The sequence below is a fragment of the Blastococcus sp. SYSU DS0539 genome (genome assembly GCF_054050855.1).
The window spans coordinates 1-57671 of sequence record NZ_JBJHAF010000003.1; the positions used below are offsets into that span (position 1 = coordinate 1).

The window sequence follows — 57671 nt, forward strand, 5'->3', positions numbered from 1 at the left end:
CAGTGCCGATCGCGCCCGCAGTGCGGCGCAGTGCCGATCGCGCCCGCAGTGCGGCGCAGTGCCGATCGCGCCCGCAGTGCGGCGCAGTGCCGATCGCGCCCGCAGTGCGGCGCAGTGCCGATCGCGCTAGGAGCCCAAGTCCATGTTGCCGTAGATCAGGCGACGCGTCTTGAGCGTCACGCGCATGACCACGCTGTTCCAGTCCTGGTCCGGTACGGGCGCGAGCAGCCGGTCGGTCTCCACGGTGACGCGGGTGATCAGCCGGTCGTCCTGCAGCAGCGTGTACAGCGGGTCGTCCGCACTCGTTGGTCGCGCGCCCGCTGGCACTTGCTGCGCGTGCGCAGGTGCACTGAGTGCGTCGAGCAACGTCTTCAGCCGGTTGTCGATGTCACCCCGCACGATTGGCCCGGCTGTCGACTCGGGGCGAAGGAGGAGCACATCGAGTTCTGCGGTCAGGTGCAGGTTGTCGTGCACCAGGGCTGCATAGAACTGCCCGCTTCGCTCGACGAGCACGGAGATCTCCGTGGCCCCTGCAGGCTTCAGGAGATCGTGCCGATCGCGCAGCGGCTCGTGCTGCCACAGCTCCACCAACTGCGGGTGCAGTGCATCGCGGATCGCCTGCAGGGACCGTGGATTGCGCTTGCTGCCGGGCAGCGGCCCGTCATAGGTGAGCGTGAATCGCACGTCTGGACCCTACGGAGCAACAGCTCCACGACCGCCGCGAACTAGGTCGCTGCCAGCGTGTTCACGGCATCGCGGAAATGGTCAGTGGCACCTGCGGAAGTGAATGCAGCCGGGTACTGCGCCCGCACCTTGCCCGCCGTCCGGGGACGTTCGAGCCCCGGTCCGGAGGCGATCTGTGGCACGCAGGATCACCGGCCTCCCGAACGGCCCGCACCTGGCTGTTCCGGATCCGGCCGGCACGCTGGACGACGAACTGGCCCGCGCGGTCGCGCACTGGCGCACCGTCGGTACACACACCGATGGCTCGCTGGCACGGCTGCTGGAGACCACCGCCGCGTTCACGCGGCGACTGCACGCGCAGGGCGTCACGTCCTACACCGAGGTGTCCCCCGCACACGCCGCGGCGTTCGTGTCGGCTCGCACCCGGCAGGGTGCGGCACCTGAGCTGGCGACGCGGCATGCGCGCCGCACTGCACTGCGCACGCTGTTCCGCACGCTGCGCGCACTGGGTCTGCACACGTCGGATCCCACACTCGACCTGGTCCTTCCGCCGCGCGGGCTGCTGATCGCTCGGCCGCTGACCGACGACGAGGTGGGGCTGTGTCGGGCCAGTGCGCAGATGGGGGCCGGGGCCCGGTCGCAGATGCGGGCGGTGGCCTGGGCGCTCGGTGAAGCGACCGCGCTGTCCAGCGAGGTCACGATGCTCCGCATCCGCGACCTCGACGACCCGAACCCGCCCAGCACCGTGCTGCTGCCTGGCACTCGCGATCTCGATGCCCGGCGCGGTGAGCTGTCGGCCTGGGGACGGCGTGTGCTGCATCGGCGGGTTGCCACCCTGCTGGAGAACGGCGCGACCACCGACACGCTGCTGTGCTACGCCGGATCGGCGCCGCCGGGTGGAGCGAAGGCGCAGGCCGCCGCCTGCAATGCACTGCGCAACGTGCTGGCCGCCGCCGGCCTCGGCGCCGAGCCGGACGTGCGCCCGGCATCGCTGCGGCACTGGGCCGGGCGGCGCCTCCACGACCGGGGTGCACGGATCGAGCAGGTCGCCCGCGTCCTGGGGCACCGCAGCCTGGACATCACCGCCGCACACATCGGCCTGGACTGGCGAGGCGCCCGATGAGCCGGCGCAGGGCCCGCAGCACCGGGCTGACGACGATCGAGCAGGTGCGGGCGGTCTTCCGCCTGCCGGCGCTGTACCAGCTCGGCGCCCTGGTCGAGCGGCGGCCGGTGGGCCGGCCCGCGGACTTCCCGCCGTACCTGCTCCTGGGCTACGGACTGCTGGCCCGTGTGTTCCGCTCCGGCGCCCGCGTGGAGATCGAGCTGGCCCAGCTGGCGACGTGGTCGGTCATCGTCGACACCGTCCAGCAGCTGCGCCGGCAGCGGCCGGACCTGGAGATCGCCGCACCGCCACGGAGGGCGCCGGGCTGGGACGCCTACCGGTACGCCCGCAACCGGCGGTTCACCGCCGAGGACGTCCTCGAGGACCTGTGCGAGGAGTTCACCGAGCTCGCCGTCGCCCAGGCCCAGGACGCCGGGCTGCTACGCGCCGACGGCCCCGGATCGCTGTGCCATCCGGACCGCAGCCGCGTCGTCTACGGCGACGGAACCGTCGTCTCACCTATGTACCGCCCGCCGGCCGCCAAGCGCGTCAAGGACGACAACGGCATCACGCACACCGTCTACCTCGACGCAGCGGGCAACCCGATCGACGCTCCGAGGAAGCGATACGACCCGGACAGCGCCGAGCACCACGGCCACACCGGCCCGGTGCACGGGCAGAACTTCGTCGGCCTGTACGTGCGCGGCGACCGCCCACACCAGCGGATCGTGCTGGCCGTCGATCGGGTCCCCCGGCCCGGCGCGGAGGCCGACACCGCCGTCGACCTGCTGAAGCGGGTGCACGCAGTGGCCGGCGGCGGGATCCAGGCCGTCGTCTACGACGGCGCTCTGCGCGGCAAGCACATCGACGACCTGATGAGCACCTGCGGCGTCGTGGTCATCAACAAGGTGCACTCCACCTCCCGCTCCCCCGGCCGGCGCCGCACCACCCCGGCTGAGGGCAACCCCCGCTGGTACGCCCTGGGCACCTGGCAGCACGACACAGACGGCGGGCCGTGCACGCACACCCTCGCCGCCGTCGACGGTGCGGTCAGCGAGGTGGGCCTCGACGCTGAGGGCGGCCCGGTGGTGCTCGCCCGCCTGGTGCGGCGACAGGTGAAGCGACCGAAGCGCAAGAACGGGCACTACCACTTCACCGCCGGCTACACCGTTCCCTGTCCGGCCGGGGAGTTCCTCGCCTGGGTCAGCCCGCATCCGCAGCACCCCGGGGACGTCGGCCGTCCCGACGCCGTTCGCTTGATCGCCGAGGGCGAGCCGGACTTCGACGTCTACACGCTGCGCAGCGACAGCGAGAGCCACAACAGCGGCTTCAAGCGCACGCTACTGGTCGACCGCGCGCAAAGCCTCGGCGGCCGCCGGCAGCTCCTCGACTTCCTCAGCTACGGGCTGCTCACCAACGCCATCACCGCCCACCACGCCGCAATCGCGGACGTGGTGCCCCTGCGCCGCGCCGCCTGAGCGACCGGCCCAACGGAAGGACGTGCCCATGTCCGCCCACACCCCCCGCACTGTCGAGCAGGTCCTCGACCTGCCCGACGCCACCGTCCTGCAGCTGCTCGCCGACCGGCTCTCCCCCACCGTCGGCGACACCGTCCACGGCCTGCACCACCGCCCTGCCGCGGTCACCGAGGCTGCGTCGGCGCGGGTGCGCTACCTGCTGCTCCTGCTGGCCTTCGACACCAGCCCGTTCGCCTGCCCGCACTGCAGCGCCGACCTCGCCGCCGATCTCGACGCCGCCCTGCGCTGCGCGACTGAACACGGCGCGCTGGCCGCGCGGGCCCAGAACCAGGCCGACCGGGCCGCCCGCCGGCTCACCGACCTCGTCACCACCGGCACCACCAACCGCTGGGACTGATCCCCCTTGCGGCGCCGCACGGCGCCGCAACCGTGCCGGATCGAGCGGACACCGCTCCGCGCACCCGGCGAACCCGCCGTCCCTGCGCCGTCCAACGGAGGCCCACATGACCCACCCGCAGCTCGACTCCATCCACCGGCTGCGTCGCCGCCAGCTGCTCGTCCACCGCGAGGAGCTCGCCACTGCCGCGGTCGAACACCTCGGCCATGACCTGCCCGGCGCCGACGTCCTGTTCCGCGCCGTCCACCTCGTCGAGGAGCTGATCCGCGTCGAGTCTCCCGCCACCTGGCAGGAGCACTACGCCGACTGGATCAGCCGCGACGCCGACCGGCTGCACGATGCCGACACACCGCGCACCGACACCTGCCGGATCTGCCGCACCGCGGCCCAGGCGGTCGTCCGCAACGAGGCCGCACCACCCACCGCGGCCTGACCGCACCAACCTCCGACTCGACGAGCCCCGGCCTGCGCCGGGGCTCGTCGCCGTTCCGCCGCGCAGCCGCACCAGGGCGACTGCCGATGCGGTTTCCCGTTCGAACGGTCCCCGGACGTCCCAACCCGACGTCCGAAGGACCGTCCGATGCACCGCTCCAAGAAGCGCCCGGCCAGCGGCTACAAGGCGCAGTTCACCGCCAACAGCCCCGCGACCCCGATCCTGATCGACGACCGGCCGGCACTGACCGACCTACCGCTGGCCGGCCCGCGTCGGAAGAAGGAGGGTCGTGGCGGTGCGACCGCCAACCTCGTGGTGTTCCGCACGATCATCCGCAGCCCGCTGCTGCCGGCGATCACCGCCGCACTGCCCCGGGCCCGCGGCGGCCGCCCCACCCCACTGCCCAACCTGTACTGGGTGTTCTACGGCTGCGCGATGCGCGAGCTGGCCAGCAACGAGCAGCTCGACCAGGAGCTGCCGCAGGTGTGGACCGACATCCGCAAGGAGTTCTGGTTCGAGCACGGCATCCTGCTGCCCGATGCCCTGCCCACCGGCGAGATCCCCGGTGGCAGCTACAGCTTCCGCAAGTGGCGCACGCGACGGATCCTCCCCGAGGACAAGCCCAGCCCGCTGCCGGACCTCGTCGGCCGGCTCACCGACATCTCCATCCCGCTGGCCCTGGCCGTGCGGGCCGCCGAGGGTGGCGACGCCCCCCGAGAGCTCATCGACCCTGCGGTGTGGGACATCGTCGCCATCGACGGCACCGTGCTCAACGCCCCGTCCGACGTGCGCGAGGCGGAGGTCGTCGACAGCAACGGTGAAGTCGTCCACGACAAGAACGCCAAGCCGGTCACGCAGGTCACCGGCAGCCGCGCCAAGAAGGGCAAGCCGCGCGTGCACCACGATGTGACCGACGCCAGCGGTAAGGAACACGGCGCGCAGAAGGGCCTGTACAACGTCGTCGCCACCACGAAGGGCCTGGACACCTACACCCGCGTCGTCCTGGGCCTGGACATCGGCCTCCCGGGCGAGGGCGAAGACCCCGTCGCCATGCGCGTCCTGCGGGGCCTGTACCGCCGCGCCGGCCACACGTTTCCGGTGCTGACGATCGACGGCATCGGCAAGCCCGGCATGTACCAGGACCTGGTCGCCGAGTCCGGCGTCTACGTCGTGAACTCTCAGAACGCCCGCGCCCGCGGCAAGTCCGAGGCGAAGGCCGACCCGGCCAACGCCCACCTCACCGGCACCACCATCCGGCGCTACGGGGTGAAGAAGGACCAGGTCAAACTCAGCTACGACACCCCGCTGGGTTCGGTCTGCCACGAGGTCGACGGCGTCGCGCACGAGCACCACCTGGTCGCCGACGACGGCGCCGTCTACGAGACCGACCGCCCAGTCACTCACGGCAGTCGGGTCCGCAAGCTCGGCATGCTTGAGCCGACCAGCGTGGAGCGACGCCGCGACGCCAACGGCAACTACTACCTGCTCCTCACCCTCACCCGCACCTGCGCGCACGGAGACGAGTTCGCCACCACCATCGAGCTGCGGTGGACCAAGCCGGTCAAGGACGGGCGGGTGCCCTGGCGGTCGATGATCGCCAACGTGCGGGTCATCCCCGAGGCGCTGGTCGAGAAGTACGCCCTGACCTTCGGCAAGCGCAACCAGGTCGAGAGCTTCTTCTTCTGGCTGGAGAAGCGCTTCTACGTCAAGGACCGGCACGCCAGCTGGGGCCGGGAGGCGCAGCTGCTGGACCTCGTCTTCTCCGCCCTGCTGCACAACACCGAGACCTGGGCGCACCTGGCCTACCGGTATCCGCAGGCGGCCGCCGAGCTCGCGCGCACGCTGGCCCAGCTGCCCGCCCACCCCGCCCCGCAGGCCGATGACACGCACGTCGACAGCGAGGTCGCCGCCTGACAACGATGTGACTGACCAACGCCCAGGGGCTCCGAACGGTGATCCGCGTCCGTCCAGACGTGCCTCACCCTCGGAGCCCCTCGTGCGTGCCCAGACCACCGATTCGTACGACTACAGCCGCATTCTTCGCCGCACCGACCCGACCATCCCGCCGCTGCTCCTCCCCGAGACCGCCCAGCGGATTGACGTCGCAGCGGAGATGACCGGCGACCTCACCGCGACACTGCCCGCGATCGCCGACATCTGGCAGCAGGTCAGCCCCGACCCCGACACCACCCGCGAAATGTTCGGCGTCCTCACCGCCTTCACAGCCAGCGCGATCGCCGCCGGCGCCACCACGTGGCACGACGTGGCTGTCGAGGACATCGCCTCGTTCATCCACGCCCCCGGTCCCAGCGCCGGAGACGTGTGCCGGCTGCGCAAGAACGTCGTCCACGGCGCCTACCTCGCGCTGTACGACGCCGGCCTGTTCGACGACCTCAGCCCCGCTGCAGGCGTCGACCCCGTGCCCGGTCAGGTTCGCACCGACGACCGCGGCCCCGTCCGCACCGCCACCCACGACGAGATGCTGGTCGTGCGGCTCGCTACCCGCCTGGCTGTCTCCTCCCGTGCCGTCCACCTGTCCGCCGCGGCCGTCGCCATCTGCTCGTCATCCGCGACCACCACCGAGGCCCCGCAGGTGCTCTGGGAGCACGCGGACCTGACCGGCGACGTCCCGCAACTCGTCCTCGCCGGCAGCCCGAGCGCCACCAACGACGACGAGGCACGCATCGACGCCCGCATCGTCTCCCTCGACCCGTGGGCGGTCGAGGTCATCACGGACTGGCACACCGAGCTCGAGGCGAAGGACAAGCCCGGCAGGACCTCGCGGGTCGCCCCTGCGACCTCGGTCCTCTACACGGGGAAGCAGGCCCTCGACAGCAGCAGCGCGCACGCGGGCGTCGACCAGCAGGTACGCAAGGCCGTCAGCATCGCCGACCTGGGCCGCGAGCTGGGGTTCAGCGCCGGCTCGTTGCGGCTGTGGGCCGCCGCCCGCCATGTCACCGGCTTCGCCACCCTCATCACCGGCGCCAACATCGCCGGCATCGACCCGTTCACCCTGCACCGCAAGGTCGCCCGGCCGTCCGCACAGCGCTGAACGCCCTGTCGAGCGCCCGCGTTCTGGCCACCAGCGAACACGGTGCCTCGCAGTCGGACGTGGACCGTATGGGCTACCGGCGACCTTCGTCCGTTTGCGACGCGGTCCTGCGGCTCCCAAGATCGAGCTGACCGTCCGGGCTGGCCAGCGATCAACAGTTGGGGGGAGCCGAGTCGGACTCAGGTTCCGTTAGGGGAGCTGGTCGGTGTCCTCGGGGCAGAACGAGTCGTGGCAGAAGCGGTACGAGGCCGGCAAGGCTCGTGACGAGCAGCAGAGCGCCGCTTGGGTGCGTCGCCGCTTCGGCGGGTCGGTCAGCCAGACCCTCGTGAAGGAACTGCCGCTCCTCGGCCTCATGTTCCTCATCGGTCTCCTGACGTTGGGCTGGGAGGCTGGACTCATCAACGTGGCTCTGTTGCTGATCGTCGTCCTGGGCTTCCGCACCTGGGCTCGGCGCCGCTACGGCCTTACCAGCCCAGGGCGGGCGCCCGGCTCACCGGCGGAGCACTGAGCACCTGTGGAGGTCTCAGACACGATCACCGCTGGACTGGCGGTCACGTGCGTGGACGAACGAGGCAACCTCATCGAGCACCCCCTGCTCGACTGCGGCTTCCGTGCCGCACTGGCAGCCGATCTCGTCCGCTCGTCACAGCTGCAGAACGGCCCCGACGCCATCCATGTGGACCGGGAGCCCACCGGCTGGGCCCTGCTGGATGAGACGGTCGAGCAGCTGACAGCGGGGCAGACGACGCTGGACGCGTGGATCCTCACGGGGTCCATCGGACTCGTCGACGTCGTCGACGATCTCGTCTCGACCGGGCTCTGGGCCCGTCGACGACGCCGCCTCCGCCGGCGATACCGCTACGACACCGGGCGCCCACGCGATCCGTGGGGCCGCACTGCTGAGCGCCGGCTCGTGCAGCCACTGCAAGCGACTCCGACGTCGGCCAGGGACGCTGCGGTCCTCATCCTCGCCCGGGCCGCGGGACTCGGTGATCAGACCAAGTCGGTGGACGCCGTGTTGGACCGGACCGGCGACCTGCGGTGGTTCTGCGTACTCGCGTGGCAGGTCATCAGCCGGGAGCGCGCGAGGAACCTGCACGCCTACACCGCCATGCGAGCCGGTCGGATCATCGGTGCGCCGGGCTGACGCACCGATACGACCACCGGGTCGCGAGCAGACCGCCCCTGCGCGCTCAGGGACCTCCGCGCCGCCAAGGCGAGCGCGGACCGGCTCATCCCGGCCCCCGTCTGCCAGCGCCACCCCACGACTCCGTAGCCACCCATGACCAGGACGAAATCTTGGCCCTGCCCCGTCGGCGTTCGAACACATGGTGCACGCGGTCGCCCGGACGAGAAGGCAGAGACCGCCGACAGGCCGGGCCCGAGCTAGGTCAACGGGCGGTGGTCCTCCTGCCGCCGATGTTCTCGTCGCGCCCAGAAGATCCGGACGAGCCAGACCCCTGACGTGAGGACCAGCATCGTGGACATGAACAACTTCCACCCGTCGCCGTTGCCGAGCGACTGCACTCCGACGACGAGCGAGATGCACAGAACGACGGTCCAGAAGAGCAGGTCGAACGTCCCGAAGGGACGCAGCCAGGACCTGGACATGTTCCGACCGTAGGGCATCGCGATCATGCTCCGCACCCCGATGGCTGCCCTCGAGGTCGCCTTGACGCAACGATCCGCAGCACCCGCTGGAGTCGGCACGGAATGCCCCGTCGGCGTTCCAGGTGGCGCTCACCCGCGTTCCACGATCGCCCGAACCACGTCCCGACGTTGAGCAGGGCGCCGCTAGCGGCAGGCGCGAAAGCGCAGGTCACCGGAGTTGTTCCCATACGCCACGCCGGCGAGGCATGGGAACAAGCCCCGGTACGAGCATAGGTACTACGCAGGGGACAACTCGACGGCGGAGTGTGGCCGGCGAGCCCGCACGCCGGCTCACTTCATGGCGGACGGTCGCCACACGGTCAGAGGTCCCGCCATTTCGTAGGCAGGGCGCCGAGCGCATCGTCCGCGTCCCAGCCGGCCGGTCGCTCCGCAGGAGCCTGCCAGACACGGCCACCTTCCACCCACGTCTCGCGGGACCTCCGAACGACATCGGGGGTCACGTCATCGAGGTCGGCCCCTCCCCCACACCCGGCACGGCCTTCACCGTCAGGGCCTTCATGGCAAGCACACCGGGGCGGGTGCGAGCAGCTTGAGGAGGAGATCGGCTGCCGACGGCCACCAGGAACCGGCACTACTCGCTGGTCAGCCAGGCCCTAGTGGTCAGAGCGTCCAGCGCTGATGGACACCGTCCGAAGTGTCCAGGCACGCCTGGCAGATCGGGTCGGCCAGCCGGGTGATCGTCGCCGCATACGCGGCCAGTCGGCGGTTGCGGGCCTGGACGAAGTCGTCGGCGGCGATCAGGTACTCGCTGTAGGCGTCGGCGGTGCGAGGCAGGCCAGATTCGCGCTGAAAGTCGTAGGGCCCCGACTCGTCGCGAGGCATCAGGAAGCGCACCTGCGGCCCGCCTGGTTCGTCGGTCACGAGGTCCTCCAGCATCCAGAACGCGACGTAGTTGTCGAAGGAGCCGAAGACGTCGAAGAACGTCCGGTAGCGGTGCAGCACGGGACCTAGCGGGTTGGTGAGCTCGTAGCCCGCCGGCAACTCGGGGGCCGAGGCCTCGGGGAGCTCGTCGTAGTAGCGCCGGATGCATTCCAAGGTCAGATCCAGCCGGTCCGCGATGGCGGGCGTCCAGCCCCTGGCTTGGTTGATCGTGTGCTGACGTCCGATCTGAAGGCCGGGGAACAGAAGGAAGCAGCCCATGTCGTACAGCCGCCAGCCGAGTTGGTGGATGCTGCCGCGACCTCGTGCTCGGACGAGCTCGTCCGTCTCAGGCTTGAGGGCTTGGACCTGGGACCAGTGCTCCCAGGCGGGCACAGCAGCGTCGCTGGTGAGGGCGATGCCGCCGTCCGTCAGGAGGACCCCCCGGCGCGGGGACGTGAGCTCGAGACCGGTGCCGTCCGCCAGCCTTCTGTTCCACAACTGCTGATGCCAGCGCTGCAGGTTCCGGCTGTCGCTGTCAGGGTCGTTGCGAAAGTAGCCGGTCGCCGCCAGCTGCGGGTCCGGGGCGGCCAGGCCGTCGGCATCGGCCCAGTGGTGATGCGGGAACAGAGCTGTTGGCATGGGCCGCACGCTAGCGACGGCATGCGACAACGGGACTGGGTCGTCCTGCCCCTCAGCGAGCTCGTACTCGTCGTACTTCAGGTACCGCCCGGTGTCCGGGTTCTGCCAGTACTCGTGGTCCCGCCGCAGCATGACCGGCCGACCGCCGACCCGGACATGCAATCGGTCCCCCGCCCACTCCCGCGTCAGCGTGCAGTTCAGGCACAGCAGTAGAGCGGTGCTGCGCCCAGTCTCCTTCGCCGTCGCACGGCTGCCACACCGCGGACAGACGACGAAGACGGGATCGCGCCACGGCAGGGCGGCCGGCTCGCGGAACCGCGCCGGCTGCCCACCCTCGGTCACCGCGGGACCGTATCGCCGACACGCGGCCCTCCACCGCACCGGCGCGGCACATCACCTCCTCTCGGGCGCCGGTGGGAGCAGCGGGCCGGTCTCACCTCGCACGGCTGCGTTCATCTCTGTTCAGTTCGTCGGAGCGGAGCCCAGCGGGCGGTGACCGTCCAGCTCGCCTTCCGTAGAGCCGCCGATCACCGTCCGACGCGCCGTGGTTGCGTCAATCGGCCTGACGTAGGCGTCTAGCGCGACAGGATGCTGTTGACGGCTGTCTCGATGTCGGCTTCGAGCTGCTGCCAAGAGGGCAGCCGACGCACCGGACCGTCGATGTCCAGCCGCTCAAGGAGAGTCAGCCGGCGTCGAGGGAACTCCCGCTTCTCACGACCGGACCGGCGACCTGCGGTGGTTCTGCGAACTGGCGTGGCAGGTGATCAGCCGAGAGCGAGCGAGGAACCTGCATGCCCTACACCGTCATGCGAGCCGGTCGGATCATCGGTTCGCGGGGCTGACGCCCCCCTTCGGCCGGCGGAGCGCAAGCGGACCGCCGGCGTGATCAGCGACCGCCGTGCCGCGAAGGCGAACGCGGGCGACTGTTGAGGCGTACGGCTCGTCCTGGTCCCGTTTGCCAGCGCCATCCCACGACCCCGTAGCCACCCAAGACGACGAGGTTGAGCCAGTTGCCCCAGAGCCAGCGCCCGTCGGCGGCCGAGAACACGAGGAAGACGACCAGGACTGCACCGAAGGTGGCGTAGAGCACGACCAGCCACAGCGGGAGCAGCCGGCGTCCCCCTCCCGGTCCTGTCTGTCGCTCAGCCAGCTCCACAACGGCCGCCCGCAGGCGGTCATCCTGCAACTCACGGCCCCAGGTGGCAGCACGCTCCACCACCGGCACTTCACTCCGCTGAAGCTGGTGACGACGCTTCATCTCCAGGGGGACGTACGCGTCCGCCGCCGACCGTGAGCGTCGCCACGACTGACGACCACCGGCCCACCACGCGACCAGCGGGATGCCCACCAGTACGAGCACCGCTGCCGCGATCGCGATCACCACGACGAGATCTTGGCCGAGCTGCAGCGGCCTCGGAACTCGTCGGCCACGCAGTCGCCCGGACGTGTGGCCTGCATCCAGCCGCACGCCGACGTCGCCCAAGCAGAGTGCGGCCGGCGTTCCACATCACATGGATCCGCGTTCCACCGCCGACCGTGGCGCGTCCCAGGACTGCTCAGGGCGTCGGGCGGCGGGCCTCAAGAAAGCGCAGGTCACCTGAGTTGTTCCCATACCCCACGCCGGCGGGACATGAGCTCCAGGCCCCGGCCCAAGGATAGGGACAGCGCGGGGCAGCACTCCGGGGCATCCGTCTCCGTCGTTCCGGTGACACAGGCCGGCGGCGGGGCCTGGGGAGAGGTCAGGCGGCTTCGGTCTCGCTGCTGGGGTCGGCACGCGGCGGCTCCCTGCGCACGAAGCCGGCCGGGTCGCCGCCGTGCAGCGGGCCGGCGGCGATCCAGCGGGCGAACCCGGCCGGGTCGCGGCGCTCCAGCTCGTCGAGCACCTGGGCCCGCCGGGTCACGATGCGCTGCCGCGCGGCGGGGGCGAGCGGACCCCGCAGTTCGGTCGCGGTGCGGAGCCACTCCTCGCCCAGCGCGGTGGTGGGCAGCCCGGTGACGGCCGCGGAGGCCGGCGGTGCCCATCCCCCGGCGACGGCGTGGATGCCGGCGGCGGTCGCCGGCCGGGCTGCGGCCGCCCGGCGATCGCGGGCCCAGCGCGCCGCGGCCCAGGCGGCCACGCCGGCACCGGCGAGCAGCAGTGCCGCCGCACCGCCGGCCAGCACGGCCGTGCCGCTGACGACCAGCAGCGCCCCGATCGTCACCGCCGCGGCCTGGCCGGCGGCCTCGACGGCGGAGCGGCGTGCGGGCGCCGGGTCCTCGCGCGCCACCCCCGCGGCCACGCACCCGGCGAGTGCGCCGGAGACGCAGACGGCGACCAGCCCGGGGCCGCGCAGGGCGATGCCCCCGACGACCGCCACCACGGCGGCGCACGCCAGGCCGAGACCGATGAGGAACCGGAGGAAGGGACCACGGATGGGCACGGCAGTCTCCACGGCGCGATGGAACGAGGGCGACGACGGGCACCGCCCCTCGACGCACCCGCCACTACCCCGCTACGGGCCGGATGCACACGCAGCACCGAATCGATCACCCACCGGTTGGTGCGGCGGGATCACCCGGCAGGATCGGCGGTCGTGGGTTCCTCCGTGGTCGACGTCGACCTCCGGCTCGGCGTCGTCCTCGTCGTCCTGACCGCGGTGGCCGCCGTCAGCGGCCGGCTGTCGGGTCTCGGCGAGGACCGCGCGGTGCTGGTCGCCGCCGGGCGCGCCACGGCGCAGCTCGCCGTCGTCTCGGCGCTGCTGCTCGTCGTCGTGGAGTCGCTGTGGCTCTCCGCCGGGTTCGTGCTGCTCATGGTCGCCGTCGCGACCGTCACGGCCAGCGGCCGGACCACCGACCTGCCGCTGCGCTCCGCCGGGGCGCTCCCCCGGCTGGCCGCCACCGCGCTCCCGGTCGCCGGCGGCGCCGCGCCCGTCGTCGCCCTGGTCCTGGCCAGCGGCACCGTGCCGCTGCGCGGGGAGGCGGTCATCCCGATCGCCGGCATCCTCGTCGGCGGCGCGATGACCGCCACCTCGCTGGCCGGCCGGCGGCTGCGGGAGGAGCTGGCCCAGCGGCACGGCGAGGTCGAGGCGGCGCTCGCCGTCGGGCTGCTGCCGCGCGACGCCGTCCTCCTGGTCGCCCGGCCGGTCGCCGGCACCGCGCTCGTGCCGCCCCTGGACCAGACGCGCACCGTGGGGCTGGTCACGCTGCCGGGCGCCTTCGTCGGCGTGCTGCTGGGTGGTGGCAGCCCGCTGGAGGCCGGCGCCGCGCAGCTGCTGGTGCTGATCGGGCTGCTGGCCGCCGAGGTGCTGGCCGTGTGGGCGGTCACCGAGCTGGTCGCGCGCGGCCGGCTGCTGCCGGTCCCCCGCTGAGGCCCGCACCCAGGAAGCTCACAGCGTCCCTCCAGCGTTGCACCAGCGGGGAGTCGGACAGTGGGTACCGATGCAGCAGCCGGACGGCTGCGAGGAGAGGACCGCACCAGTGAGCGAGCACCAGCACCAGTACCCCGGCGCGGGCCGGCCGTTCGCCTGGCAGCCACCGCAGCAGCCGGCGACGCCCCAGCCGACGACCCCGCAGCCGATGGCGCCCCCGACCTACCCGGGCTACGGCGGCCTGCCCTCGCCCGTGGCACCGCCTGCCGAGCAGCCGGGCCCCCGGCGTGGCGGCCGGCTGCGCATCGGGCTCGTGGGCCTGGTCGCCGGCGCGCTCATCGGTGGCGGCGCCGGCGCCGGCGTCACCGCGCTGCTCGACGAGCCGGCCGCCACCCCGGGCTCCTCGGCCTCCGCGCAGAGCGTGACGAACGAGAACCCGGAGCGGGCGACCACCGCCACCGCAGCCGCGGCCAAGGCCGCGCCGAGCGTGGTGACCGTCTACGTGGCCACCGGCACCGCCGCGGGCAGCGGCTCCGGCGTCATCCTCACCGCCGACGGCTACGTGCTGACCAACAACCACGTCGTCACCGGCGGGGGCTCCGGCACGGTGCAGGTACGCACCGCCGACGGCACGCTCTACGACGCCGAGATCGTGGGCACCGACGCGGCGTTCGACCTCGCCGTGCTGCGCCTGGCCGACGCCGAGGACCTCGTCCCCGCCACCTTCGCCGACTCCGACGACGTGCAGATCGGCGACGTCGCCGTCGCCATCGGCGCCCCGCTGGGCCTGTCGAACACGGTGACCGACGGCATCATCAGCGCGACCGGCCGCGCCGTGGCCACCGGCTCGACGCAGGACGACGCGACCGTGCTGGACGCCATCCAGACCGACGCGGCGATCAACCCGGGCAACTCCGGCGGCGCGCTGGTCGACGGCGCCGGTGAGGTCATCGGCATCAACACCGCGATCGCCACCGTCGCGTCGGGCCTGCCGGGCGGGCAGTCGCAGAGCGGCAACATCGGCGTCGGCTTCGCCATCCCGGGCAACACCGCGCAGCGGGTCGCCCAGGAGATCATCCGGACCGGCGCCGCCAGCCGGGCCTTCCTCGGGGTGACCGCCACCACGGCCGCCGACGACCAGAACCGCGAGGTCGGCACGGGTGCGGAGGTGGTGATCGTCGAGCCGGGCAGCGCCGCCGAGGAAGCCGGGCTGCGGGTCGGGGACGTCGTCACCGCCGTCGGCCAGCGCCCGGTCACCACGTCCACGGAGCTGACCGCGGCGATCCGCAGCCAGGCGCCCGGGGAGACGGTCGAGCTGACCGTCCGCCGCGGCTCGGACACCCGCACGGTCGACGTCACCCTGGGCCGGACCAGCTGACACCCGGCGGCCACCCGCGGCCCGGTCCCTAGGCTGGGCCGGGTGGCCGCACCCCGACTGACCGCGCCCCTGGCCCAGTCGCTCGACGACCCGGCCCGGGCCCGTGACCTGGCCCGGATGAAGCGGCTGGCGACCGGGTTGTTCCTGGTCGCCGCCGCAGTGTTCCTCGCCTGCGTGCTGATCGGCGAGGACGCCGGCGCCTGGGTCGGCTACGTGCGCGCGACCGCGGAGGCCTCCATGGTCGGCGCGCTCGCCGACTGGTTCGCCGTCACCGCCCTGTTCCGGCACCCGCTGCGGCTGCCGATCCCGCACACCGCGATCATCCCGCGCAAGAAGGACCAGATCGGCGAGAGCCTGGGCACCTTCGTCCGGGAGAACTTCCTGACCCGCGCCGTGGTCGAGGAGAAGCTCACCACCATCGACGTCCCCGGCCGCCTGGGTGGGCTCCTCGGCGCACCGGGGCGGGCCGAGCGGCTGGCCGGGGACGCCGCCGCCGCCGTCACGGCGCTGACCGAGCTCCTGCGCGACGAGGACCTCGAGCCGGCCGTCGCCGGCCTGGTGGACCGCAAGCTGCACGAGACCCCGGCGGCGCCGGCCCTGGCCCGGGTCCTGGAGCTGGTCGTCGACGGCGACCGGCACCAGGAGGTGCTCTCGGCCGCGCTGCGCCTGATGGCCCGCTTCCTGCACGAGAACCGGCTGGTGTTCCGGGCGCAGCTGGGCGACGCCTCTCCGGCCTGGGTGCCCGACTGGGTGGACGACCGGGTCTTCGACCGCGTCTTCGCCGGCCTCCAGGGCTTCTTCGACGAGGTGGGCGCCGACCCGCGGCACGAGCTGCGGCGGTCCTACGACGCCCGGCTGCGCGCCTACGTCCACGCGCTGCGCACCGATCCCGCGACCGCCGCGCGCGTCGAGGAGCTGAAGAAGGAGGTCCTCGAGCACCCGGCCGTCCGCACGTGGTCCGGCTCGCTGTGGACCCAGGCCAAGAACGCAGTGCTCCTGGCCGCCGCCGACCCCGACTCGGAGCTGCGGACCCGGCTCACGGCGCTGATCCTCGACGGCGCCACGCTGCTCCGCACCGACCCGACGGTGCGCGAGTTGGTGCAGCGGCACGCGCACGGCATCGCGGGCTACCTGGTCGAGCGGTTCTCCGGCGACCTGGCCGAGCTGGTCAGCAGCACCGTCGCCCGCTGGGACACCGACGAGACCAGCCGCCGGATCGAGCTCCAGGTGGGCCGCGACCTGCAGTGGATCCGGGTCAACGGCACCGTCGTCGGCGGCCTCGCCGGCCTGGTCATCTACAGCGTGGCGCAGCTCCTCGGCTGATCGTCACCGGCGGGCGGCCGCCGCCTGGTACAGCGCGATGCCCGCGGCGACGCTGACGTTGAGCGACTCGGTGTCGCGGTCGATCGGGATACGCACGACGACGTCGCACTTCTCCCGGACCAGCCGCGACAGCCCGGTGCCCTCTGCGCCGACGACCAGCGCCACCGGGTCGGCGAAGCCGTCGTAGTCGTGCAGGTCGACGTCGCCGTCGCCGGCCAGGCCGACCGTCTGCAGCCCGGCGTCCTGGTAACCGGCCAGCGCCCGCGGGAGGTTCACCGCGCGGGCCACCCGGAGCCGGGCCGCAGCCCCCGCGCTGGTGCGCCAGGCCGACGCCGTCATGCCGACGGCGCGGCGCTGCGGCACGACGACCCCGTGCGCGCCGAACGCCGCCGCCGAACGCACCACGGCGCCCAGGTTGCGCGGGTCGGTCACGCCGTCCAGCGCCACCACCAGCGGCGGGCGACCGGAGTTCCGCGCGATGTCCAGCAGGTCCTCGGGGTGCGCGTAGTCGTACGGCGGGACCTGCAGGCCGATGCCCTGGTGCAGCGCGCCCTGGGACATCCGGTCGAACTCGCCCTTGCCCACCTCGAGCAGCGGCAGACCACGGTCGGCCGCCAGCGCGAGCGCCTCGGCGATCCGCTCGTCGGTGCCGCCGCGTGTGGTGTCGCCGGTGACGACGTACAGCGCCGTGGCGGGGATCTGCGCGCGCAGCGCCTCGACGACCGGGTTGCGGCCGAGCAGCAGCTCCGGTGACTCCTCGGCGCGCTGGCGGGCACGGGCCCGGTCGGCCCGGGCCTTCGCGTCGGCGGCCGCCCGGCGCTGGGCCGGGTGGCCGGGGCGCGCCTCGGCCGGTGGGGTGGCGCCCCGGCCGGCGAGCGAGCGGCGGTTCTTGCCGCCGGTGCCGGCGGTGGCGCGCTTCTTGCCCGCCCCGTCGCTGCGGCCGCGGCGCTGGCTGTTGCCGGCCATCAGTGGGTCAGCTCCCATCGGGGTCCCTGGGGGGTGTCCTCGACGGAGACGCCGAGGGCGGCGAGCTGGTCGCGGATCGCGTCCGCCGCCGCGAAGTCCTTGCGTGCCCTAGCGGCCTGGCGCTGCTCGATGGCGAGGGCGACCAGTCCGTCGGTCGCCCGGGTCAGCTGCTGGTCACCGGCACTGGTGGCGGCCCAGTGCGGGTCCATCGGGTCCAGGCCCAGCACGCCGAGCATGGCGCGCACCGATCCGAGCGTGCCGGCCACGACGGCGTCGTTCCCGTCGGCGAGCGCGGTGTTGCCCTCCCGCACCGCCTCGTGGATCGCGGCCACGGCGGCCGGGGTGCCCAGGTCGTCGTCGAGCGCGGTGCTGAAGTCGGCGCAGAACACCGGCGCCCCGGCGTCCGCGCCCACCCGCTCCGCCGCGCGCTTCACGAACGACTCGATCCGCCGGTAGGCCGACGCGGCCTCCCCCAGCGCGGCGTCGGTGAACTCGATGGTCGAGCGGTAGTGCGGCGCCACCAGGTAGTACCGCAGCTCCACCGGGCGCACCCGCTGCACGACCTCGTCGACCAGGGCGGTGTTGCCCAGCGACTTGCTCATCTTCTCGCCGCCGAGGGTCACCCAGCCGTTGTGCAGCCAGTACTGCGCGAACCCGTCACCGGCGGCGCGGGACTGCGCCTGCTCGTTCTCGTGGTGGGGGAAGCGCAGGTCCAGCCCGCCGCCGTGGATGTCGAACTCCGCGCCGAGGTAGCGCTCGGCCATCGCCGAGCACTCGAGGTGCCAGCCGGGCCGGCCGCGGCCCCACGGCGTGGGCCACGAGGCGGTCTCCGGCTCACCGGGCTTGGCGGCCTTCCACAGCGCGAAGTCGCGTGGGTCGCGCTTGCGCTCGTCGGTCTCGGTGTCGGCCGCGGGCTGCAGGTCGGGGAGCTTCTGCCCGGTCAGGGCGCCGTACTCGGGGAAGGAGCGGACGTCGAAGTAGACGTCGCCGTCGACGGCGTAGGCGTGGCCGCGCTCGATCAGCCGGGCCACCAACCCGACCATGTCGGTGATGTGCCCGGTCGCCCGCGGCTCGTAGGTCGGCGGCAGGACCCCGAGGACGTCGTAGGCGCGGGTGCAGGCCCGCTCGTTCTGGTACGCCCACGCCCACCAGGGGACGCCGTTCGCGTCGGCCTTGGCCAGGATCTTGTCGTCGATGTCGGTGACGTTCCGGACGTAGGTGACGTCGAGCCCCTGCGCGCTCAGCCAGCGGCGCAGGACGTCGAAGGCGAGGGCGGCGCGCACGTGGCCCACGTGCGGGGGGCCCTGGACGGTGAGCCCGCAGACGTAGACCGATGCCGCTCCCGGACGCAGGGGCACGAAGTCCCGGACCGCACGGGCGGCGGTGTCGAAGAGGCGGAGGCTCACTGCGCCGAGTCTACGGACGCCCCGGTCAGGGCTGTCGTGCCTGCACCCTCGTCTCCCCCGCCCCGACCACGAGAGCGGTGGCCACCGCGGCCCGCCCCTCGCCCCGGCCGGTGAGACCGAGCCCGTCGGTGGTGGTGGCGGTCACGCTCACCGGGGCGCCGAGGGCCGCGGTGAGCACCGCCTCGGCCTCCCCGCGCCGCGGCCCGAGCTTGGGGGTCGTGGAGACCAGTTGCACCGAGGCGTTGCCCACCCGCCAGCCGGCCGCGGCCAGCACCTCGCGGACGTGCGCGAGGACGTCGGCGCCACGCGCGCCGGCCCAGCGGGGATCGTCGGTGCCGAGCAGCCCGCCGATGTCACCGAGCCCGGCGGCGGAGAGGACGGCGTCGGTGAGAGCGTGCGCCACGACGTCGCCGTCCGAGTGCCCGGCGCAGCCGTCGGCGCCCGGCCACTCCAGCCCGGCCAGCCAGCACGGCCGGCCCGGCTCGATGGGGTGGACGTCGGTGCCGATGCCGACGCGCGGCAGCTCGGGGACGGTCATCGGCGCACCTGCATCTCCGCGACGAGGAGGTCGTGCGGAACGGTGATCTTGGCGGACCGCTCGTCGCCGGCGACGGTGCGCACCGGAACCCCGGCGGCCCGGACGACGGCGGCGTCGTCGGTGAGCTCGACGTCGTCGTCCAGCGCCGCGTACGCGCCGACCAGGATGGCCCGGTCGAAGCCCTGCGGCGTCTGCACCCGGCGTAGCGGGGAGCGGGGCACCGCCTCGACGACCACGCCGTCGTCGTCGACCACGACCGTGGTGTCGACGACGGGGAGCACCGGCACGACCGCCGGCGCGCCTTCGGCCAGGGCACCGAGGACCCGGGCGACGGCCTCGGGTGGGGTCAGCGGGCGCGCGGCGTCGTGGACCAGGACCACGTCGGGCGCGGGACGTCCGGGACCGGTCAGGGCGGCCAGCCCGGCCCGGACCGACGCGGTGCGGGTGCTCCCCCCGTCCACCAGCCGGACCGTTCCGGGAAGCGCGGCCGCGAAGGCGGCCCGCTCGGCGGTCGGCACGGTGACGACCACCTCGGCGACGCCGCCGGCCAACAGGCCTTCCACCGCCCAGGCGACCAGCGGCCGCCCGGCGAGCGGGACCAGCGCCTTCGGTATCGCCCGCCCACCCTGCTCGGCGCCCAGACGCGAACCGCTCCCGGCCGCTGCGACGATGGCGGCAGCGTGCACGGGAGCGGTTCGGTTCGTTCTGGGGTGGCGCGGGACGCTCAGCTGGCGAGGACCTCGTCGAGCAGGATCTCGGCCTTGTCCTCGTTGGTGCCCTCGGCGAGCGCGAGCTCGCTCACCAGGATCTGGCGGGCCTTGGACAGCATCCGCTTCTCGCCCGCGGACAGGCCGCGGTCCTTGTCGCGACGCCAGAGGTCGCGGACGACCTCGGCGACCTTGTTGACATCGCCCGAGGCGAGCTTCTCCAGGTTGGCCTTGTACCGACGCGACCAGTTGGTCGGCTCCTCGGTGTGGGGCGCCCGCAGGACCTCGAAGACCCGGTTGAGGCCCTCCTGACCGACGACGTCGCGGACGCCGACGATCTCCGCGTTGTCGGCCGGCACGCGCACGGTCAGGTCGCCCTGGGCGACCTTCAGCACGAGGTACGACTTCTCGACACCCTTGATGGTGCGCTGCTCGATCGCCTCGATGAGCGCCGCGCCATGGTGCGGGTAGACAACGGTCTCGCCGACAGTGAAGCCCATGTGGATGTGACCCCTTTCGCTTCCCCAAGGTTAGCACGGCACACTGATCTACGGATCTGGCCCGGGCAGTAAATATGCAGGTCAGGGGCCTGACTCGAGGGCTCAGAGGGGTTGACAGAGCGTGCTCGATGTGCCTGCGGAGGCGTCGCGGCCGATGGCGACCGCTCGCGCACTGGCCCTCGCGACCCACCCCGGCCCGGCGGTCGCGGTCACCGTCGTGGCCACCCTCCTGGCGGTCGCGGCGGACGTCCCGGCGGGCCGGGCCGCCCTGCTCTGCGCCGCCGTTCTCGCAGGTCAGGCCTCGATCGGCTGGAGCAACGACTGGCTCGACGCCGACCGCGACCGGGCCGTGGCCCGCGCGGACAAGCCGGTCGTGCAGGGCGCCCTGACCCCCCGCGTGCTGCGCGGCGCGGCCCTGCTCGCGGCCGGGGCCGCCGTCGTCCTCTCCCTCCTCCTCGGCGTCGTGCCCGGCCTGCTGCTGCTGCTCCTGGTGGCCAGCGGCTGGGCTTACAACGCCGGCCTCAAGCGCACGGTGTGGTCCGGAGCCGGCTACGTCGTCGGCTTCGGCGCGCTGCCCGCCGGGGTGGTCGCCGCCGCGCCCGGCGACGCCGCCGCCCCGTGGTGGCTGGTCACCGCGGGCGCCGCCCTGGGCGCCGCGGCGCACCTCGCGAACGTCGCGCCCGACCTGGAGGACGACCTGGCCACCGGCGTCCGGGGGCTTCCGCACCGGCTGGGGCCACGGGTGTCGGCCGTCATCGGGGCACTGCTGCTCGCGGGCGCGTCGCTGGTGCTCGTGCTCGGCCCGCCCGGCGCCCCGACGGCGGCCGGCTGGGCCGCTCTCGCGCTGACCGTGCCGGCCGCCGCCGTCGCCGCCCTGTCGGGCGGCGCGGCGCGCTTCCGCAGGCTGGCCTTTCCGGCCGTGATGCTGCTGACCGTCCTGGACGTGGTCCTGCTCCTCAGCGGCGGGGCGACCCTGGCCTGACACCCCGGCGCGGCCGGACCCGGGATGCGGGACGCGCGCCGACCTGTCCCTGCGGGCGGGGCGCAGAGGCGACCGATAGGCTCCGGACGTCTCCGCGCCACCGATCCCCGGTGGCCGGCACGGTCCTGCTGGAGGTCGACGGCTGTGAACCGCGCTCTGCGCGCCGCCACGATGGGCGTTCTGCTCCTTTCCCCGCTCGCGCTCTCCGCGTGCAGCGCCGGCCAGGTGACGCAGACGGCCACCCAGGAGCGCGACAAGGTGGGCGCGATGGCCCAGGTCGGCGACATCACGCTGCGCGCCGTCACGCTCGCCTACCCCGAGGACGGCGCCTACGAGGCCGGCGGCGACGCCACCGTGCGGATGGCCATCGTGAACGGCAGCCAGGAGGACGACACGCTGACCGGGATCACCGGCGAGGGTTTCGGCGACGCCGTCATCACGCCCGCCGACGACACCGGCTCCGCCGGGTCCGCGGGCGGGTCCGACGAGCTGGACATCCCGGCCGGTTCGCCGGTGTTCGTCGGCACCGAGGACGGCCCCCAGATCACGCTCACCGACCTGGACGAGGCGCTGACCACCGGTCAGCGCGTCGAGCTGGTCCTCACCTTCGAGAACGCCGGGGAGGTCCCCGTGAGCGCCCCGGTGGCGACCCCGGACGAGGTCCTCGAGCGGGACGAGTCCTTCGACTTCCACCACGAGGAGGAGGGCGGCGGCGAGAGTGGCGACGCCGCCAACCGCGACGACAACGAGGTCGCCGGCGGCGGGAACCCCGAGAACTGACGGCTCCACCTGCTCCACCCGTCGACGGCGGCTCCCCCTGGGGAGCCGCCGTCGCGCGTTCTCCGGAGAACTGTCGGAACCGGCGGTTAGCGTCCACGGCGTGCCCGCCCCCGGAGTGAAGTCCGCTCGCCCAGCCCACCGCTGCACCGAGTGCGGCTACGCCTCGGCCAAGTGGGTCGGCCGCTGCCCCGAGTGCCAGGCCTGGGGCACCCTGCAGGAGACCGGCGCCCCGGCGACCGGCCTCCGCGCCGTCTCCGCCGGCCAGGTCAGCGCACCCGCCCGGCCGATCGCCCAGGTCGAGCTCGCCGGCGCCCGCGCCGTTCCCACCGGCATCGCGGAGTTCGACCGCGTGCTCGGCGGCGGCCTGGTCCCGGGCGCCGTCCTGCTCGTCGCCGGCGAGCCCGGCGTGGGCAAGTCCACCTTGCTGCTGGAGGTCGCGCATCGCGTCGCGGCCGCCAACGGCCCGGCCCTGGTCGTCTCCGGCGAGGAGTCCGCCGGGCAGGTCCGGCTGCGGGCCGAGCGGATCGGCGCCCTGCACGACCAGCTCTACCTGGCCGCGGAGACCGAGCTGTCCGCGGTGCTCGCCCACGTGGAGGCGGTCAACCCTTCGCTGCTGGTGCTCGACAGCGTCCAGACCGTCCGCTCCCCCGCCGTCGAGGGCACCGACGGCGGCTCCACCCAGGTCCGCGCCGTCGCCTCGGCGCTGACGGGTGTGGCGAAGACCCGCGGCATGACCACGATCCTCGTCGGCCACGTGACCAAGGACGGCGCGATCGCCGGCCCGCGCACCCTCGAGCACCTCGTCGACGTCGTCATCTCCTTCGACGGCGAGCGGCACTCCACGTTGCGCATGGTGCGGGCCACCAAGAACCGGTTCGGTCCCGCCGACGAGATCGGCTGCTTCGAGATCGGCGACGCCGGCGTCGTCGGCGTCCCCGACCCCTCGGCCCTCTTCGTGTCCCGGCGGGCGGACCCGGTCCCCGGCAGCTGCGTCACCGTGACCCTGGAGGGCAGCCGGCCGCTGCTCGCCGAGGTGCAGGCCCTCGTGGCGAGCACGGGCGGCGGCGGTTCCCCGCGCCGCGCGGTCAGCGGGCTGGACTCCCAGCGGGTGGCCATGGTCAACGCCGTGGTGGAGCGGCGGGGGCGGGTGAAGCTCGCCGACGCCGACGTCTTCGCGGCCTCGGTCGGGGGCGTGCGGATCGCCGAGCCGGCGGCCGACCTGGCACTGGCCCTGGCGATCGCCTCCGCGGCGAAGGACGCCCCGCTCCCGGCCGGCATGGTGGCGCTCGGGGAGGTCGGCCTCTCCGGCGAGATCCGCCGGGTGGGTGGCACCGGACGCCGGCTGGCCGAGGCCGCCCGGCAGGGATACCGGGTGGCTCTGGTCCCCCCGGACGCCGGCTCCGCCCCCGCGGGGATGCGGCTGGTCGAGGTCCCCGATCTGGGGGCCGCCTTCCACCGGCTGTTCTGAGCCCGTAGGGTCTCGTATCCGAGGTGCCCCACCGGTGGGGCCATCCCCCGAGCATGCCCGTGCCCTCCGCTGGGCACGTAGACTCAGCCGCCGCACCACTCGACCGTCAGGAGCGCTCGTGCCCGCCGCTGTGGACCCCGAGGTCGCCCTGCGCGAACTCCTCGGCCGCATCGCCCCTGGCACGGCGCTGCGCGACGGTCTCGAGCGCATCCTGGCCGGTCGCACCGGCGCGCTGATCGTGCTCGGCTACGACCGCGTGGTCGAGTCGCTCTGCACCGGCGGTTTCGCCCTGGACGTCGCGCTGTCGGCCACCCGGCTGCGCGAGCTGGCGAAGATGGACGGCGCGGTGATCGTCTCGTACGACGGCACCCGCATCGTGCGCGCGGGCGTGCACCTGATGCCCGACCCGACCGTTCCCACCGAGGAGTCGGGCACCCGGCACCGCACGGCCGAGCGGGTGGCCATCCAGACCGGCTTCCCGGTGATCTCGGTGAGCCAGTCGATGCACATCATCAGCGTCTACGTCGCCGGCCGCCGCTACACCCTCGAGCACCCGACCACGATCCTGGCCCGCGCCAACCAGGCCCTGGCGGCGCTGGAGCGCTACAAGCTGCGCCTGGACGAGGTGGCCAGCACCCTCTCGGCGCTGGAGATCGAGGACCTCGTCACGGTCCGCGACGCGATGAGCGTCAGCCAGCGGCTGGAGATGGTCCGCCGGATCGCCGACGAGATCGAGGGCTTCGTCGTCGAGCTCGGCACCGACGGGCGGCTGCTCGCCCTCCAGCTGGACGAGATGCTCGCCGGCGTGGAGGAGGACCGCGGTCTCCTGGTGCGCGACTACCTGCCGCCCACCGGCCGCCGTCCCCGCACCATCGACCAGGTGCTCACCGACCTGCGCGCGCTGACGGCGACCGAGCTGCTCGACCTCTCCGCCGTCGCCCGGTGCTACGGGCTGCCCACGTCTCCGGACGCGCTCGACTCCCCCGTCAGCCCGCGCGGCTACCGCCTGCTGGCCCGGGTGCCCCGGCTGCCCGCCGGCATCATCGACCGGCTCGTGGACCACTTCGGCGGCCTGCAGAAGCTGCTCGCTGCCACCATCGAGGACCTGCTGGCCGTGGAGGGCGTCGGGGAGGCCCGCGCCCGCGGCATCCGCGAGGGTCTGTCCCGGCTGGCCGAGACCTCGATCCTCGACCGCTACAGCTGACCGCCGTAGTCACCCGAGGGTGAGCGGGGCTTCCCCGGAGACCTTGGTGTCCAGGCGGCCGCGCAGCACGTAGGTGCCCGGCGGCGGCGTCACCCGTTCGGCGGTGCAGCTCGGGTCGCTGGTGCGCCCGCCCCACAGCACCGGGAAGACCACCGTCTCCCCCGGGGCGAGCGTGCGCAGGTCGCTGCTGCTCTCCGGGAAGCAGTCGTTGCTGCCCCAGACCCGGGCACCGGCCGCGTCGACCATCACGAGCTCCTGGAGCTGCTTGTCCAGCGGCCGGACGCAGGGCACCGGCGAGGTGTTCTGCACGACCAGCTCGAACGTCGGCTTGCTGCCCACGGCCGCCTGCCCGGGGGTGCGCACCGCCAGCCCCAGCATGTCGTCGGTGCACGGGCCCCCCGGCGTGGGTCCGGCCGCCTCCGGTGCCGGCGGGGGCGGAGGCGCGGTCACCGGTTCCGTCGAGGGCGGCTGGATCTGCTCCACCGGGGGGACGACCCGCTCGAGCGCCGGCAGCTCCGCCGGCTCGGTGGCCGCGGCCTCCGTCGGAGCCGGCTCGTCCTCGCCCGACACCACGCGGCTCGTCAGCCAGGTCAGCCCGGCGAGCAGCGCCAGCAGCACGGCCAGCACGGTCAGCCGGCGCCGCCAGTAGACGGCTGCGGGCAGCGGACCGACCGGGTGCAACACGCCGGGAACGCTAGTGCGCCCGGTCCGGACTGGTCCGCTCGGCACGCCGCACCGCCCGCACGGCACACTGGGTGCCCGTGACCGGTTCGTCTCCCACCGCCAGCACGGCGCCGGCCGGCGAGACGATCGTCGACTGGTACGCGACGGCCGCCCGCGACCTCCCGTGGCGCACCGAGGGCGTGGATCCCTGGGCCGTGCTGGTCAGCGAGGTGATGCTCCAGCAGACCCCGGTGGCGCGCGTGGAGCCGGTCTGGCGGGCCTGGATGCAGCGGTGGCCCACCCCGGCCGATCTGGCGGCCACGCCGCCGGCCGAGGTGATCCGGGCGTGGGGGAAGCTGGGCTACCCGCGCCGGGCGCTGCGGCTGCGCGAGGCGGCGATCGCCGTCACCGAGCGGCACGGCGGTGTCGTCCCGGCCGACGTCGCCGCGTTGGAGGCGCTCCCGGGCATCGGCACGTACACCGCCCGGGCGGTCGTCTGCTTCGGCTACGGCCGGCGCCAGCCGGTGGTCGACACCAACGTCCGGCGCGTGGTGGCCCGGCTGGTGCACGGCCGCGCGGAGGCGGGGAACGCCCGCGCCGCCGACCTCACCGACGTCGCGGCCCTGGCCCCCGAGGACGACGCCCGCGCCGTCCGGTTCTCCGTCGCCGTGATGGAGCTGGGGGCGCTCGTCTGCGTCGCCGGCAGCCCCCGGTGCGGCGCGTGCCCGGTGCGCGACCGGTGCGCCTGGCGGCTGGCCGGCTCGCCGGCGCACGAGGGGCCGCCCCGACGGGTGCAGAAGTTCGCCGGCACCGACCGCCAGGTGCGCGGGCGGCTGCTCGACGTCCTGCGCGCCGCGCACGAGCCCGTGGACGCCGCCGCGCTCGAGCCGGCCTGGGACGACCCGGTGCAGCGCAGCCGCTGCCTGGACTCGCTGCTCACCGACGGCCTGGTCGAGCAGACCGAGGACGGCCTCTTCCGCCTGCCCGCTTGATTCCGTCCTGTCGTGCCGAGTGGGCCCCGGAGGGGTCCGCGCAGGCACGACGATGTGGCTCAACGGCACGGGGTACGGCCATTGGCCGCGGTGTCGTCCGGAGGACGACAAACGAAGAGGCCGCCCCCACCTCGCGGTGGGGGCGGCCCCTGTCGTTCCTGCGGACTGCCTACTCGGCCGCGGCCGCCGGACCGTCCTCGTCACCCTCGGCGCCCGAGAGGGCCACCGGCGGGGTGTCGGGCAGGTCGATCGGCTTGGCCTCGCCGCGGAAGGTGAACTTCTGCGCCGGGCCCTCCGCGTCGTCGACGTCCACCACGATGATCTGCCCGCTGGACAGCTCGCCGTAGAGGATCTTCTCGCTCAGCGTGTCCTCGATCTCGCGCTGGATGGTCCGGCGCAGCGGCCGGGCACCCAGGACCGGGTCGAATCCGCGGGCCGCCAGCAGCCGCTTCGCCGCGGGCGTGATCTCCAGCGACATGTCCTTGTTCGCCAGCTGGGTCTCGAGCCGGGCGACCATCAGATCGACGATCTGGATGATCTCGTTCTCGGTGAGCTGGTGGAACACGACGATGTCGTCGATGCGGTTGAGGAACTCCGGCCGGAAGTGCTGCTTGAGCTCCTCGTTGACCTTGAGCTTCATCCGGTCGTAGTTGCTCTGGTCGTCGTTCCCTGCCTGGAAGCCGAGGCCGACGGCCTTGGAGATGTCCCGCGTACCGAGGTTGGTCGTCAGGATCAGGATCGTGTTCTTGAAGTCCACGATCCGGCCCTGACCATCGGTGAGCCGGCCGTCCTCGAGCACCTGCAGCAGCGTGTTGAACACATCTGCGTGCGCCTTCTCGATCTCGTCGAAGAGGACCACCGAGAACGGCTTGCGCCGCACCTTCTCGGTCAGCTGGCCACCCTCGTCGTAACCGACGTAACCGGGAGGGGCACCGACCAGCCGCGACACGGTGAACTTGTCGTGGAACTCACCCATGTCGATCTGGATGAGCGCGTCGTCCTCACCGAACAGGAACTGCGCGAGCGCCTTGGCCAGCTCGGTCTTTCCGACACCCGAGGGGCCGGCGAAGATGAACGAACCACCGGGACGGCGGGGGTCCTTGAGGCCCGCGCGCGTCCGCCGGATCGCCTGGCTGACGCTCTTGATGGCCTCTTCCTGGCCGATGATCCGCTTGTGGAGCTCGTCCTCCATGCGCAGGAGCCGAGTGGTCTCCTCCTCGGTGAGCTTGAAGACGGGGATACCGGTCCAGTTGGCCAGCACCTCGGCGATCTGCTCGTCGTCGACCTCGGCGACGACGTCCATGTCGCCGGCCTTCCACTGCTTCTCGCGCTCGGCCTTCTCGCCCAGCAGCTGCTTCTCGGTGTCGCGCAGCGACGCGGCCTTCTCGAAGTCCTGTGCGTCGATCGCCGACTCCTTCTCGCGGCGCACGGCCGCGATCCGGTCGTCGAACTCGCGCAGGTCCGGCGGGGCGGTCATCCGCTTGATCCGCATCCGGGCGCCGGCCTCGTCGATCAGGTCGATCGCCTTGTCCGGCAGGAAGCGGTCGGAGATGTACCGGTCGGCCAGCGTCGCCGCGGCCACGAGGGCGCTGTCGGTGATGCTGATCCGGTGGTGCGCCTCGTACCGGTCGCGCAGGCCCTTCAGGATCTCCACGGTGTGGGCCAGGGTCGGCTCGCTGACCTGGATGGGCTGGAAGCGGCGCTCGAGAGCGGCGTCCTTCTCCAGGTGCTTGCGGTACTCGTCCAGCGTGGTGGCACCGATGGTCTGCAGCTCGCCCCGGGCGAGCATCGGCTTGAGGATGCTGGCGGCGTCGATCGCGCCCTCCGCGGCACCGGCCCCGACGAGGGTGTGGATCTCGTCGATGAACAGGATGATGTCGCCGCGGGTGCGGATCTCCTTGAGGACCTTCTTGAGCCGCTCCTCGAAGTCACCGCGGTAGCGGGAACCGGCGACGAGCGCGCCCAGGTCGAGGGTGTAGAGCTGCTTGTCCTTCAGCGTCTCGGGCACCTCGCCCTTGACGATGGCCTGCGCCAGCCCCTCGACGGCGGCGGTCTTGCCGACGCCGGGCTCGCCGATGAGGACCGGGTTGTTCTTGGTGCGGCGGGACAGCACCTGCATGACCCGCTCGATCTCCTTGGCCCGCCCGATGACCGGGTCGAGCTTCTGGTCGCGCGCGGCCTGGGTCAGGTTGCGGCCGAACTGGTCGAGGACCAGCGAGGTCGACGGCGTGCCCTCGGCGGGGCCGCCGGCCGCGGCCGGCTCCTTGCCCTGGTAGCCGCTCAGCAGCTGGATGACCTGCTGGCGAACGCGGTTGAGGTCGGCGCCCAGCTTCACGAGCACCTGGGCGGCGACGCCCTCGCCCTCGCGGATCAGGCCGAGCAGGATGTGCTCGGTGCCGATGTAGTTGTGGCCGAGCTGGAGCGCCTCGCGCAGCGACAGCTCGAGGACCTTCTTCGCCCGCGGGGTGAAGGGGATGTGCCCGGACGGCGCCTGCTGGCCCTGCCCGATGATCTCCTCGACCTGCTGGCGGACGCCCTCGAGCGAGATGCCGAGGGACTCCAGGGCCTTGGCAGCGACGCCCTCACCCTCGTGGATCAAACCCAGGAGGATGTGCTCGGTGCCGATGTAGTTGTGGTTGAGCATCCGGGCCTCTTCCTGGGCCAGGACGACGACTCGGCGGGCTCGGTCGGTGAACCGTTCGAACATCTGCTGCTTCTCCTCTGACCGGCTGGTCCGGCACTGCCCTCCCCGTTCTGGGGTGGAGCACCCGACGTCCGTCGGCGCGCGGGGGCACCGGTCTTTCCACTGTAGTCGCGGACCACGTCGTCCCGTCGTCGTGCGACGGTGCGGTGGATGGCTGCCCGGTGCAACGGCCCCCGGGTAGGTGGTGTTCCGCCCCCGTTACGCCGTGAGCGGACGGCGGCGCGCCGCCCCGCAGAACGCCGACGGCCCGGCTCCCGCAGCGGGGAACCGGGCCGTCGAGGACTGCCGAGAGGCCTCGATCAGTGCGCGGCCTCGTAGGCCTCGACGACGCTGGCGGGGATGCGGCCGCGGTCGCTGACCGCGTGGCCGTTCTTGCGGGCCCAGTCGCGGATTGCGCCGGCCTGCTCGCGGTCCATGCGGCCGCCACCCCCGGTCGCCCGGGACCGGCCACCACCGGAGGCGGAGCGCGTCCCCCGGCCCACCTTGCGCGCCGCCGAGATGTACCGGGCGAAGGCGTCACGCATCTCCGAGGCGTTCTTCTCCGCCAGATCGATCTCGTACGAGGTGCCGTCGAGCGAGAAACTCACGGTCTCGTCGGCCGGGAGATTCTCGTCGAGGTCGTCACTCAGGATGACCTGGACCTTGCGCGCCATTCGTTCCTCGCTATTCGCTGCGACCCGGAGGTCGGACGGAAATAACACCCGACGGGTGCGAGGAGCATTAGAGCACAAGTAACTCCATTTACGTAATGGCCGAGTCGCTCGCGCTCTTTGTGATGACAGCCGGAAGAGGGTAGTTCAGGAACTGATTGGGCGGACCAACGGAAACAGGATCGTCTCGCGAATTCCGAGACCGGTCAGCGTCATCATCAGCCGGTCCATCCCCATACCCATACCGCCGGTCGGCGGCATTCCGTACTCGAGCGCTTCGAGGAAGTCCTCGTCCAGCGCCATCGCCTCGGGGTCACCGGCCGCGGCGAGCGCCGCCTGGGCGGTGAAGCGCTCCCGCTGCACCACCGGGTCGACCAGTTCGGAGTACGCGGTGGCCCGCTCGATCCCCCCGATGTAGAGATCCCACTTCTCGGCCACGCCGGGCGTGGACCGGTGCGCGCGCGTGAGCGGCGAGGTGTCCACCGGGTAGTCGATGACGAAGGTCGGCGCCTCCAGCGTGTGCTGGACCAGCGCCTCGAAGATCTCCTCCACCACCTTGCCGGGGATCCACGCGGGGTCGACGCCGACGTCGTGCTGCTCGGCGAGCTGCCGCAGCCGCTCGACCGGCGTCTCCGGGGACACCTCCTCCCCCACCGCCTCCGAGACCGCCGCGTACAGCGGGATCTGCGGCCAGTCCCCGGAGAGGTCCACCTCGGTGCCGTCGTGGTGACGGGCCACGTGGTCGCCGAAGAGCGCCGCGGAGCACTCCTGGATCAGCTCCCGGGTGACCGTCGCCATCACCTGGTAGTCGGCGTAGGCCTGGTATGCCTCGAGCATCGCGAACTCCGGCGAGTGCGAGCTGTCGGCGCCCTCGTTGCGGAAGTTCCGGTTGATCTCGAACACCCGGTCCAGGCCGCCGACGATGCACCGCTTCAGGAACAGCTCCGGTGCGATGCGCAGGTAGAGGTCGAGGTCGAAGGCGTTCATGTGGGTCCGGAACGGCCGGGCGGCCGCTCCCCCGTGCACGGTCTGCAGCATCGGCGTCTCGACCTCCAGGTACCCACGGGAGGCCAGCCCGGCGCGCAGGGTCGACATCACGGTCGCCCGCTGGCGCACCGTGCGCCGGGCCTCGTCGCGCACGATCAGGTCGACGTAGCGACGCCGGACGCGCAGCTCCTCGCTCATCGGCTTGTGCGCCACCGGCAGCGGGCGCAGCGCCTTGGCGGTGAGCTGCCAGGAGTCGGCGAACACCGAGAGCTCGCCGCGCCGCGACGTCCCGACCTCGCCCGCGACGAAGACGTGGTCACCGAGGTCGACGTCGGACTTCCAGGCGGCCAGCGACTCCTCGCCGACGCGGTCCCGGGAGAGCATCACCTGGAGTTCGGCGTCGCCCTCGCGGAGCGTGGCGAAGCAGAGCTTGCCGGTGTTGCGGAAGAAGATGACCCGGCCGGTGACACCGGCCCGCTCGCCGGTCATCGTGTCCGGCTCCAGGTCGGGGTGGGCGGCGCGGATGTCGGCGAGCGTCGTCGTCCGGGGCACGGTCACCGGATAGGGGTCGACGCCCGAGTCGCGCAGCCGGTCGAGCTTGGCCCGGCGGACCCGCATCTGCTCCGGCAGTTCCTCGCCGCCGTCGTCGCCGGCCGTCCCGTTCGGTCCTTCGTCGGTCACGGGAACCCAGCCTACGGGGCGGCCACCCGCCGCTCGGCGGCCTGCTGCCGCTGGAAGGCCAGCCGCAGCCCGTGCACGGTCAGGTCGGGTTCGCGCGCCTGGATCGACCGGCAGCTGTCCACCAGGAGCGGCGCCAGCCCGCCGGTGGCGACGACGACCGGCGCGGTGCCGAACTGGGTGACGATCTCCGCCGCGATCCGCGCGACCAGCCCGTCGACCAGGCCGGCGAAGCCGAGCACCAGCCCGGACTGCAGCGCGGCGACGGTGTTCTTGCCGATCGCCTGCGGCGGGCAGGTCAGCTCCACCGAGCGCAGCTGGGCGGCCCGGCTGGCGAGCGCGTCCCGGCTCACCTCGACGCCGGGGGCCAGCGCCCCGCCGAGGAACTGGCCGTCGGGGCCGACGGCGTCGACGTTGGTGGACGTGCCGAAGTCGACGACGACGACGGGGCGACGGCCGCCGTCGGGCGCCCGGCCGAACAGCTCCGCGGCCGCCAGCGCCGTGACGACGCGGTCGGCACCCACCTCGCGCGGGTTGTCCACGTGCAGCGGGACGCCGGTGCGCACGCCGGGCCCGATCAGGACCACCGGCACCTCGAGGGAGTCCAGCAGCTGCCGCAGCGCCGGCAGCAGCGCGGGCACCGTGGAGCAGGCGGCCACCCCGGTGACCTCGGTGTCGCGCAGCAGGCCGCGCCACAGCATGCGCAGCTCGTCGGCGGTGGCCCGCGGCGCGGTGGTCACCCGCCAGGAGCCGACCCGCCGGTCCCCGTCGAAGGTGGCGAGGACGGTCTGGCTGTTGCCGACGTCGACGGTCAGCAGCACGGGAACGACCGGAGGGTCACCGGACCGGCACGCCGAGGTCGCTGCGGCGCTGGTCCGTCGCGCCGGGCGCCGGGGCCGACGGGTCCCCGCCGAGCTCGACGACGCGGTTGACGGCGTCGACGTGGACCACCTTGGGGATGTAGCTCTTCGCCTCGGTCTCGTCCATGACGCCGTAGCTGATCAGGATGACCATGTCGCCGGGGTGCACGAGGTGGGCGGCGGCGCCGTTGATGCCGATGACGCCGGTCCCCCGCTCGCCGGGGATGACGTAGGTCTCCAGCCGGGCGCCGTTGGTGATGTCGACGATCGCGACCTGCTCGCCGGGCAGCAGGTCGGCGGCGTCGAGCAGGTCCTCGTCGATGGTCACCGAGCCCACGTAGTGCAGGTCGGCCTGGGTGACCGTGGCGCGGTGGATCTTGGACTTGAGCATGGTGCGCATCATCGGGTCTCTCCCAGTGTCACGGCGGTGTTGTCGAGGAGTCGGGTGCTGCCGGCGCGGACGGCGACCAGCAGGCGGGCGGGGCCGGTGGCGAGCGCCGGCCCCAGGTCGGTATCGGTGAGTTCGAGGTAGTCCTGAACCAGCTGCGGCGCCTCGTCGAGCACGGCCCGGGCGGCGGCGAGCACGGCCTCCGGACCCTGCGGGCCGGCGGCGGCGCCCGCCCGCAGCGCCCGGTTCACCACCGCCGCCGTGCGGCGCTGCTCCGGGTCGAGGTACCGGTTCCGGCTGGACAGCGCCATGCCGTCGTGCTCGCGGACGGTCGGCACGCCCACCACCTCCACGGGCAGCACGAGCTCCCGGGCCATCGCCCGGATCAGGGTCAGCTGCTGGTAGTCCTTCTCGCCGAACAGCGCCAGGTCGGGGCGGACCAGGCCGAACAGCTTGGCGACGACGGTGAGCACACCGGCGAAGTGGCCGGGGCGCACCGCCCCCTCCAGCACGTTCCCGAGCGGGCCGGGCTCGACGGTCACCCCCACCGCGCCGGGCGGGTAGACCTCCGCCACCGGCGGGTGGAAGACCACGTCGGCGCCCTCCTCGGCCAGCGCGGCGAGGTCGGCGTCCCAGGTGCGGGGATAGCGGTCGAAGTCCTCACCCGGGCCGAACTGGGTGGGGTTGACGAAGACGGAGACGACGACGCTGCCGGCACGCGCCCGGGCAGCGCGGACCAGGGTGCGGTGCCCCTCGTGCAGCGCGCCCATGGTCGGCACCAGGGCGACCGGCCCGGGCAGTCCGGCCACCAGGCGGCGCAGTTCGGCGACGGACTCGGCGACGGCCGGCCGGGGGATGGTGGGGCGGGCCGACGCCGAGGTGCGGGTGGCGGTCACCGGAGGGGGGTCTCCGAGCGGGCCGCCAGCAGGTCGAGCAGCGGAGCGCCCTCGTGGGCCCGCAGCCGGCCGGCGGCCAGCGCGCGCTCGGCCGTGCGCCGGGCCATGGCCACGTAGGCAGGCACGGCGTCCGGCGCCCGGTCGGCGAGGGTGTCCAGGTGGCGGGCGACCGTGCCGGCGTCACCCCGGCTGACCGGCCCGGTGAGCCCGCGGTCGCCGCGGCGCAGGCCGTTGTCGAGGGCCGCGCCGAGCAGCGGGGCCAGCACGCGGGCCGGCTCGGTGACGCCGGCGGTGCGCAGCAGGTCGGCGGCCTCGGCCACCAGGGTGACCAGGTGGTTGGCGCCGGTGACCAGCGCCGCGTGGTAGAGCGCGCGGTCGCCCTCGGCGACGAAGAACGGCTCGCCCCCCATCTCGAGGACCAGCGTCTCGGCCACGGGGCGGTGCTCCGGGCGGCTGGTGACGCCGAAGGGGGCGCCGCCGAGCCGGGCGGCGTCCTCGGGGGCGCCGGTGAAGGTCATCGCCGGGTGCAGCGCGAGCGACAGCACCCCGGCCTGCTCCGCGGGGGCGAGGACGGCCAGCCCGTGCGCGCCGGAGGTGTGGAAGGTGAGCTGACCGGCACGCCAGGCGCCGGTCTCGGCGAGACCGGCGACCAGACCGGGGAGGATGTCGTCCGGTACGGCGAGCACCACCAGGTCGGCGGCGGCCACCACCGCATCGGCCGGGAGCAGCGGGACGCCGGGGAGCAGCCGGGCCGCGCGCTCGGCGGAGGCGGCCGAGAGGCCGGAGGCGGCGACGACGTCGTGGCCGGCGGCGGTGAGCGCGGCGCCGAGGACGGCGCCGACGCGGCCGGCGCCGATGACGCCCACGCGGAGGCGGGCGGGTGCGTCGGAGGGACGGGCGGGCGCGGCGGCCGGGCCCGGGGCGGGGCGGGCGGTCCTGCGAGCAGCAGGCATCGGTGCACCTCTCGTTCCAGTCCCTGTCGGGTACCGGACGTCGGGCGCGATCTCCGCGGTCGGGGATCGCGGTCGTTCTGGTGGTGCGGGTCGTGCGCCGGCCGGCGTCTGCTGCAACCGTTCGTGTCACGCGGGCGACCTGCCGGGAGCGAGTCTGGAACCAGTGTGCGCCTCAGGCAACGCCTGGTTGCTGTGTCGTGGCTCACCCCCGGCCGCGGCCCCCGGCGGAAGGCGGCTGCACGGCGCGCCCTACCGTGACGGCCGGCACATCGGCGAGGGAGGCAGCGTGCACACGTTCGAGGGACGCACCGCACTGGTCACCGGCGGCAGCCGGGGCATCGGCCTGGGCATCGCCCGGAGCCTGGTCGACCGCGGGGCCCGGGTGGTGCTCACCGCCCGCAAGCCCGACGCGCTCGCCGAGGCGGTCGAGGCGCTGGGCGGCCCGGAGGTGGCCGTGGCGGTGGCCGGCAACGCCGGCGACCCGGAGCACCGGGCGACCGCGGTGCGCACGGCGGTCGAGACGTTCGGCAGCCTGGACGTGCTGGTCGGCAACGTCGGGATCAACCCCGCGTACGGGCCGCTCATGGACCTCGACCTCGACGCCTGCCGGAAGATCCTGGACACCAACGTGGTCGCCTCGCTGGGGCTGGTCCAGGAGGCCTGGCGGGCGTGGATGTCCGAGCACGGTGGCTCGGTGCTGTTCGTGGCGTCGGTCGCGGGGCTCCGCGCGTCGCAGGAGATCGGCGCCTACGGCGTCAGCAAGGCGGCGCTGATCAACCTGACCACGCAACTGGCCGTGGAGCTCGCCCCCAAGGTGCGGGTCAACGCGGTGGCGCCGGCGGTGGTGAAGACCCGGTTCGCCGGAGCCCTGTTCGAGGGCCGCGAGGCGGAGGCCTCGCAGGCCTACCCCATGGCCCGGCTGGGGACGCCGGAGGACATCGGCGAGGCCGCGGCCTACCTCCTGGGCGACGGCGCCGGCTGGGTCACCGGGCAGACCCTCGTGCTGGACGGCGGCGGGCTCTCGCGCGGCCCGCGCTGACCGGGCTCAGCGCCCGAGCACCCGGGCCAGGACGTCGTCGGAGTCGTCGTCGTCCTCCCGGTAGCGCCGCCGGCGGCGGCCGCCCGACGAGGGGCTGACGCCGTTCTCCGCGAGGATCTGGGCGAGCCGGTCGGCGCTGTCCGGATCGGCTGCCGCGTCGGTCTCCGGCTGCGGCGCCGCCCACTGCGGCGTCACCGCCGGGTGCTGGGTCGTCGGTGCCACCGCGCCGGGCAGCGGGGACCCGGGCTCGTCGGTGCGCCGGCGGCGCGGCGCGTCGCCGGCCGGGGCGTCGACCAGCGACCGGGCGGCCAGCCACTCGAGCGGGGACGGCGGCGGGTCGGCCGGCGGCGACCCGTCGGCCGAGTGCCGCGACCGGCGGGAGTCGAGGTGCGGGCCGTCGTCGTGCGCCGCGGCCCGTTCGTGCCGTCCGAACGCCGGCGCCGGCTCCGGTGCCGGGGGTGCCGGTACCGGCGGTGCCGGACGGCTGGCGGCGACCGGGGGCACCGGCGGGCGCGGCGGGTCGGCCGCCGGCACCGGCGGGCGCGGCGCGACCTGCGGCGGGGCGGGGACCGGGAACGACGTGGTGGCGGCCGGCGCGGGAACCGCCGACCAGGTGCTGGTGCGCACCTGCTCGAACTGCTGGGTGGGGCGCGGCGACTCGTCCAGGCGGATCGCCGGCCAGCCACCGGTCAGCTCGCGGGGCGGCGTCTCGTCGCTCCAGGTCGCCCCGCCGTCGAGGGTGCGGGCCGGCCCGTCGAGGCGGCCGGCCTCGGCCGGCAGCCGGCTGGCCTGGGTGCGCATGACGATCCGCTCGACCAGCATCTCGCTGGAGAGCTGCTCGGCCAGCTCCGCGCGCAGCCGGCCCATGTCCTCCCGCAGCGCGGCCAGCTCGCCCAGCTCACCCCGCAGGCCGGTCAGGGCGGCGACGTCGTCGCGGAGCGCGGCCACCCGGGCCACCTCCTCGCGCAACCCGCCGAGCGCGGCGAGTTCCCCGCGCATGCCCGACACCCGCGCCACCTCGTCGCGCAGGCCGGCCAGCGCCGCGATGTCCCCACGCAGCGCATCGAGCTCGTTCCGCAGCGTGCCCTCGGTCTCGCGCCGCAGCTCGTTCTCGAGCGCCAGTTCGTACTCGCGCCGGGCGGCGGCCTCGCGCTCGAGCTCGAGCTCGTAGGCCCGGCGCAGGTCCGCCTCCCGGGCCGCGGCGCGTGCCCGGTCGACTCCGCGCCGGCCCGCGGCGAACGACGCCAGCACGAAGGCCCAGGCCACGGCCACGACGGCGACCCGCAGCAGCCGGGCGTCGTCGGTGAGGAAGACCGCCAGCGTCGCCCCGATCGCCAGCACGAACCCGCCGGCCTGGAGCAGCGTCCGGGACGCGGGAAGTGCGGGGCCGCGGGCGACGTCGTCCTCGCGGGGGGGCATGCACTCAGCGTAGCGACGTGCTGCGCTCACGGGCAGGAGCCGCTCCCGTGCCGCCCGTGGTCCGAGATGCCACAGTGCTCCGGTGAGCCTCTCGCTGCTGGACTGGCGCCGCCGGGTCGCCGCGCTGCACGCCGCCGTCCGGGCCACCGATCCGGAGGACGGCTGGCGGCGGTGGCGCGACGGCCGGGACGAGCTGTTCGCCGGCCATCCCCAGTCACCGCTCGACGCGGCCGCCCGCGCGGCCTTCACCGGCCTGCCGGTGGCGCCCTACGACCCCGCGCTGCGGTTCGAGCCGGTGCTCGAGCCGGCCGCGGCGCTGCGGCTGGAGGTGCCCACGGCCGCCGACGGCGTGGTCCCGCTGGACCGGATCGGCGCGGTGACGCTGCCCGGCGTCGGCCGGCTCGACGTCTGGTGGGTGTCGCTCTACGGCGGCGGGGTGTTCCTGCCGCTGCGCGACGGCACCGCGGGCGGGGCGACCTACGGGGGCGGGCGTTACCTGCTCGACACCGTCAAGGGCGCCGACCTGGGCGGCGACGGGGACCGGCTGGTCGTCGACCTCAACTTCGCGTACCACCCGTCCTGCGCCTACGACCTGCGCTGGTCCTGCCCGCTGGCCCCGGAGGGCAACCGGGTGGATCCGCCCGTCGCCGCCGGGGAGCTGCTGCCCCCCGGCGGCTGGTACTGACGCCCCCTACTGCTGGGCGAGGGCGCCGTCGGAGCTGAAGACCAGGCCGATGGAGACCTCACCCTGCTGGATGGCGGCCTTGGTCAGCGGGCCACCGGCGTCGTACTCCTCGAAGCTGGCGAACTCCAGGCCGTAGGTCTCCTCCAGCCCGGGCTGGCACGCCGGCCGCGTCGGGCACTCGCCCGGCCCGCCGAGGACGAGCGATCCGTCCCCGCAGGCGTCGGCCAGCTCGGAGAGCGTGCTGACGCCGACCTGGTCGGCGAACTCCTGGGTGACGGCGAAGGCGTTCTGGTCGGCCGCCTCGGCCGGCTCGCCGAACACCAGCCCGTAGTCCTCGGCCAGCGGCCTCAGCACCTCGACGGTGGCCTCGACGTCACCGGAGGCGATCTCGGTGGTGTCGTCGGCCTCGATGAATTCCGTGACGGTGGCGAGGTACTCCGGGAACGCCTGGATCTCGCCGCGCTGCAGGGCCGGCAGGTACAGCTCGCGGTTGCCCACCGTCTGCACGCTCGCGTCGAAGCCGGCCGCGGTGAGGACGTCGGCGTACACGGTGGCCAGGACCTGTGACTCGGTGAAGTCGGCGGCGCCGACGACGATCGGGCCGCTGCCACCGCTGACGCCGGAGTCGAGGCCTTGCTCGGCGACGTAGGCGGCCGCCACCTCGTCCACGGGCCGCCGCTGCACGTCGACGGCGGCGTTCATCTCGATCAGGTCCTCGGTGGTCAGCACCTCGGAGACGCTGTTCAGCGTCTCGAGCAGCGCGGGGTTGGCCTCGGCCGCGGCCGCGTTGACCGCCGGGATGATGTTGTCGGCGTTCTGCAGCTCCTGGTCGTCCTCGAGCACGACCAGCTGGTCGCCGGGAACGGGGGCGCAGGCCTCGCCCGACGCCTGGGCGCCGCCACCGTCGGCGCCGCCGCCGGTGCCGGAGGAGCCGGACTCGCCGCAGGCCGCCGTGAGAGCCGCGGTCATGGCCAGGGGAACGATGTACCGGGTGCGTGCGCGCATGTGCCCGCCTTCTGTGTCCCGTGACCGCCTTGTTGCAGCCACGCGTGTCTGGCGGGAGGACTCCCGCAGCCTCATCGAACCGCTCCGTTGCACACAACGCAATCGAGAGGGACGCCCACCCGATTCCGTTACCGAGGCGTGATCAGAGGGGGACGCCCGACGAGGTGGGCTCCGGGACCGGGGCGGCCCGCCGGGCGCGGAGGAAGGGCAGCCGCTTCTCCCCCGGGGTGAGCGCCCACGACACGGCCACCAGGAGCAGCTCGGTGAGCACGGCGAGGGCGGCGACCAGGATCGCGCCGGCGACGACGGCGCCGTAGTCCTGCTGGCGGAACCCCAGCGTGATGATGCTGCCGAGCCCGCCGCCGGCCACCAGGGCGGCGAGCGTGGCCGTGGCCACCACCTGGACGGCGGCGGTGCGGACGCCGGTCATCAGCAGCGGAGCCGCCAGCGGCAGCTCCACCCGCATCGCCACCTGCCGCCCCGAGAGGCCCATCCCCCGCGCGGCCTCGACGACGTCCCGGTCCACCCCGCGGAAGCCGACGTAGGTGTTGGTGAGGATCGGGGGGACGGCGAAGACGCCCAGCGCGATGGTCGTCGCCGTCGGCCCGAACCCGATCGGGGTGACCGCGAAGATGGTGAGCAGCGCCAGCGTCGGCACGGCGCGGGAGACGTTGGACAGCGCCACGGTGAACGCGCCCCCGCGGCCGGTGTGCCCCAGCAGGACGCCGACCGGCAGGGCCACGAGCATCGCCGCCAGCACGGCGAGGACGGAGATCCGGAGGTGCTCGGCGAGCAGGTCGAGGATGCCCCCGGACCGGCTCCAGTTGAACGGGTCGTTGAGGTACACGAGGGCGTCGGAGAGCCGGTTCACGCCCGCGTCCCCCGCGCCCAGGGAGTGAGCAGCCGCTCCGCGCCGGCCAGCAGCAGGTCGGCGAGCAGGGCGAGCAGGACGCACCCCACGGCACCGGTCACGATTTGCGCGCGGTAGAAGTTCGCGGCGAACCCTCCGGTGATCAGCTGGCCGAGCCCGCCGTGGCCGACGATGACGCCGACGGTGACCAGGGCGACCGTCGACACGGTCGCGACCCGGATGCCGGCCATGAACGCCGGCAGCGCGAGCGGCAGCTCCACCTGCCAGAAGAGCCGGGCCGGCCCGTAGCCCATGCCCCGCGCCGCCTCGCGCACGTCGGCGGGCACCGCCTGCAACCCGGCGAGGAAGTTCCGCACCAGGATCACCAGCGAGTACAGGACCAGGCCGATGAGCACGGTGGTCGCGGTGATGCCGGTGATCGGCGCGACGAAGGCGAACATCGCCAGCGACGGGATCGTGTAGATCAGCGTGGACAGACCGAGGACCGGTCCGGCGAGCCACCGGCTGCGGCGGGCCAGCAGGGCCAGCGGCAGCGCGATCAGCGCCCCGAGGACCACGGCGGCGACCGTGAGCCTGACGTGCTCGCCCAGGTAGCCCACAATGGTGTCCCAGTTGGACGTGACGTAGGACGGGTCGAACCAGGGATTCGGCGCCGCATCGACCGCGAGCGCCTCGGCGCCCGCCGCGCTCAGCATCGTGCGCATCCCAGGAGGCTCACCCCGTGGACGCTACTTCGTCACCGACCAGCCCGTCGTCCGCTGCGCCGTCCCCCGCGGAGGGCGGCGCGGAGGAGATCCGGCTCGAGGGGGTGAGCAAGGTCTACGCCGACGGGACCGTCGGGGTGGCGGAGCTCGACCTGACCGTCGCCGCCGGCGAGCTGACCGTCCTGGTGGGCCCCTCCGGCTGCGGCAAGACGACCACGATGAAGATGATCAACCGGATCATCGAGCCGTCGACGGGGCGCATCCTGCTCGGCGGGGAGGACGTCACGCGGGCCGATCCGGTGCAGCTGCGCCGGCGGATCGGCTACGTCATCCAGAACGTCGGCCTCTTCCCGCACCAGACCGTGCGGGTCAACGTGGGCACCGTGCCCCGGCTGCTGGGCTGGGACAAGCGACGCACCCGCGCCCGCGTCGACGAGCTGCTCGACGTCGTGGGGCTCGACCCCGCCGTCCACGGCGACCGCTATCCCCACCAGCTCTCCGGCGGCCAGCGGCAGCGCGCCGGCGTGGCCCGCGCCCTGGCCGCCGATCCAGGCGTCCTGCTGATGGACGAGCCGTTCTCGGCGGTGGACCCGATCGTGCGCGAGCGGCTGCAGTCGGAGTTCCTGCGGCTGCAGCAGACCGTCCGCAAGACGATCGTCTTCGTCACCCACGACATCGAGGAGGCGGTGCGGATCGGTGACCGCATCGCCGTCATGAGCGAGGGCGGCCGGATCGAGCAGTTCGCGACCCCCGCCGAGATCCTGGGCCGGCCGGCGAACGACTTCGTCGCCGACTTCGTCGGTGCCGACCGCGGTCTCAAGCGGCTCGCGGTGACCGGGATCGACGCCGCCGACCTCGAGCAGCCACCGGTGGTGCACGTCGCCGACGGGCTGGCCGACGCCCGGTCGGCGCTGCGCGACTCGGGGGCCCGCTGGGCCGTCGTCCTCGACGACGCCGGCGACCTGCACGGCTGGCTGCCCCTGGAGCGGGCGGACGGGGCGGGGACGGTCGGCTCGGCGGCCCGTCGGATGGCGGCCTGGGTGCCGCGGGAGGCCTCGCTGAAGACGGCGTTCGCCACGATGCTGCAGGAGGAGTCCGGCTGGGTCGCCGTGCTCGACGGCGACCGCTTCCTGGGCGTGCTCACCCCCGAGTCGCTGCACACGGCGCTCCGCCGCTCGGTCGAGGGCACCGTCCCGGAGACCGCCGGCGCGACTTTTGCCTGATCGTGCCGAGTGGGGCCCGGAGGGTTCCGCGTAGGCACGAGGGACGCGCTCGGGGCAGACGGGGACGGCTCCTGGCCACGGTGTCGTCCGGAGGACCAGGATGCGCTCAGGCGCTGACGCCCTCGGTGGGGTGGTCGTCCTCCGGCGGGATGCGGCAGACCGATTCCAGCCACAGCGCCGCCGCGACCAGCGCGGCGGAGCTCACCAGCCCGATCAGTGCGGCGACGGCGTCGCTGCCGGCGTACTGCAGCCGGCCCACCGCGGGGCCGACGTGCAGCAGCACCCCCGCCCAGACGCCGGTGAACACCGCACCCACGTAGGCGCTGGCCTGGGCGAGGACGGCCAGGCGGGCCACCAGCATCGGCTCCACCGGGCGCACGGCCGGCGCCCGTCCGTCCGGGGGAAGCCGGCCGGCACGGGCCTCCCGCAGCGCGGACAGCCGGGTCCGGAGGGTGCGGGCGCCGAGCGCCTCGGCGAGAGCCAGCACGGCCAGCGGCGCCGACAGCCACCAGCGCAGCGGCGGCACGTCCCCGTACCAGGTGCGGACCAGCAACCAGGTCGCCACGGCCAGCCCGAGGGCGAGGACGGCGAGGTCGCGGCGGCGGACGGGGGTCACGGCCGGCTCAGTGGAGGTGGTCCCAGCGCACGACCGCCGCCACCTCGGCTGGGTCGAGCGCGGCCACCAGGTCGGCGACCTTCCCGCGTCCCGGGAGGACGGCGGTCGGGTCGAGGGCCAGCCACGGGACGAGCACGAACGCCCGCTCGTGCGCCCGGGGGTGCGGCAGGGTCACCTCGGGGTCGTCGGAGACCACCGGCGCGCCGTCGTCGCCGGTCACGGCGACGACGTCCACGTCGAGCGTGCGCGGGCCCCACCGCACCTCCCGGGTGCGGCCGGCGACCTGCTCCAGCTCGTGCGCCAGGGACAGCCAGCCGCGCGCGTCGCGGTCGCCCCGGGCGACGACGACGGCGTTGAGGTACGGCGGCTGCTCGACCGGCCCCCAGGGCGGCGTCTCGTACAGCGTGGAGCGGGCGACCAGCCCGTGCTGCGTGAGCGCGGTCACCGCCCCGCGGAGCGTGCCGGCGCGGTCGCCGAGGTTGGCTCCCAGCGACAGGACGGCGCGGCTCACCGGCGCTCTCGCCGGATGGTGACCGTGACGTCGTCGAACGGGACGCCCAGCTCGGCCTCGGGCTTGTGCACGGTGATCTCCACCGCGTCGACGAGCTCGTCGGCCAGGCACACGTCGGCCAGCCGCTGGGCCAGGGTCTCCAGCAGGTTGACCGGCTCCCCGTTCAGCACCGCGTGCAGCCGCTGGGCGAGGTCGGCGTAGTTCACCGTGCGGCCCAGGTCGTCGGCGGCGGCCGCCGCCGAGGTGTCCAGCTCGAGGACGGCGTCGGCGCGGAACATCTGCCCGCGCTCGCGCTCGAAGGAGTACACCCCGTGGTGCGCGTGGGCGCGGATGCCCCGGACGGCGATCCGATCGGGGGTTCGGTGGTCAACCACGGCCGGCTCCCTTCGCGGCTCGGACGGCCTCGAGCGTGCGCAGCGCGTCGACCGACGCCGCGGCGTCGTGCACCCGCACGCCCCACGCCCCAGCCTCGGCGGCGAGCACCGTCGTGGCAAGGGTGGCGGCGTCGCGCTGCTCCGCGGGGCGGACCGCGCCGTCGGGCCCGGCGAGCAGCCGGCCGAGGAACGTCTTGCGGGAGGCGCCGACGAGCACCGGCAGCCCGAGGGCCACCATCCGGTCCAGCCCGGCGAGCAGCGCCCAGTTGTGCTCGGCCCGCTTGGCGAAGCCGAGGCCCGGGTCGAGCACGAGCTGCTCGGGCCGCACCCCGGTGGCGACGACGTCCTCCACCCGCGCGGTCAGCTCGGCGCACACCTCGGTGACGACGTCGCCGTACTGGGCGGCCGCGTACATCTCCCGGCTGTGCCCCCGCCAGTGCATGAGCACCCAGGGCGCGCCGGCGTCGGCGACCAGCTTGGCCATGCCCTCGTCGGCCAGGCCGCCGCTGACGTCGTTGACCAGGACCGCACCGGCGTCCAGCGCGGCCTCGGCGACCTCGGCGCGGGTGGTGTCGACGCTGGTGCGCACGCCCGCGGCCGACAGCTCGCGGATGACCGGCAGCACCCGGCGGCACTCCTCGGTGGCGTCCACGCGGTCGGCGCCGGGGCGGGTGGACTCCCCGCCGACGTCGACGTAGTCGGCGCCGGCGGCGTGCATCGCCAGCCCGTGGGCGATCGCGGTCGCGGCGTCGGCGAAGCAGCCGCCGTCGGAGAACGAGTCGGGGGTGACGTTCAGGACGCCCATGACCAGGGTGCGCCCCGGCCGCGGCAGGAGGGCCGAGCTCATCGCCGGGCCGCGCTCACCGGCCGAGGACGAGGCTCATCGCCTCGCTGCGCGTCGCCGCGTTGTCCCGGAAGATGCCCCGCACCGCCGACGTGACGGTGGAGGAGCCGGGCTTGCGGATGCCGCGCATGGCCATGCAGAGGTGCTCGGCCTGGACCACGACGAGCACGCCGCGCGGCTTGAGCGCGTCGGCGAGCGCATCGGCGATCTGCCGCGTCATCCGCTCCTGCACCTGGGGCCGGCGGGCGTAGACCTCGACCAGCCGGGCCAGCTTGGACAGGCCGGTGACCCGGCCGTCCTCCCCCGGGATGTAGGCGACGTGCGCGACCCCGTGGAAGGGCACGAGGTGGTGCTCGCAGGTCGAGTACATCGGGATGTCCTTGACCAGCACCAGCTCGTCGTGCTCCTCGTCGAACGTCGTCGCGAGGACGTCGTACGGGTCCTGCCAGAGGCCGGCGAAGGTCTCCGCGTAGGACCGCGCGACCCGGGCCGGGGTGTCCTGCAGGCCGGGCCGGTCCGGGTCCTCGCCGATGGCGATCAGCAGCTCGCGCACCGCGGTCGCTGCCCGCTCCTGGTCGACCCCGGCGGCCGGCTGCAGCAGCTGGTCGGCCGGCTCCGCCGGGATCTCGCTCATCGCTGCGCCGGGGCCCCGACGTCGCCGACCGGGGTCGACTCCGGCACGGACCCGTTGTGCCCGGCCCGCTCGGCCGGCGTCAGCACCGGCGGCTGGTTCGACGGGGTGCGCTTGCCGAAGCCGTTGTAGGGCGCCAGGGAGGGCCGCTTGGCGACCGGCGCGCAGATCCGCGCCATGTCCTCCTTGGACAGCGTCTCCTTCTCCATCAGCTCGAGCACGAGCTGGTCGAGGACCCCGCGGTACTCGACCAGGATCTCCCAGGCCTCGTCGTGCGCGGCCTCGATCAGCGCGCGGATCTCGGCGTCGATGTCGGCGGCCACGGCCTCGGAGTAGTCCGGGCGGGAACCCATGTCCCGGCCCATGAACGGCTCGGAGTCGGTGTTGCCGTACTTCACCGCACCGAGCTTGGCGCTCATGCCGTACTGGGTGACCATCGCCCGGGCCATGGAGGTGGCCTTCTCGATGTCGTTGCCCGCGCCGGTGGTCGGCTCGTGGAAGACGAGCTCCTCGGCCGCGCGCCCGCCGAGGGCGTAGGCGAGGGTGTCGATCATCTCCGAGCGCGTCTGGGTGTACTTGTCCTCGGTCGGCAGCACGAGCGTGTGCCCGAGGGAGCGGCCGCGCGGCAGGATCGTCACCTTGTGCACCGGGTCCAGGTTGGGCAGTGCGTGCGCCACCAGGGCGTGGCCGCCCTCGTGGTAGGCGGTGACCTTCTTCTCCTTCTCGCTCATCGCCCGGGTCTTGCGCTCGGGGCCGGCGATCACCCGGTCGATCGCCTCTTCGAGGGTCTCGTCGGTGATCAGCGACCCGTTGTTGCGGGCGGTGAGCAGGGCGGCCTCGTTGAGCACGTTGGCCAGATCGGCACCGGTGAAGCCGGGCGAGCGACGGGCCACGGTCTCCAGGTCGACGTCGGGCGCCAGCGGCTTGCCCTTCGCGTGCACCTCGAGGATCTTCTTGCGCCCCATGAGGTCGGGCCGGTCGACGGCGATCTGCCGGTCGAAGCGGCCCGGGCGCAGCAGCGCCGGGTCCAGGATGTCGGGCCGGTTGGTGGCGGCGATCATGATCACGCCACCCTTGACGTCGAAGCCGTCCATCTCGACCAGCATCTGGTTGAGGGTCTGCTCGCGCTCGTCGTGCCCGCCGCCCATGCCGGCGCCGCGGTGGCGGCCGACGGCGTCGATCTCGTCGACGAAGATGATCGCCGGCGCGTTCTCCTTGGCCTGGGTGAACAGGTCACGCACCCGGCTGGCGCCGACGCCGACGAACATCTCGACGAAGTCGGAGCCGGAGATGGAGAAGAACGGGACGCCGGCCTCGCCGGCCACGGCCCGGGCGAGCAGGGTCTTGCCGGTTCCGGGCGGGCCGAACAGCAGGACGCCCTTGGGGATCTTGGCGCCGACGGCCTGGAACTTCACCGGGTTCTGCAGGAAGTCCTTGATCTCGTGCAGTTCCTCGATGGCCTCGTCGGCACCGGCGACGTCGGAGAACGTCGTCTTCGGGGTGTCCTTGGTGACCTGCTTGGCCTTGGACTTGCCGAAGGCCATGACGCCGCGGCCGCCGCCCTGCATGGAGTTGAACAGCCAGAACAGCAGGAGCAGGAGGATGAGGAACGGCAGGAAGCTGACCAGCAGGCTGACCAGGAGGCTGTCCTGGGTGACGTTGGTGTCGAACTCGGTCTCGCCGTCCTCGCCGCGCAGGAGGTCGACGATGTCGCCCTCGACCGCGATCGGGTAGGACGCCTGCACCTCGGTGGCGCCCTCGACCTCGTCGGTGAGCACCAGGTCGAGCGTCTGCTCCTTGGTGTTGAGCGTGGCCGACTCGACGTTGCCGTCCTCGATCTGCTCGAGGGCCGTCGAGGTGGTGATCTCCTTGAGTCCGCCGCTGCCGCTGAACACCGACGAGACGGTGAGGGCCAGCAGGATGACGAGGACGACCCAGAACCAGACGGAGCGGAAGATCTTCTTACGTTCCATACACCGATGCCGGGCGCCGGCGTGCCGGCCTGCCCGTCGACCCTCCTGATCGTCCCGGGACACCGCGAACGGCCGGGGTGCGGACCCCGGCGCTCGGTGCGGCGTCGTCGGCATCGACGGTACACCGGCGAACCTGTCCGACTCCTGCGTACGACCTGGGAACCCCCACCCGTCCCTCCCCCGAGGGAAGCGTCGCGGGCACGCGGGCGAGGTCGGTGCGCCGAGCGGGGCCCGGAGGCTCCCCGAGGCGCGCCGAGGCCGCGCCGGACGAGAGCCGGGAACGGCGGGAGTCGCGGCACCTGAGGCGAGCCGCTCCGCGAGACCGGCACGCCGAGCGGGGGCCGGAGGCCCTCCGAGGCGCGCCGGGAGACGGCTCAGCGCAGACCGGGGACGGCACCTGGCCGCGGTCGTCGTCCGGAGGACGACAGTGTCACTGGTACACCTCGGGCTTGAGCGTCCCGATGTAGGGCAGGTCGCGGTAGCGCTCGGCGTAGTCCAGGCCGTAGCCGATGACGAACTCGTTGGGGATGTCGAAGCCGATGTACTTGACCGGCACCTCGACCTTCACCGCGTCGGGCTTGCGCAGCAGGGCGCAGACCTCGAGCGACGCCGGCGCCCGGCCGCCGAGGTTCTTCAGCAGCCAGGAGAGGGTCAGCCCGGAGTCGATGATGTCCTCGAGCACGAGCACGTGCTTGCCGGTGATGTCCCGGTCGAGGTCCTTGAGGATGCGCACGACACCCGACGAGCTGGTGGACGAACCGTAGGACGACACCGCCATGAACTCCATCTGGGTGGGCAGCTGGAGGGCGCGGGCGAAGTCGCTCATGAACAGCACGGCGCCCTTGAGCACGCCGACGAGGAGGACCTCCTTGCCCGCGTAGTCGGCGGCGACCTGGGCGGCGAGCTCGCCGATCTTCTCCCGGATCTGCTCCTCGCTGAGCAGGACGTGGTCGATGTCCGGCCCGTAGCCGTGGTCGGGACCGAGCGCCCCGGGCGTGCTGGCAGTCTCCGTCACGGAAAGGGCTCCTCATCGGGTGCGGGTCCGGGGGCGCCGCCGCGGGCTCCGGGCGGTACCACCCCCAGGGTGCCAGACGCCCGGACGACGCCTGCGCCGCCGGGTAGGTCCACGATCCCCTGCCCCCGCCACCGGGTGACGAGGCTCTCGACGGCGCGCAGGTGGACGGCCTGCAGGTCGGGGACGCCGGCCGCGTGCAGCCAGCTCCGCAGCACGCGGCGGCGCACCGCGGCGGGCAACGGCTCCAGGGGGCCGGCGGGCAGGCCGCCGTCCCCGGACTCCGCGGCGAGCCGGGCCAGCTCGGCGGCGGCCAGGTCGTCCAGGGCGTCGAGGTCCTCGCGGAGCAGCTCGGCGGTACGGGCGAGGGCGGGCGCGACCCCGCCGCCGAGCACCTCCTCCAGCAGCGGCAGCACCTCGGCGCGCAGCCGCACCCGGGTGTACGCCGGGTCGGCGTTCCACGGGTCGTCCCACACCGGCAACCCCTGGTCGGCGCACGCCTGCCGGGTCGTCGCCCGGCGGACGCCGAGCAGCGGCCGCCACCAGGACACCCCGCCGTCGGTCCGCTCGGGCACCATGCCGGCGACCGAGCGCGGTCCGGAGCCGCGGCCCAGCCCCAGGAGCACGGTCTCGGCCTGGTCGTCGAGCGTGTGCCCGAGGGCGATGCGCGCGCCGTGCTCGGTCGCCGCGCCGGCGAGCGCCGCGTACCGGGCGGTGCGGGCGGCTGCCTCGGGGCCGCCGTCGTCCCCCACCCGGACGGTCCGCACGAGGACCGGGTCCAGGCCCAGCTCGCGCAGCACCGCCGCGGTGCGGCCGGCCTGCTGCGCCGATCCGGCCTGCAGGCCGTGGTCCACGGTCACCCCGCCGACGCGGACGCCGGCGGCCCGCGCCTCGAAGGCCAGCGCGGCGGCAAGCGCCACCGAGTCCGCTCCCCCGCTGCAGGCGGCGAGCACGGGCCGGTCGCTGCCGCGCAGCCCGGCGCGCACGGCGAGCCGCAGCTCCGCTACCGCGCGGGGTGGCCCGCCCACGCCGTCGGTCAGGCGGGCAGGGCCGGGCGGCCGAGCACCCGCTCGACCCACAGTTCCGGCGCGGTGAGCTCCTCGATCAGCGGCAGGTTCGCCGGGCCTTCCCAGACCCGGTTGAAGCCCGCCATGCCGGCGAGGTCCACCACGCCGCCGACGAAGTGCCGCCCGTCGGCGTACTGCTTCATCTTCTGCTCCAGCCCGAGCAGGCGGCGCAGCACGCGGTCGAGCGGCCCGCGGCCCTTGCGCCGCTGGGCGAACCGCTTGCGCAGCGTGCGCACCGTCGGCACGACGTCCGGGCCGACGCCGTCCATGACGTACTCGGCGTGCCCCTCCACCAGGCTCATCACCGCGGTGACCCGGTCGAGCACCGCCCGCTGGGCGGGGTCGCGCACCAGCGCCATGAGCCCCTCGGGCTCGCCGTCGCCGCTGCCGCCGCGCACCGCGTCGGCGACGCTGCGCAGCACGTCCTGCAGGCGGTCGCGCAGCACGTCGGGGGTGAGGTCGGTGGCGGCGACGAACTCCGCGATCTGCCCCTCGAGGTAGCCGGTCAGCCACGGGACGCCGGTGAACTGCAGCTGGTGGGTGACCTCGTGCAGGCAGACCCAGAGCCGGAAGTCCGACGGGTCGACGCCGAGCTTCCGCTCGGTCGCCACGATGTTGGGGGCCACGAGCAGCAGCCGGCCGCCGGTGCCGAAGATCTCGTACTGGCCGAGCACCCGGGAGGACAGGAATGCCAGCAGCCCGCCGGCCTGCACGCCGGTGGCCCGGGAGCCGATGGCCGTGGCGAGCGCCCCCGGCCGGGAGCCCTGGCGCTCGGCGAGCTTGTCGACCAGCGGGTCGAGCAGCGCGGCCATGCCGCGGGCGTTGGCATCGGCCCAGCCGGGCCGGTCGACGACGACCACCTCGGGAACCGCTCCGCCGGGGACCGGCCGCAGGCCGGTGAGCGCCTCGACGTGCGCCACGGCGGTGGCGGCGGAGCGGTGCAGCTCGGCGACGACGGAGGCGGCCTCCTCCCGCGTCGTCCGCGGGCCCGGGTTCACCAGGCGGCGGGCCGTGCGTCCGGCGAGGTCCCAGTCGACCATCGAGGAGGCGCTGCTCATCGCCTCACCGTACGCGGCAGCCGCCCACCGGGACGGCCGCGGCACCGGTCAGCGGCAGCCGCAGGCGGCGAGCGTCGCGGCGAACTCGTCGAGGGCGGCCTCCGCCGCCGCCTCGCTGCCCGTGGCCTCGTCGGCGACGACGGTGAAGGCCAGCAGCCGCCCGTCGGCGGTCACCACGGTACCGGCGAGGGCGTGGACGCCCAGCAGGGTGCCGGTCTTGGCGCGCACGGTGCCGGGCGCGGTGGCCGGGTCGTCGTCCCCGCGGTCGGCGAGCGTGCCGTCGTACCCCGCGACCGGCAGGCCGGCGAGCAGCCCGGACGCCTCGCCCAGGCTGCCGTCGGCCGCGCCGCGCACCAGGGCGGTGAGCAGCTCGGCGGTGACGCTGTCCTCCCGCGAGAGGCCGCTGCCGTCGGCCAGGGTGACGCCCGAGACGTCCAGCCCGGCCTCCTCCAGCGCGTCGACGACGGCCTGCGCCGCGCCGTCGAAGCTGGCCGGCTCGTCCCGGGCCAGCGCGACCTGGCGGGCCAGCGCCTCGGCGAGCACGTTGTCGGACATGGCGAGCGCCTGCTCCACCAGCCGGACCACCGGAGCCGACTGCACGGCGCCCAGCGTCGTCGCGCCGGCCGGCGCCTGGCCGAGGACCACCGCGGCCCCCGGGGCGCCGAGGGCGTCGGCGAGCGCGGCGCCGGCGTCGATGCCGGGCTGGCCGCTGCGGGCCGTCGCCCCGGGGCTGACACGGGCGCCGTCGACGGCGGTGGCGGTGACCGGGGCGGCGTAGCTGGACGGGGCGTCGCCGGCTCCCCAGCCGCTGGCGGTGAGCGGGCCGGTGAACAGCGAGCTGTCCACGACCACGCGGGTCACGGGGGTGCCGGCGGGCAGCGCACCGACCACCTGGGTGGCGAGGTCGGCCATGGTCGCCGCGCCCGGGTAGGTCTGGGACGGCTCGGTGCGGGAGAGGGTGGGGTCGCCCCCGCCGACGAGCACCACCTCGCCGGGGGCGGCGCCGCTGACGACCCGGGTCTCCAGCGTCTCGCCGGGGTCGAGGGTGGTGAGCACGGCCGCGGCGGTGAGAAGCTTCGCGGTGGACGCCGGCGTCAGGGGCGCGGCGGCGTCCTCGTCGAACAGCACCTGGCCGGTGGCGACGTCGACCACCTGGGCGGTGGCGCCGGGGCCCAGCGCCGGCCCGGTGACCAGCGGGCCGAGGGTGGCCGCGAGGACGTCGGCGTCGGGGACGGGGGCGTCGGCGGACAGGGCGGCGAGGACGGGGTCGGCGGCGCCCAGGTCCGGCAGCTGCGCGTCCGGGACGACGACGGCGGCCCCGTCGGCGCCCGCGTCGGTGCCGAGCAGGACGCCCAGTCCGACGCCACCGCCGACGAGCACCAGGACCAGCGCCACGGTGCCCATCGCCAGGCGCCGCCGGAAGCGCCCGTAGTTCGCCGTGACGATCGTCGATCCGCTCGACGAAATGCTGTCCACCCCCCAGAGGGGGGCCTGCGCCGACCGGATCGGCCCCCGTGGGCCACACTACGTTCGTGCAGTTCGACGTGACGGTAGAAATCCCGAAGGGCCAGCGGAACAAGTACGAGCTGGACCATGAGACCGGACGCATCCGCTTGGACCGGATGCTGTTCACCTCCACCCGCTATCCGGCGGACTACGGCTACATCGAGAACACCCTGGGGCAGGACGGCGATCCGCTCGACGCCCTGGTGATCCTCGAGGAGCCGACGTTCCCCGGGTGCCTGGTCACCTGCCGGGCGATCGGCATGTTCCGCATGACCGACGAAGCCGGAGGGGACGACAAGGTCCTCTGCGTGCCGGCGACGGACCCGCGGGTGGCGCACCTCAAGGAGATCCACGACGTGTCGGAGTTCGACCGTCTGGAGATCCAGCACTTCTTCGAGACCTACAAGGACCTGGAGCCGGGCAAGTCGGTCGAGGGCGCCGAGTGGGTCGGCCGCGAAGAGGCCGAGGCCGAGATCGTGGCCTCGGTCGAGCGCGCGAAGAACAACTCCACGCACCACTGACCTCCCGCCCGGCCTCCGGGACCGGGCGCCGAGCGCACCGACGGCGGCACGCCCCACGCGGGACGTGCCGCCGTCAGCCGTTCCCGCGAACAGGTCCGGTCACCGGTTTTCCGCCCGGATGCGCACGGCTGCGGTTCTGCGGGCGCCGTGACCGCCGTCGTACGCATGCGGGCGCACCTCGAGGCCCGCGAACGACGCAGCGGGCCCGTCCTGGTGGACGGGCCCGCTGCGTTCTGGAGCCGCCTGTCGGAATCGAACCGACGACCTTCTCATTACGAGTGAGATGCTCTACCGACTGAGCTAAGGCGGCGAACTGCCCGCACAGCCTACGACACCGATCCCCCGGCTCCGCGCCGGGGCGGTGGGTGTCAGGCGGGCAGGCGCAGCGCGACGGTGAGCGCCTCCAGGGCCACCTGCGGCTTCACGTTCTGCTCCAGCGCCAGCCGGCAGGCGAGGATGGCGTCGATGCGGCGCAGCGCCCCGTCGGCGCCGATCCGGCGGGCGAGCTCCTCGGCATCGGCCCGGCGGTCGGGGTGGTTGAGCACCCGCGCGGCCCCCGGGGCGGCGTCGAGCACGAGCGCGTCCCGGTAGAGGCCGGCGAGGTCGACCAGCGCCCGGTCCAGCGAGTCGCGGCCCAGCCGGGTGGCCCGCGACTTCTGCCGCTTCTCCAGCTCCTTGAGCTGCCCGGCGCCCCGGCTGGCGGCGGCCACGCCCGGGCCCCGCGCACCGACCCCGAGGCTGGCCTTGACCGCCTCGGTCTCCGCGCCGTCGAGCGCCGCCGAGGCCTCGTCGGCCTCCTCCTTCGCCGCGCCGACCAGGTCGTCGGCGGCGTCCAGGCAGGCGGCCAGCGAGACCAGCCGCAGGGGCACGTCCAGCACCGCCTTGCGGGAGAGCCGCGCCTCCTCGTCCCGGGCCAGCCGGCGCGCCCGCCCGACGTGCCCGCCCGAGGCGGCCGCCGCCCAGGCCGCCATGGCCGGGTCGACGCCGTCCCGCCGGACGAGGACGTCGGCGATGGCGTCGGCGGTGGGCGTGCGCAGGCTGACCAGCCGGCAGCGCGACCGGATGGTCACCATGACGTCGTCGGGGTGCAGGCTCGGGACGCAGAGCATCACCACGGTGCGCGGCGGCGGCTCCTCGATCATCTTGAGCACCGCGTTCGCCGCGTGCTCGGTCATCCGGTCGGCGTCCTCGACCACGATGATCTGCCAGCGGCCCTGCGACGGCGCCCGGCTGGCGCCGGTCACGATCTCGCGCGCCTCGCGGGCACCGATCGACAGGCCGTCCGGGACGATGAGCTTCACGTCCGCGTGGGTGCCGGCGAGCGCCGTCCGGCACGCGTGGCAGGTGCCGTCCCCGCCCGCGGGGCACTGCAGCGCGGCGGCGAACGCCCGTGCCGCGACCGAACGCCCCGAGCCGGGCGGCCCGGTGAACAGCCAGGCGTGGGTCATCGCCGCGGGGTCGGTGACGGCGGTGCGCAGCTCCTCCACCACCGCCGGCTGCCCGATCACCTGCTCCCACACGCCGCCCGGCGCGGTGCCCGCGGCGGTCACGGGTGCAGCCGGGTGGTCGAGCCGGTCTGCGCGTGCGGCTGGTGGGGCACCGGCTGCGGGCTCCCGTCGTCGGAGTGGAGGGCCGGCTCGACCCGGGTCTGCTCGCCCCGGGCCTGCTCGACCGGCTGGGCGAGGGTCTGCAGCGGGAGGCCGGACAGCAGCTGGGCGACCCGGACGCGCACGGCCGCGGCGATCTCGTCGGGCGACCGCCGGGCGTCGAGCACCAGGTAGCGGTCCGGCTCGGACTCGGCCAGTGCGCAGAACGTCTGGCGGACCCGCTGGTGGAAGTCGATCGACTCCGACTCCAGCCGGTCGGCGGCCGCCCGGCCACGGGCCCGCGCCAGACCCACCTCGGGCGGCAGGTCGAGCAGCACCGTGAGGTCGGGCCGCAGGCCCTGCGTCGCCCAGCGGGAGAGCATCCGGACGTCCTCGAGCGGGATGGTGCGCCCGGCGCCCTGGTAGGCCAGCGAGCTGTCGACGAACCGGTCGGTGATGACGACCTCGCCGGCGTCCAGCGCCGGCCGCAGCACGTCGTGCACGTGCTGGGCGCGGTCGGCGGCGTAGAGCAGCGCCTCCGACCGCGGCGCGATGCCGGTGTTCGCCTTGTCCAGGACGATGGCGCGGATCCCGGCCCCGGACGGGGTCGCCCCGGGCTCGAACGAGGCGCGCGCGACCAGCCCCTCGTCGGTGAGCCACTCCTGCAGCCGGCGCACCTGGGTGGACTTGCCGGCGCCCTCGCCGCCCTCGAAGGCGATGAGCACCCCGCCCCCGGCCAGCCGCCGGCGGGCGGTGGTGTCCCGGCGCAGCGCGGTCATGACGTCGGCGAACAGCGGCACCGGGCGGCCGTCGTCCATCTGCCGGTAGGCCAGCACCCCGACGCCGATGGCCAGCAGCCCCGCGGCGGACAGCATGATCCGCTCGCCGGACAGGGGGACCACGACAGCGCCGAGGTCCAGCTCGTGGCGCCCGATCAGGCCGATCCCGATGGGGACGAACCCCAGGGAGAGGATCAGCGCGGCCCGGACCAGCGACTGCACGATCGCGAACGTGCGGCCCCGGATCTCGTCGGCCACCTCGGTGCCGATGAGGGTGAACCCGGCGAGGTAGGCGATGCCGGCGAAGAACCCCATGCCGACGACCAGCACCAGCGCGATCCACAGCGCGAAGGTCCACGACAGCAGCAGCACCATGGCGCCGGCGCCGACGATGGCCACCCCGAAGATCCGCTCGCGGGCGAGGTCCCGGGCGACGCTCGGGCCCAGGCCGATGCCGAGCCCGAGGCCGATGAAGACGGCGCCGAACAGCAGGCCGAAGGCGGCCTGCCCGCCACCGAGCGCGTCGACGAACGACTGCCCCGCGGCGATGATCGCGCCGGCCGCCACGAAGGCGCCGGTGATGCCGACGACCAGGCCGCGGACCAGCCGGGTGTGACCGGCGAAGGAGAAGCCCGCGACCAGCGACCCGAAGAAGCTCTCCTGCTGGGTGACGACGGCTCCGGCGGCGCGCCGGCCGCTGATCGAGGGGAGCTTCCAGATGACCACGGCCGCGACCAGGAACGTGAGGGCGTTGAGGTACAGGGCCAGGTCGACCTGGTCGGTGCCGGGCAGCACGTCGCCGACCCGCCCGCCGGCGCTGTTGAGGACGGCGTAGACGATCGCGGCGACGACCGGGGTCAGCCCGTAGGTGGTGACCAGCGACAGCTGGTTGGCCGGCTCGAGCTGGTCCTTGCGCAGCATGTTCGGGACGGCGGCGTCCTTGGCCGGGATCCAGAACAGGCTGAACGCCTCGATGAGGAACTGGGCGATGAACAGCCAGATCAGGTCGTCGACGATCGGGATCGACGCGAAGAGCGCGAACCGGATGACGTCGGTGACCACCATCGTCTTGCGCCGGTCGAAGCGGTCGGCGAACGCCCCGGCCAGCGGGCCGAGCACGATGGCCGGCAGCAGCCGGAAGAGCAGCACGCCACCGAGGGCGAAGTTCGAGGCGGCGAAGCCGTCCACCAGCGAGGTGGCGGTCGCGGTGATCGCCAGCAGCCCCAGCCAGTCGCCGAAGCTCGACAGCGACATCGACAGCCACAGCTTGCGGAAGTCCCGGACCCGCAGGACCGCCCGGATCTTGGCGACCTGGCCGACGCCGCTGCCGCCGCCGTCGGTCCCGTGCGCGGTGTCCGCTCCGGGGGCGTCCTCGGGCAGCGGCGGTGGCGCATCCGGCGGAACCGGCGTGCCGGCCGGGGGCAGCCCGTCGCCCGCCACGTCCGACCGCTCGACCGGTGCACCGGTCACCGCCTCGTCGCGCGGCGGTACCGGTGGGGTGGGGTCGGCCGGAATCGGAAGCTCCCAGGGTTCGGTGGTCGGCGGGGCGGAGCAGGCCCCGGCGGAGGTCACGGTACCGGGCCGCCGGGACGTTTTCGCCGACTCACCACCCCGCGGGGGATGCGGTTCGCGCTGGTTCCGCCGGGGTGGAACGCCCCCCGCTGGGGTCGCGCACGATGACCGCGACCGGGGAGCCACCGCGCCCGGCGGGCGACTCTTCACCCGGCCGTTGGCGGCCGGACACCTACCTGCGCTTCGCCGGGGAACGCGCCCGGCCGTTCAACGACCTGCTCGCCCGGGTGGGCGCGGAGTCGCCGGCGACCGTCGTCGACCTAGGCTGCGGGGAGGGCGCCCTGACCGCCTCGCTGGCCCGGCGCTGGCCGGGTGCCCGCGTGACCGGGATCGACTCCTCCCCCGACATGCTGGCCGCCGCGGCCGCGTGGGCGGTACCGGGCCGGGTCGCCTTCGCGCCCGGCGACGTGCGCGACGTCCTCCGGCCGGTGCTGGCCCGCCTCGACGACGCCGCCGCCGGCCGGTTCACCGACCCCTACGCCGCCGCGCTGCGGGCCGCCTACCCGCCGCGACCCGACGGCACGACCCTGCTGCCCTTCCGGCGCGTGTTCGCCGTCGGCTCCCGTTCCACCTGACCGCCGGAGGGCGGCGGAGCCACCGGCGCCGCCACGTGCCCGACCCGGCGGGCAACCGGCTGGACGCGCTGGAACCGGTCAGCCCGCGGTGACCGGTGCGGACGTGCCCGCCGTCTCCTTCGCGGTCGTCTTCTTCGCCGCCGCCTTCTTCGCGGTGGTCTTCTTGGCCGGCGCCTTCTTGGCCGTCGTCTTCTTCGCGGCCTTCTTCTTGGTCGCCGGCCCGCGTGCCCGGCGCTCGGCCAGCAGCTCGGCCGCCCGGTCGATGGTGATCGACTCGACGTCGTCGCCCTTGCGCAGGCTGGCGTTGGTCTCGCCGTCGGTCACGTAGGGCCCGAAGCGGCCCTCGCGCACGGTGACCTGCCCCTCGGTGACCGGGTCGGGACCGAGCTCCTTGAGCGGGGCCTTCGCCGCGGCACGGCCGCGCTGCTTGGGCTGGGCGAAGATCGCCAGCGCCTCGTCGAGTGTGACCGTGAAGAGCCGGTCCTCGCTCTCCAGCGAGCGCGAGTCGGTGCCCTTCTTCAGGTACGGGCCGTAGCGGCCGTTGAGCGCCTGGATCTCCTCGCCGTCGGGCGCGGTGCCGACGGTGCGCGGCAGCGTGAGCAGCTTGAGCGCGTCGTCGATGGTCACCGTCTCCGGCGACATGGAGGAGAACAGGCTCGCCGTCCGCGGGGCGTCCTTGCTGCCCTCGGGGACGACGGTGGTGATGTAGGGGCCGTAGCGGCCGGCCTTCACCACGACCGGGTGCCCGGACTCCGGGTCGGTGCCGAGCTCGCGGTCGCCCGAGGGCGCCGCGAGCAGCTCGCGGACCTTCTCCTCGGTCAGCTCGTCGGGCGCGAGGTCCTCGGGGATGCTGACCCGCGCCCCGTCGTCGCCGGCCTGCAGGTACGGGCCGTAGCGGCCGACCCGGGCGACGACCGGCCGGCCCTCGGGGTCGGTGGCGCGCAGCGGGATCGAGTTGACGCCGCGGGCGTCGATCTCCTCCAGCCGCTGGCCGATCACGTGCTTGAGGCCACCGGACTGGGCGATCGCGCCGGCGTGGCCGCCCTCGCCGCCGAAGTAGAACTCGGTCAGCCAGTCGACCCGGCCCAGGTTGCCACCGGCGATCTCGTCGAGCTCGTCCTCCATCAGCGCGGTGAAGTCGTAGTCGACCAGCTGGGTGAAGTACTGCTCCAGCAGGTTGGTCACGGCGAACGCGATGAAGGAGGGCACCAGCGCGTTGCCCTTCTTCCAGACGTACCCGCGGTCCTGGATGGTCTGCATGATCGACGCGAAGGTCGAGGGCCGGCCGATGCCCAGCTCCTCCAGCCGCGCCACCAGGCTCGGCTCGGTGTAGCGCGACGGCGGCTGGGTGGTGTGCCCCTTGGCGTCCAGCGCCTGGGTGTCCAGCTGCTGGCCGCGCTCCAGCCGGGGCAA

Annotated in this window: 56 protein-coding genes and 1 tRNA gene (1 of these 57 running past the window's edge); 21 read left to right on the forward strand and 36 right to left on the reverse strand. The window is 73.9% G+C overall.

The features are described 5' to 3' along the window. Positions 1–126 precede the first annotated feature (126 nt). Complete coding sequence (locus ACI790_RS04325; RefSeq protein ID WP_456568558.1) at positions 127–684, reverse strand: hypothetical protein; 558 nt, start codon at positions 682–684, stop codon at positions 127–129. A 175-nt stretch (positions 685–859) separates the two neighbouring features. Here ACI790_RS04325 and ACI790_RS04330 point away from each other — a divergent pair, with 175 nt between their 5' ends. From ACI790_RS04330 to ACI790_RS04365, 8 genes are all read left to right on the forward strand, one after another. Beyond that, a complete protein-coding gene (locus tag ACI790_RS04330; RefSeq protein WP_456568559.1) occupies positions 860–1807 on the forward strand; it encodes a tyrosine-type recombinase/integrase in 948 nt (315 codons plus the stop codon). After that, positions 1804–3264, forward strand: a complete 1461-nt coding sequence (locus ACI790_RS04335; RefSeq protein WP_456568560.1) for a hypothetical protein — start codon at positions 1804–1806, stop codon at positions 3262–3264. The genes ACI790_RS04330 and ACI790_RS04335 overlap by 4 nt, the downstream gene beginning before the upstream one ends. Positions 3265–3292: 28 nt before the next feature. Continuing rightward, positions 3293–3661 (forward strand): hypothetical protein, encoded by a 369-nt coding sequence (locus tag ACI790_RS04340; protein ID WP_456568561.1) that lies wholly within the window; start codon positions 3293–3295, stop codon positions 3659–3661. Positions 3662–3767: 106 nt separating this feature from the next. After that, the gene (locus ACI790_RS04345; RefSeq protein WP_456568562.1) at positions 3768–4094 is read left to right on the forward strand and encodes a hypothetical protein; all 327 of its coding nucleotides are present in this window, start codon (positions 3768–3770) and stop codon (positions 4092–4094) included. A gap of 147 nt (positions 4095–4241) precedes the next feature. Next, on the forward strand, positions 4242–6008 hold the full coding sequence (locus tag ACI790_RS04350) for a hypothetical protein (protein ID WP_456568563.1): 1767 nt from the start codon (positions 4242–4244) through the stop codon (positions 6006–6008). An 82-nt stretch (positions 6009–6090) separates the two neighbouring features. Further along, a complete protein-coding gene (locus tag ACI790_RS04355) occupies positions 6091–7146 on the forward strand; it encodes a hypothetical protein (protein WP_456568564.1) in 1056 nt (351 codons plus the stop codon). Positions 7147–7351: 205 nt separating this feature from the next. Beyond that, a complete protein-coding gene (locus ACI790_RS04360) occupies positions 7352–7654 on the forward strand; it encodes a hypothetical protein (RefSeq protein WP_456568565.1) in 303 nt (100 codons plus the stop codon). 51 nt (positions 7655–7705) lie between these two features. Then, on the forward strand, positions 7706–8293 hold the full coding sequence (locus tag ACI790_RS04365) for a hypothetical protein (RefSeq protein ID WP_456568566.1): 588 nt from the start codon (positions 7706–7708) through the stop codon (positions 8291–8293). Between the two features lie 239 nt (positions 8294–8532). Here ACI790_RS04365 and ACI790_RS04370 read toward each other — a convergent pair whose 3' ends face one another. From ACI790_RS04370 to ACI790_RS04385, 4 genes are all read right to left on the reverse strand, one after another. Continuing rightward, positions 8533–8757, reverse strand: a complete 225-nt coding sequence (locus tag ACI790_RS04370) for a hypothetical protein (protein ID WP_456568567.1) — start codon at positions 8755–8757, stop codon at positions 8533–8535. 660 nt (positions 8758–9417) lie between these two features. After that, on the reverse strand, positions 9418–10659 hold the full coding sequence (locus ACI790_RS04375) for a DUF6994 family protein (RefSeq protein WP_456568568.1): 1242 nt from the start codon (positions 10657–10659) through the stop codon (positions 9418–9420). A 544-nt stretch (positions 10660–11203) separates the two neighbouring features. Then, positions 11204–11701, reverse strand: coding sequence for a hypothetical protein (locus ACI790_RS04380; protein ID WP_456568569.1), 498 nt, complete (start codon positions 11699–11701; stop codon positions 11204–11206). Between the two features lie 355 nt (positions 11702–12056). Then, positions 12057–12737 carry a hypothetical protein gene (locus ACI790_RS04385; protein ID WP_456568570.1) on the reverse strand — a complete coding sequence of 227 codons (681 nt, stop codon included), beginning with the start codon at positions 12735–12737 and terminating at the stop codon, positions 12057–12059. 153 nt (positions 12738–12890) lie between these two features. On the opposite strand from ACI790_RS04385, the gene ACI790_RS04390 reads away from it, so the two are divergent. From ACI790_RS04390 to ACI790_RS04400, 3 genes are all read left to right on the forward strand, one after another. After that, positions 12891–13664: an ABC transporter permease gene (locus ACI790_RS04390; RefSeq protein WP_456568571.1), complete on the forward strand. Its 774-nt coding sequence runs from the start codon at positions 12891–12893 to the stop codon at positions 13662–13664. 109 nt (positions 13665–13773) lie between these two features. Then, complete coding sequence (locus ACI790_RS04395) at positions 13774–15042, forward strand: S1C family serine protease (protein WP_456568572.1); 1269 nt, start codon at positions 13774–13776, stop codon at positions 15040–15042. A gap of 42 nt (positions 15043–15084) precedes the next feature. Further along, entirely contained in the window at positions 15085–16365 is a 1281-nt protein-coding gene (locus ACI790_RS04400) for a DUF445 domain-containing protein (protein WP_456568573.1), read from the forward strand. A 3-nt stretch (positions 16366–16368) separates the two neighbouring features. Here the strand turns inward: ACI790_RS04400 and rlmB are convergent, their stop codons facing one another. The 5 genes from rlmB to ACI790_RS04425 are packed head-to-tail and all read right to left on the reverse strand — an operon-like array spanning position 16369 to position 20482. Further along, on the reverse strand, positions 16369–17349 hold the full coding sequence (gene rlmB / locus ACI790_RS04405; protein ID WP_456568574.1) for a 23S rRNA (guanosine(2251)-2'-O)-methyltransferase RlmB: 981 nt from the start codon (positions 17347–17349) through the stop codon (positions 16369–16371). Continuing rightward, positions 17331–18737, reverse strand: coding sequence for a cysteine--tRNA ligase (cysS, locus tag ACI790_RS04410; protein WP_456568575.1), 1407 nt, complete (start codon positions 18735–18737; stop codon positions 17331–17333). The genes rlmB and cysS overlap by 19 nt, the downstream gene beginning before the upstream one ends. A 25-nt stretch (positions 18738–18762) precedes the next feature. Next, on the reverse strand, positions 18763–19275 hold the full coding sequence (gene ispF, locus ACI790_RS04415; protein WP_456568576.1) for a 2-C-methyl-D-erythritol 2,4-cyclodiphosphate synthase: 513 nt from the start codon (positions 19273–19275) through the stop codon (positions 18763–18765). After that, positions 19272–19961, reverse strand: coding sequence for a 2-C-methyl-D-erythritol 4-phosphate cytidylyltransferase (ispD, locus tag ACI790_RS04420; protein ID WP_456568577.1), 690 nt, complete (start codon positions 19959–19961; stop codon positions 19272–19274). Before ispD ends, ispF begins: the two co-directional genes overlap by 4 nt. A 38-nt stretch (positions 19962–19999) precedes the next feature. Further along, positions 20000–20482, reverse strand: a complete 483-nt coding sequence (locus tag ACI790_RS04425; RefSeq protein WP_456568578.1) for a CarD family transcriptional regulator — start codon at positions 20480–20482, stop codon at positions 20000–20002. A gap of 154 nt (positions 20483–20636) precedes the next feature. On the opposite strand from ACI790_RS04425, the gene ACI790_RS04430 reads away from it, so the two are divergent. From ACI790_RS04430 to disA, 4 genes are all read left to right on the forward strand, one after another. Next, on the forward strand, positions 20637–21464 hold the full coding sequence (locus ACI790_RS04430) for a UbiA family prenyltransferase (RefSeq protein ID WP_456568579.1): 828 nt from the start codon (positions 20637–20639) through the stop codon (positions 21462–21464). A gap of 144 nt (positions 21465–21608) precedes the next feature. Further along, complete coding sequence (locus ACI790_RS04435; protein WP_456568580.1) at positions 21609–22244, forward strand: copper chaperone PCu(A)C; 636 nt, start codon at positions 21609–21611, stop codon at positions 22242–22244. 100 nt (positions 22245–22344) lie between these two features. Further along, complete coding sequence (radA, locus tag ACI790_RS04440) at positions 22345–23712, forward strand: DNA repair protein RadA (protein WP_456568581.1); 1368 nt, start codon at positions 22345–22347, stop codon at positions 23710–23712. Positions 23713–23830: 118 nt separating this feature from the next. Further along, positions 23831–24916: a DNA integrity scanning diadenylate cyclase DisA gene (gene disA, locus ACI790_RS04445; protein ID WP_456568582.1), complete on the forward strand. Its 1086-nt coding sequence runs from the start codon at positions 23831–23833 to the stop codon at positions 24914–24916. Positions 24917–24925: 9 nt separating this feature from the next. On the opposite strand, the gene ACI790_RS04450 is transcribed toward disA, so the two are convergent. After that, positions 24926–25600 carry a MucR family transcriptional regulator gene (locus tag ACI790_RS04450; protein WP_456568583.1) on the reverse strand — a complete coding sequence of 225 codons (675 nt, stop codon included), beginning with the start codon at positions 25598–25600 and terminating at the stop codon, positions 24926–24928. A gap of 77 nt (positions 25601–25677) precedes the next feature. On the opposite strand from ACI790_RS04450, the gene ACI790_RS04455 reads away from it, so the two are divergent. Next, the gene (locus ACI790_RS04455) at positions 25678–26571 is read left to right on the forward strand and encodes an A/G-specific adenine glycosylase (protein WP_456568584.1); all 894 of its coding nucleotides are present in this window, start codon (positions 25678–25680) and stop codon (positions 26569–26571) included. Positions 26572–26740: 169 nt separating this feature from the next. Here ACI790_RS04455 and ACI790_RS04460 read toward each other — a convergent pair whose 3' ends face one another. From ACI790_RS04460 to ACI790_RS04490, 7 genes are all read right to left on the reverse strand, one after another. Next, the gene (locus ACI790_RS04460) at positions 26741–29278 is read right to left on the reverse strand and encodes an ATP-dependent Clp protease ATP-binding subunit (protein ID WP_456568585.1); all 2538 of its coding nucleotides are present in this window, start codon (positions 29276–29278) and stop codon (positions 26741–26743) included. A gap of 296 nt (positions 29279–29574) precedes the next feature. Further along, complete coding sequence (locus tag ACI790_RS04465; RefSeq protein ID WP_456568586.1) at positions 29575–29928, reverse strand: histone-like nucleoid-structuring protein Lsr2; 354 nt, start codon at positions 29926–29928, stop codon at positions 29575–29577. A gap of 144 nt (positions 29929–30072) precedes the next feature. Next, on the reverse strand, positions 30073–31593 hold the full coding sequence (lysS, locus tag ACI790_RS04470) for a lysine--tRNA ligase (RefSeq protein ID WP_456568587.1): 1521 nt from the start codon (positions 31591–31593) through the stop codon (positions 30073–30075). Positions 31594–31604: 11 nt separating this feature from the next. After that, on the reverse strand, positions 31605–32411 hold the full coding sequence (locus tag ACI790_RS04475; RefSeq protein ID WP_456568588.1) for a type III pantothenate kinase: 807 nt from the start codon (positions 32409–32411) through the stop codon (positions 31605–31607). Between the two features lie 16 nt (positions 32412–32427). After that, on the reverse strand, positions 32428–32841 hold the full coding sequence (gene panD, locus ACI790_RS04480; RefSeq protein WP_456568589.1) for an aspartate 1-decarboxylase: 414 nt from the start codon (positions 32839–32841) through the stop codon (positions 32428–32430). Between the two features lie 8 nt (positions 32842–32849). Further along, positions 32850–33734 carry a pantoate--beta-alanine ligase gene (gene panC, locus ACI790_RS04485; RefSeq protein ID WP_456568590.1) on the reverse strand — a complete coding sequence of 295 codons (885 nt, stop codon included), beginning with the start codon at positions 33732–33734 and terminating at the stop codon, positions 32850–32852. Further along, positions 33731–34687 (reverse strand): Rossmann-like and DUF2520 domain-containing protein, encoded by a 957-nt coding sequence (locus ACI790_RS04490; RefSeq protein WP_456568591.1) that lies wholly within the window; start codon positions 34685–34687, stop codon positions 33731–33733. Before ACI790_RS04490 ends, panC begins: the two co-directional genes overlap by 4 nt. Positions 34688–34973: 286 nt before the next feature. Here ACI790_RS04490 and ACI790_RS04495 point away from each other — a divergent pair, with 286 nt between their 5' ends. Further along, positions 34974–35726 (forward strand): SDR family oxidoreductase, encoded by a 753-nt coding sequence (locus tag ACI790_RS04495; protein WP_456568592.1) that lies wholly within the window; start codon positions 34974–34976, stop codon positions 35724–35726. A gap of 6 nt (positions 35727–35732) precedes the next feature. On the opposite strand, the gene ACI790_RS04500 is transcribed toward ACI790_RS04495, so the two are convergent. Further along, positions 35733–37145: a DUF6779 domain-containing protein gene (locus ACI790_RS04500; protein ID WP_456568593.1), complete on the reverse strand. Its 1413-nt coding sequence runs from the start codon at positions 37143–37145 to the stop codon at positions 35733–35735. Between the two features lie 82 nt (positions 37146–37227). Between ACI790_RS04500 and ACI790_RS04505 the strand changes: the two genes are divergently transcribed. Continuing rightward, on the forward strand, positions 37228–37830 hold the full coding sequence (locus tag ACI790_RS04505; RefSeq protein WP_456568594.1) for a DUF1684 domain-containing protein: 603 nt from the start codon (positions 37228–37230) through the stop codon (positions 37828–37830). 6 nt (positions 37831–37836) lie between these two features. Here the strand turns inward: ACI790_RS04505 and ACI790_RS04510 are convergent, their stop codons facing one another. From ACI790_RS04510 to ACI790_RS04520, 3 genes are all read right to left on the reverse strand, one after another. Beyond that, complete coding sequence (locus ACI790_RS04510) at positions 37837–38835, reverse strand: glycine betaine ABC transporter substrate-binding protein (RefSeq protein WP_456568595.1); 999 nt, start codon at positions 38833–38835, stop codon at positions 37837–37839. 142 nt (positions 38836–38977) lie between these two features. Continuing rightward, a complete protein-coding gene (locus ACI790_RS04515; RefSeq protein ID WP_456568596.1) occupies positions 38978–39706 on the reverse strand; it encodes an ABC transporter permease in 729 nt (242 codons plus the stop codon). Beyond that, positions 39703–40410 (reverse strand): ABC transporter permease, encoded by a 708-nt coding sequence (locus tag ACI790_RS04520; RefSeq protein ID WP_456568597.1) that lies wholly within the window; start codon positions 40408–40410, stop codon positions 39703–39705. The genes ACI790_RS04515 and ACI790_RS04520 overlap by 4 nt, the downstream gene beginning before the upstream one ends. A 17-nt stretch (positions 40411–40427) precedes the next feature. Here ACI790_RS04520 and ACI790_RS04525 point away from each other — a divergent pair, with 17 nt between their 5' ends. Next, entirely contained in the window at positions 40428–41633 is a 1206-nt protein-coding gene (locus ACI790_RS04525; RefSeq protein WP_456568598.1) for an ABC transporter ATP-binding protein, read from the forward strand. A gap of 106 nt (positions 41634–41739) precedes the next feature. Here the strand turns inward: ACI790_RS04525 and ACI790_RS04530 are convergent, their stop codons facing one another. From ACI790_RS04530 to dacB, 10 genes are all read right to left on the reverse strand, one after another. Continuing rightward, positions 41740–42249: a DUF3180 domain-containing protein gene (locus ACI790_RS04530; protein WP_456568599.1), complete on the reverse strand. Its 510-nt coding sequence runs from the start codon at positions 42247–42249 to the stop codon at positions 41740–41742. A gap of 7 nt (positions 42250–42256) precedes the next feature. Continuing rightward, positions 42257–42760 carry a 2-amino-4-hydroxy-6-hydroxymethyldihydropteridine diphosphokinase gene (gene folK / locus ACI790_RS04535; protein ID WP_456568600.1) on the reverse strand — a complete coding sequence of 168 codons (504 nt, stop codon included), beginning with the start codon at positions 42758–42760 and terminating at the stop codon, positions 42257–42259. Continuing rightward, positions 42757–43134, reverse strand: coding sequence for a dihydroneopterin aldolase (gene folB, locus ACI790_RS04540; RefSeq protein WP_456568601.1), 378 nt, complete (start codon positions 43132–43134; stop codon positions 42757–42759). The genes folK and folB overlap by 4 nt, the downstream gene beginning before the upstream one ends. Beyond that, positions 43127–43981, reverse strand: coding sequence for a dihydropteroate synthase (folP, locus tag ACI790_RS04545; protein ID WP_456568602.1), 855 nt, complete (start codon positions 43979–43981; stop codon positions 43127–43129). The genes folB and folP overlap by 8 nt, the downstream gene beginning before the upstream one ends. A gap of 13 nt (positions 43982–43994) precedes the next feature. Beyond that, positions 43995–44612, reverse strand: a complete 618-nt coding sequence (folE, locus tag ACI790_RS04550; RefSeq protein ID WP_456568603.1) for a GTP cyclohydrolase I FolE — start codon at positions 44610–44612, stop codon at positions 43995–43997. Then, positions 44609–46582: an ATP-dependent zinc metalloprotease FtsH gene (ftsH, locus tag ACI790_RS04555; RefSeq protein ID WP_456568604.1), complete on the reverse strand. Its 1974-nt coding sequence runs from the start codon at positions 46580–46582 to the stop codon at positions 44609–44611. Before ftsH ends, folE begins: the two co-directional genes overlap by 4 nt. 430 nt (positions 46583–47012) lie before the next feature. Beyond that, positions 47013–47597: a hypoxanthine phosphoribosyltransferase gene (gene hpt / locus ACI790_RS04560; protein ID WP_456568605.1), complete on the reverse strand. Its 585-nt coding sequence runs from the start codon at positions 47595–47597 to the stop codon at positions 47013–47015. After that, complete coding sequence (tilS, locus tag ACI790_RS04565) at positions 47594–48622, reverse strand: tRNA lysidine(34) synthetase TilS (RefSeq protein WP_456568606.1); 1029 nt, start codon at positions 48620–48622, stop codon at positions 47594–47596. The genes hpt and tilS overlap by 4 nt, the downstream gene beginning before the upstream one ends. An 8-nt stretch (positions 48623–48630) precedes the next feature. Continuing rightward, positions 48631–49719: a zinc-dependent metalloprotease gene (locus ACI790_RS04570; RefSeq protein ID WP_456568607.1), complete on the reverse strand. Its 1089-nt coding sequence runs from the start codon at positions 49717–49719 to the stop codon at positions 48631–48633. Positions 49720–49767: 48 nt separating this feature from the next. After that, complete coding sequence (gene dacB / locus ACI790_RS04575; RefSeq protein WP_456568608.1) at positions 49768–51195, reverse strand: D-alanyl-D-alanine carboxypeptidase/D-alanyl-D-alanine endopeptidase; 1428 nt, start codon at positions 51193–51195, stop codon at positions 49768–49770. 56 nt (positions 51196–51251) lie between these two features. Between dacB and ACI790_RS04580 the strand changes: the two genes are divergently transcribed. Then, on the forward strand, positions 51252–51746 hold the full coding sequence (locus ACI790_RS04580; RefSeq protein WP_456568609.1) for an inorganic diphosphatase: 495 nt from the start codon (positions 51252–51254) through the stop codon (positions 51744–51746). 234 nt (positions 51747–51980) lie between these two features. On the opposite strand, the gene ACI790_RS04585 is transcribed toward ACI790_RS04580, so the two are convergent. From ACI790_RS04585 to tmk, 3 genes are all read right to left on the reverse strand, one after another. After that, a tRNA-Thr gene (locus ACI790_RS04585) sits at positions 51981–52056 on the reverse strand. A gap of 58 nt (positions 52057–52114) precedes the next feature. Next, entirely contained in the window at positions 52115–53296 is a 1182-nt protein-coding gene (locus ACI790_RS04590) for a DNA polymerase III subunit delta' (protein ID WP_456568610.1), read from the reverse strand. Next, positions 53293–55581, reverse strand: coding sequence for a dTMP kinase (tmk, locus tag ACI790_RS04595; RefSeq protein ID WP_456568611.1), 2289 nt, complete (start codon positions 55579–55581; stop codon positions 53293–53295). Before tmk ends, ACI790_RS04590 begins: the two co-directional genes overlap by 4 nt. 206 nt (positions 55582–55787) lie before the next feature. Here tmk and ACI790_RS04600 point away from each other — a divergent pair, with 206 nt between their 5' ends. Then, the gene (locus ACI790_RS04600) at positions 55788–56258 is read left to right on the forward strand and encodes a methyltransferase domain-containing protein (protein WP_456568612.1); all 471 of its coding nucleotides are present in this window, start codon (positions 55788–55790) and stop codon (positions 56256–56258) included. Positions 56259–56336: 78 nt separating this feature from the next. Here ACI790_RS04600 and topA read toward each other — a convergent pair whose 3' ends face one another. Continuing rightward, positions 56337–57671, reverse strand: the end of a protein-coding gene (gene topA, locus ACI790_RS04605; RefSeq protein WP_456568613.1) for a type I DNA topoisomerase. Its footprint extends 1533 nt past the window's final position; the window shows 1335 of its 2868 coding nt (coding positions 1534–2868); its start codon lies off the right edge, out of view; its stop codon occupies positions 56337–56339.

Coding starts and splice junctions, on each gene's coding strand:
- ACI790_RS04335 (WP_456568560.1), top strand. CDS start 1,804: ATGAGCCGGCGCAGGGCCCGCAGCACCGGGCTGACGACGATCGAGCAG.
- ACI790_RS04340 (WP_456568561.1), top strand. CDS start 3,293: ATGTCCGCCCACACCCCCCGCACTGTCGAGCAGGTCCTCGACCTGCCC.
- ACI790_RS04345 (WP_456568562.1), top strand. CDS start 3,768: ATGACCCACCCGCAGCTCGACTCCATCCACCGGCTGCGTCGCCGCCAG.
- ACI790_RS04350 (WP_456568563.1), top strand. CDS start 4,242: ATGCACCGCTCCAAGAAGCGCCCGGCCAGCGGCTACAAGGCGCAGTTC.
- ACI790_RS04370 (WP_456568567.1), bottom strand. CDS start 8,757: ATGTCCAGGTCCTGGCTGCGTCCCTTCGGGACGTTCGACCTGCTCTTC.
- rlmB (WP_456568574.1), bottom strand. CDS start 17,349: ATGGGAGCTGACCCACTGATGGCCGGCAACAGCCAGCGCCGCGGCCGC.
- ispF (WP_456568576.1), bottom strand. CDS start 19,275: ATGACCGTCCCCGAGCTGCCGCGCGTCGGCATCGGCACCGACGTCCAC.
- ACI790_RS04425 (WP_456568578.1), bottom strand. CDS start 20,482: ATGGGCTTCACTGTCGGCGAGACCGTTGTCTACCCGCACCATGGCGCG.
- ACI790_RS04430 (WP_456568579.1), top strand. CDS start 20,637: ATGGCGACCGCTCGCGCACTGGCCCTCGCGACCCACCCCGGCCCGGCG.
- ACI790_RS04460 (WP_456568585.1), bottom strand. CDS start 29,278: ATGTTCGAACGGTTCACCGACCGAGCCCGCCGAGTCGTCGTCCTGGCC.
- ACI790_RS04465 (WP_456568586.1), bottom strand. CDS start 29,928: ATGGCGCGCAAGGTCCAGGTCATCCTGAGTGACGACCTCGACGAGAAT.
- panD (WP_456568589.1), bottom strand. CDS start 32,841: ATGCTCAAGTCCAAGATCCACCGCGCCACGGTCACCCAGGCCGACCTG.
- ACI790_RS04490 (WP_456568591.1), bottom strand. CDS start 34,687: ATGCCTGCTGCTCGCAGGACCGCCCGCCCCGCCCCGGGCCCGGCCGCC.
- ACI790_RS04500 (WP_456568593.1), bottom strand. CDS start 37,145: ATGCCCCCCCGCGAGGACGACGTCGCCCGCGGCCCCGCACTTCCCGCG.
- ACI790_RS04510 (WP_456568595.1), bottom strand. CDS start 38,835: ATGCGCGCACGCACCCGGTACATCGTTCCCCTGGCCATGACCGCGGCT.
- ACI790_RS04520 (WP_456568597.1), bottom strand. CDS start 40,410: ATGCGCACGATGCTGAGCGCGGCGGGCGCCGAGGCGCTCGCGGTCGAT.
- folP (WP_456568602.1), bottom strand. CDS start 43,981: ATGAGCTCGGCCCTCCTGCCGCGGCCGGGGCGCACCCTGGTCATGGGC.
- folE (WP_456568603.1), bottom strand. CDS start 44,612: ATGAGCGAGATCCCGGCGGAGCCGGCCGACCAGCTGCTGCAGCCGGCC.
- ftsH (WP_456568604.1), bottom strand. CDS start 46,582: ATGGAACGTAAGAAGATCTTCCGCTCCGTCTGGTTCTGGGTCGTCCTC.
- ACI790_RS04570 (WP_456568607.1), bottom strand. CDS start 49,719: ATGAGCAGCGCCTCCTCGATGGTCGACTGGGACCTCGCCGGACGCACG.
- ACI790_RS04600 (WP_456568612.1), top strand. CDS start 55,788: ATGACCGCGACCGGGGAGCCACCGCGCCCGGCGGGCGACTCTTCACCC.